The 55918-nt window shown below is 60.4% G+C and carries 60 protein-coding genes and 1 riboswitch (1 of these 61 cut by a window edge); of the genes, 19 read left to right on the top strand and 41 right to left on the bottom strand.

Going from position 1 to position 55918, the window contains the following annotated elements:
• A protein-coding gene (nadA, locus tag ACC569_RS01655; protein ID WP_372521752.1) for a quinolinate synthase NadA crosses the window boundary here: on the bottom strand, positions 1-461 show its beginning. Its footprint begins 601 nt before the window's first position; 461 of the gene's 1062 nt are visible here — the first part of the coding sequence; its start codon is at positions 459-461; its stop codon lies off the left edge, out of view.
• 176 nt (positions 462-637) lie between these two features.
• Between nadA and ACC569_RS01650 the strand changes: the two genes are divergently transcribed.
• Together ACC569_RS01650 and ACC569_RS01645 are read left to right on the top strand one after the other, a co-directional pair.
• Complete coding sequence (locus tag ACC569_RS01650; RefSeq protein WP_372521750.1) at positions 638-1021, top strand: DUF6394 family protein; 384 nt, start codon at positions 638-640, stop codon at positions 1019-1021.
• Between the two features lie 10 nt (positions 1022-1031).
• The gene (locus ACC569_RS01645; protein WP_372521749.1) at positions 1032-2744 is read left to right on the top strand and encodes a TrkA family potassium uptake protein; all 1713 of its coding nucleotides are present in this window, start codon (positions 1032-1034) and stop codon (positions 2742-2744) included.
• Between the two features lie 117 nt (positions 2745-2861).
• Here ACC569_RS01645 and ACC569_RS01640 read toward each other — a convergent pair whose 3' ends face one another.
• The 4 genes from ACC569_RS01640 to ACC569_RS01625 all read right to left on the bottom strand — a co-directional run bounded on the left by ACC569_RS01640 (position 2862) and on the right by ACC569_RS01625 (position 5474).
• Positions 2862-3872 carry an NAD(P)-dependent alcohol dehydrogenase gene (locus tag ACC569_RS01640; protein ID WP_372521748.1) on the bottom strand — a complete coding sequence of 337 codons (1011 nt, stop codon included), beginning with the start codon at positions 3870-3872 and terminating at the stop codon, positions 2862-2864.
• A 194-nt stretch (positions 3873-4066) separates the two neighbouring features.
• Entirely contained in the window at positions 4067-4300 is a 234-nt protein-coding gene (locus tag ACC569_RS01635) for a hypothetical protein (protein WP_372521747.1), read from the bottom strand.
• A gap of 134 nt (positions 4301-4434) precedes the next feature.
• The gene (locus tag ACC569_RS01630) at positions 4435-4599 is read right to left on the bottom strand and encodes a hypothetical protein (RefSeq protein ID WP_372521746.1); all 165 of its coding nucleotides are present in this window, start codon (positions 4597-4599) and stop codon (positions 4435-4437) included.
• Between the two features lie 107 nt (positions 4600-4706).
• Entirely contained in the window at positions 4707-5474 is a 768-nt protein-coding gene (locus ACC569_RS01625) for an OmpA family protein (RefSeq protein WP_372521745.1), read from the bottom strand.
• Between the two features lie 300 nt (positions 5475-5774).
• Here ACC569_RS01625 and ACC569_RS01620 point away from each other — a divergent pair, with 300 nt between their 5' ends.
• A complete protein-coding gene (locus ACC569_RS01620; protein WP_372521744.1) occupies positions 5775-6044 on the top strand; it encodes a MoaD/ThiS family protein in 270 nt (89 codons plus the stop codon).
• 137 nt (positions 6045-6181) lie between these two features.
• The gene (locus ACC569_RS01615; RefSeq protein WP_372521743.1) at positions 6182-7270 is read left to right on the top strand and encodes a WD40/YVTN/BNR-like repeat-containing protein; all 1089 of its coding nucleotides are present in this window, start codon (positions 6182-6184) and stop codon (positions 7268-7270) included.
• Position 7271: 1 nt separating this feature from the next.
• Here ACC569_RS01615 and ACC569_RS01610 read toward each other — a convergent pair whose 3' ends face one another.
• On the bottom strand, positions 7272-7421 hold the full coding sequence (locus ACC569_RS01610; RefSeq protein WP_372521742.1) for a hypothetical protein: 150 nt from the start codon (positions 7419-7421) through the stop codon (positions 7272-7274).
• Between the two features lie 251 nt (positions 7422-7672).
• Between ACC569_RS01610 and ACC569_RS01605 the strand changes: the two genes are divergently transcribed.
• The 6 genes from ACC569_RS01605 (at position 7673) to ACC569_RS01580 (ending at position 13323) form a co-directional block, all read left to right on the top strand.
• Positions 7673-9409 carry a DUF1800 family protein gene (locus tag ACC569_RS01605; RefSeq protein WP_372521741.1) on the top strand — a complete coding sequence of 579 codons (1737 nt, stop codon included), beginning with the start codon at positions 7673-7675 and terminating at the stop codon, positions 9407-9409.
• A gap of 1 nt (position 9410) precedes the next feature.
• A complete protein-coding gene (locus ACC569_RS01600; RefSeq protein ID WP_372521740.1) occupies positions 9411-10757 on the top strand; it encodes a DUF1501 domain-containing protein in 1347 nt (448 codons plus the stop codon).
• 79 nt (positions 10758-10836) lie between these two features.
• Positions 10837-11352 carry an MOSC domain-containing protein gene (locus tag ACC569_RS01595; protein ID WP_372521739.1) on the top strand — a complete coding sequence of 172 codons (516 nt, stop codon included), beginning with the start codon at positions 10837-10839 and terminating at the stop codon, positions 11350-11352.
• 189 nt (positions 11353-11541) lie between these two features.
• The gene (locus ACC569_RS01590) at positions 11542-12096 is read left to right on the top strand and encodes a hypothetical protein (RefSeq protein ID WP_372521738.1); all 555 of its coding nucleotides are present in this window, start codon (positions 11542-11544) and stop codon (positions 12094-12096) included.
• Entirely contained in the window at positions 12093-12698 is a 606-nt protein-coding gene (locus ACC569_RS01585) for a hypothetical protein (RefSeq protein ID WP_372521737.1), read from the top strand. Before ACC569_RS01590 ends, ACC569_RS01585 begins: the two co-directional genes overlap by 4 nt.
• 157 nt (positions 12699-12855) lie before the next feature.
• On the top strand, positions 12856-13323 hold the full coding sequence (locus ACC569_RS01580; protein WP_372521736.1) for a hypothetical protein: 468 nt from the start codon (positions 12856-12858) through the stop codon (positions 13321-13323).
• Positions 13324-13417: 94 nt separating this feature from the next.
• Here ACC569_RS01580 and ACC569_RS01575 read toward each other — a convergent pair whose 3' ends face one another.
• From ACC569_RS01575 to ACC569_RS01530, 10 genes are all read right to left on the bottom strand, one after another.
• Complete coding sequence (locus ACC569_RS01575; protein WP_372521735.1) at positions 13418-14362, bottom strand: NAD(P)-dependent oxidoreductase; 945 nt, start codon at positions 14360-14362, stop codon at positions 13418-13420.
• Complete coding sequence (locus ACC569_RS01570) at positions 14305-14730, bottom strand: GFA family protein (protein WP_372521734.1); 426 nt, start codon at positions 14728-14730, stop codon at positions 14305-14307. The genes ACC569_RS01575 and ACC569_RS01570 overlap by 58 nt, the downstream gene beginning before the upstream one ends.
• Positions 14731-14852: 122 nt before the next feature.
• Entirely contained in the window at positions 14853-15422 is a 570-nt protein-coding gene (locus ACC569_RS01565) for a YceI family protein (RefSeq protein WP_372521733.1), read from the bottom strand.
• Positions 15423-15452: 30 nt separating this feature from the next.
• On the bottom strand, positions 15453-16016 hold the full coding sequence (locus tag ACC569_RS01560) for a YceI family protein (RefSeq protein WP_372521732.1): 564 nt from the start codon (positions 16014-16016) through the stop codon (positions 15453-15455).
• A 16-nt stretch (positions 16017-16032) separates the two neighbouring features.
• Entirely contained in the window at positions 16033-16557 is a 525-nt protein-coding gene (locus ACC569_RS01555) for a cytochrome b (protein ID WP_372521758.1), read from the bottom strand.
• 41 nt (positions 16558-16598) lie between these two features.
• Positions 16599-17126 carry an SRPBCC domain-containing protein gene (locus ACC569_RS01550; protein WP_372521731.1) on the bottom strand — a complete coding sequence of 176 codons (528 nt, stop codon included), beginning with the start codon at positions 17124-17126 and terminating at the stop codon, positions 16599-16601.
• 57 nt (positions 17127-17183) lie between these two features.
• Positions 17184-17606 (bottom strand): VOC family protein, encoded by a 423-nt coding sequence (locus ACC569_RS01545; protein WP_372521730.1) that lies wholly within the window; start codon positions 17604-17606, stop codon positions 17184-17186.
• A 20-nt stretch (positions 17607-17626) separates the two neighbouring features.
• Positions 17627-18115 carry an SRPBCC family protein gene (locus tag ACC569_RS01540; protein ID WP_372521729.1) on the bottom strand — a complete coding sequence of 163 codons (489 nt, stop codon included), beginning with the start codon at positions 18113-18115 and terminating at the stop codon, positions 17627-17629.
• Complete coding sequence (locus ACC569_RS01535; protein ID WP_372521728.1) at positions 18096-18449, bottom strand: ArsR/SmtB family transcription factor; 354 nt, start codon at positions 18447-18449, stop codon at positions 18096-18098. The genes ACC569_RS01540 and ACC569_RS01535 overlap by 20 nt, the downstream gene beginning before the upstream one ends.
• A gap of 222 nt (positions 18450-18671) precedes the next feature.
• Positions 18672-19706, bottom strand: coding sequence for a hypothetical protein (locus tag ACC569_RS01530; protein ID WP_372521727.1), 1035 nt, complete (start codon positions 19704-19706; stop codon positions 18672-18674).
• Between the two features lie 156 nt (positions 19707-19862).
• On the opposite strand from ACC569_RS01530, the gene ACC569_RS01525 reads away from it, so the two are divergent.
• Positions 19863-20795, top strand: coding sequence for a prenyltransferase (locus ACC569_RS01525; RefSeq protein WP_372521726.1), 933 nt, complete (start codon positions 19863-19865; stop codon positions 20793-20795).
• A 210-nt stretch (positions 20796-21005) separates the two neighbouring features.
• Here the strand turns inward: ACC569_RS01525 and ACC569_RS01520 are convergent, their stop codons facing one another.
• Positions 21006-21869, bottom strand: coding sequence for a LysR family transcriptional regulator (locus tag ACC569_RS01520; RefSeq protein WP_372521725.1), 864 nt, complete (start codon positions 21867-21869; stop codon positions 21006-21008).
• Between the two features lie 120 nt (positions 21870-21989).
• Between ACC569_RS01520 and ACC569_RS01515 the strand changes: the two genes are divergently transcribed.
• Positions 21990-22343, top strand: a complete 354-nt coding sequence (locus tag ACC569_RS01515) for a TusE/DsrC/DsvC family sulfur relay protein (RefSeq protein WP_372521724.1) — start codon at positions 21990-21992, stop codon at positions 22341-22343.
• Positions 22344-22455: 112 nt separating this feature from the next.
• Here ACC569_RS01515 and ACC569_RS01510 read toward each other — a convergent pair whose 3' ends face one another.
• Both ACC569_RS01510 and ACC569_RS01505 read right to left on the bottom strand, forming a co-directional pair.
• A complete protein-coding gene (locus tag ACC569_RS01510) occupies positions 22456-23319 on the bottom strand; it encodes a class I SAM-dependent methyltransferase (protein WP_372521723.1) in 864 nt (287 codons plus the stop codon).
• Positions 23320-23458: 139 nt separating this feature from the next.
• Positions 23459-23893: a GFA family protein gene (locus ACC569_RS01505; protein ID WP_372521722.1), complete on the bottom strand. Its 435-nt coding sequence runs from the start codon at positions 23891-23893 to the stop codon at positions 23459-23461.
• Between the two features lie 200 nt (positions 23894-24093).
• On the opposite strand from ACC569_RS01505, the gene ACC569_RS01500 reads away from it, so the two are divergent.
• A complete protein-coding gene (locus ACC569_RS01500; protein ID WP_372521721.1) occupies positions 24094-24807 on the top strand; it encodes a winged helix-turn-helix transcriptional regulator in 714 nt (237 codons plus the stop codon).
• Between the two features lie 118 nt (positions 24808-24925).
• On the opposite strand, the gene ACC569_RS01495 is transcribed toward ACC569_RS01500, so the two are convergent.
• The 11 genes from ACC569_RS01495 to ACC569_RS01445 all read right to left on the bottom strand — a co-directional run bounded on the left by ACC569_RS01495 (position 24926) and on the right by ACC569_RS01445 (position 35356).
• The gene (locus tag ACC569_RS01495; RefSeq protein WP_372521720.1) at positions 24926-26908 is read right to left on the bottom strand and encodes an IPT/TIG domain-containing protein; all 1983 of its coding nucleotides are present in this window, start codon (positions 26906-26908) and stop codon (positions 24926-24928) included.
• Positions 26909-27030: 122 nt separating this feature from the next.
• A complete protein-coding gene (locus ACC569_RS01490; RefSeq protein ID WP_372521719.1) occupies positions 27031-27231 on the bottom strand; it encodes a hypothetical protein in 201 nt (66 codons plus the stop codon).
• Between the two features lie 44 nt (positions 27232-27275).
• Positions 27276-28295 (bottom strand): DUF1566 domain-containing protein, encoded by a 1020-nt coding sequence (locus ACC569_RS01485; protein ID WP_372521718.1) that lies wholly within the window; start codon positions 28293-28295, stop codon positions 27276-27278.
• A 315-nt stretch (positions 28296-28610) separates the two neighbouring features.
• Entirely contained in the window at positions 28611-30938 is a 2328-nt protein-coding gene (locus ACC569_RS01480) for a putative bifunctional diguanylate cyclase/phosphodiesterase (protein ID WP_372521717.1), read from the bottom strand.
• Between the two features lie 2 nt (positions 30939-30940).
• Positions 30941-31573 (bottom strand): methylamine utilization protein, encoded by a 633-nt coding sequence (locus tag ACC569_RS01475; protein WP_372521716.1) that lies wholly within the window; start codon positions 31571-31573, stop codon positions 30941-30943.
• A complete protein-coding gene (locus ACC569_RS01470) occupies positions 31573-32046 on the bottom strand; it encodes a nuclear transport factor 2 family protein (RefSeq protein WP_372521714.1) in 474 nt (157 codons plus the stop codon). Before ACC569_RS01470 ends, ACC569_RS01475 begins: the two co-directional genes overlap by 1 nt.
• Positions 32047-32238: 192 nt before the next feature.
• Positions 32239-32367 (bottom strand): hypothetical protein, encoded by a 129-nt coding sequence (locus tag ACC569_RS01465; RefSeq protein WP_372521759.1) that lies wholly within the window; start codon positions 32365-32367, stop codon positions 32239-32241.
• 196 nt (positions 32368-32563) lie between these two features.
• On the bottom strand, positions 32564-32803 hold the full coding sequence (locus tag ACC569_RS01460) for a hypothetical protein (RefSeq protein ID WP_372521713.1): 240 nt from the start codon (positions 32801-32803) through the stop codon (positions 32564-32566).
• 33 nt (positions 32804-32836) lie between these two features.
• Complete coding sequence (locus ACC569_RS01455; RefSeq protein ID WP_372521712.1) at positions 32837-33118, bottom strand: hypothetical protein; 282 nt, start codon at positions 33116-33118, stop codon at positions 32837-32839.
• 209 nt (positions 33119-33327) lie between these two features.
• Entirely contained in the window at positions 33328-34155 is an 828-nt protein-coding gene (locus ACC569_RS01450; protein WP_372521711.1) for an alpha/beta fold hydrolase, read from the bottom strand.
• Positions 34156-34492: 337 nt separating this feature from the next.
• Positions 34493-35356 (bottom strand): class I SAM-dependent methyltransferase, encoded by an 864-nt coding sequence (locus ACC569_RS01445; protein WP_372521710.1) that lies wholly within the window; start codon positions 35354-35356, stop codon positions 34493-34495.
• A gap of 536 nt (positions 35357-35892) precedes the next feature.
• On the opposite strand from ACC569_RS01445, the gene ACC569_RS01440 reads away from it, so the two are divergent.
• Complete coding sequence (locus ACC569_RS01440) at positions 35893-36594, top strand: rhomboid family intramembrane serine protease (RefSeq protein ID WP_372521709.1); 702 nt, start codon at positions 35893-35895, stop codon at positions 36592-36594.
• 147 nt (positions 36595-36741) lie between these two features.
• Here the strand turns inward: ACC569_RS01440 and ACC569_RS01435 are convergent, their stop codons facing one another.
• Positions 36742-39246: an SIR2 family protein gene (locus tag ACC569_RS01435; RefSeq protein WP_372521708.1), complete on the bottom strand. Its 2505-nt coding sequence runs from the start codon at positions 39244-39246 to the stop codon at positions 36742-36744.
• 133 nt (positions 39247-39379) lie between these two features.
• Complete coding sequence (thiC, locus tag ACC569_RS01430; protein WP_372521707.1) at positions 39380-41269, bottom strand: phosphomethylpyrimidine synthase ThiC; 1890 nt, start codon at positions 41267-41269, stop codon at positions 39380-39382.
• A gap of 51 nt (positions 41270-41320) precedes the next feature.
• Positions 41321-41416: riboswitch (TPP riboswitch) on the bottom strand.
• Positions 41417-41852: 436 nt separating this feature from the next.
• Between thiC and ACC569_RS01425 the strand changes: the two genes are divergently transcribed.
• From ACC569_RS01425 to ACC569_RS01410, 4 genes are all read left to right on the top strand, one after another.
• On the top strand, positions 41853-42515 hold the full coding sequence (locus tag ACC569_RS01425; protein WP_372521706.1) for a protein-L-isoaspartate O-methyltransferase: 663 nt from the start codon (positions 41853-41855) through the stop codon (positions 42513-42515).
• 248 nt (positions 42516-42763) lie between these two features.
• On the top strand, positions 42764-43084 hold the full coding sequence (locus ACC569_RS01420) for a rhodanese-like domain-containing protein (RefSeq protein WP_372521757.1): 321 nt from the start codon (positions 42764-42766) through the stop codon (positions 43082-43084).
• A 15-nt stretch (positions 43085-43099) separates the two neighbouring features.
• On the top strand, positions 43100-43249 hold the full coding sequence (locus ACC569_RS01415; protein WP_372521705.1) for a hypothetical protein: 150 nt from the start codon (positions 43100-43102) through the stop codon (positions 43247-43249).
• Entirely contained in the window at positions 43237-43662 is a 426-nt protein-coding gene (locus tag ACC569_RS01410) for a nuclear transport factor 2 family protein (protein WP_372521704.1), read from the top strand. Before ACC569_RS01415 ends, ACC569_RS01410 begins: the two co-directional genes overlap by 13 nt.
• 727 nt (positions 43663-44389) lie before the next feature.
• Here the strand turns inward: ACC569_RS01410 and waaA are convergent.
• Entirely contained in the window at positions 44390-45664 is a 1275-nt protein-coding gene (gene waaA, locus ACC569_RS01405; RefSeq protein ID WP_372521703.1) for a lipid IV(A) 3-deoxy-D-manno-octulosonic acid transferase, read from the bottom strand.
• 84 nt (positions 45665-45748) lie between these two features.
• Between waaA and ACC569_RS01400 the strand changes: the two genes are divergently transcribed.
• Positions 45749-46510 (top strand): glycosyltransferase family 2 protein, encoded by a 762-nt coding sequence (locus tag ACC569_RS01400; RefSeq protein WP_372521702.1) that lies wholly within the window; start codon positions 45749-45751, stop codon positions 46508-46510.
• A 212-nt stretch (positions 46511-46722) separates the two neighbouring features.
• Here ACC569_RS01400 and ACC569_RS01395 read toward each other — a convergent pair whose 3' ends face one another.
• The 8 genes from ACC569_RS01395 to ACC569_RS01360 form a co-directional block, all read right to left on the bottom strand.
• The gene (locus ACC569_RS01395; RefSeq protein ID WP_372521701.1) at positions 46723-48606 is read right to left on the bottom strand and encodes an LTA synthase family protein; all 1884 of its coding nucleotides are present in this window, start codon (positions 48604-48606) and stop codon (positions 46723-46725) included.
• Between the two features lie 58 nt (positions 48607-48664).
• A complete protein-coding gene (locus ACC569_RS01390) occupies positions 48665-49732 on the bottom strand; it encodes a glycosyltransferase family 9 protein (protein ID WP_372521700.1) in 1068 nt (355 codons plus the stop codon).
• The gene (locus ACC569_RS01385; protein ID WP_372521699.1) at positions 49732-50820 is read right to left on the bottom strand and encodes a glycosyltransferase family 9 protein; all 1089 of its coding nucleotides are present in this window, start codon (positions 50818-50820) and stop codon (positions 49732-49734) included. Before ACC569_RS01385 ends, ACC569_RS01390 begins: the two co-directional genes overlap by 1 nt.
• On the bottom strand, positions 50817-52094 hold the full coding sequence (locus ACC569_RS01380) for an O-antigen ligase family protein (RefSeq protein WP_372521698.1): 1278 nt from the start codon (positions 52092-52094) through the stop codon (positions 50817-50819). The genes ACC569_RS01385 and ACC569_RS01380 overlap by 4 nt, the downstream gene beginning before the upstream one ends.
• Before the next feature lie 163 nt (positions 52095-52257).
• Entirely contained in the window at positions 52258-53232 is a 975-nt protein-coding gene (gene galE, locus ACC569_RS01375; RefSeq protein ID WP_372521697.1) for a UDP-glucose 4-epimerase GalE, read from the bottom strand.
• A 30-nt stretch (positions 53233-53262) separates the two neighbouring features.
• Complete coding sequence (locus ACC569_RS01370) at positions 53263-54414, bottom strand: glycosyltransferase family 4 protein (protein ID WP_372521696.1); 1152 nt, start codon at positions 54412-54414, stop codon at positions 53263-53265.
• Between the two features lie 117 nt (positions 54415-54531).
• Positions 54532-55671 carry a glycosyltransferase family 4 protein gene (locus tag ACC569_RS01365; protein WP_372521695.1) on the bottom strand — a complete coding sequence of 380 codons (1140 nt, stop codon included), beginning with the start codon at positions 55669-55671 and terminating at the stop codon, positions 54532-54534.
• A 10-nt stretch (positions 55672-55681) separates the two neighbouring features.
• Positions 55682-55918 (bottom strand): glycosyltransferase family 9 protein (locus ACC569_RS01360; RefSeq protein ID WP_372521694.1); only part of this gene is annotated, 237 nt, incomplete at its 5' end.

Here is a 55918-nt window from a genome sequence, read left to right as displayed (position 1 = left end):
TCGGCGCGGGCTTTCACCTCGGCGCTGGTGTTGGAGTACACCACGACCTGGCGATCGGAATGGGCATCGCAAAAGGGAATGAACCGATCCGCCGGACAGCCGAGATCGAGCGAGCACTCGGCTTCCAGCGTCGGCATGAGCACGCGTTTTTCGGGGTTGAGGATTTTGGCGGTCTCGCCCATGAAACGCACGCCGGCCACGACCAGCGTGCGCGCCGGGTGCGCGTTGCCAAAGCGCGCCATCTCGAGCGAATCCGCCACGCATCCGCCGGTTTCCTCGGCCAGGCGCTGCAGATCCTCGTCCACGTAGTAGTGCGCCACGAGCACCGCGTCCCGCTCCTTGAGCAGGCGCTTGATGCGTTCACCGAGGCGCGCGCGTTCGGCGTCCGGCAGCGGTAAGGGCGCCATCGTCGCCGGCAGCTTGATGATCACCGGGGCGGGCATGTCGAGTCGCTGGGTCATGTGCTGCTTCCTGCATCCTGCTTGGACGGAAGTATGCCTTAAAATAGGCGTTCGGTGGCGTACGTTTTTGACAGCCACCATGGTGCCTGCCGCGGTGACCCACTACAATTTGTAGTGTCATCGGGACTTGTACCGGCCGGCGGTCGCGCCGGACAGGGCCCGCAACGGGAGCAATCATGAATACCGAGAAAGTCGTTTTCAGCTTCTTCATCGTCCTCGCCCTGACCCTCAACTTCGGCTTCTTCATCGGCGGCATCGACAACCCGGCACACCACAACGTGTACGAGCTGTTCGCCGCGATTGTCGTAAACCTGATCGCCACGGTGCTCAAGTTCGGCGACCGCACCCAGACCGGCGCGGTGCTGCTGGCCACGAGCCTCGTGGCCAATCTGCACCTGCTCGCCGCGGCACTCTTGTGGTCGGTGGCGGCATACGGCGCAGGCATCGGGGAGACTCCGGCGGTGATGGCGGCGATCGTTTCGCTCGCCGGTGGCGCGCTGCTCGCCAACATCGTGTCGGTCGTGCTGCTGATCGTCGAGATCGCCGTGCTGCGCCGCTGACGACACCGCCATGGCCACCGCGGCGCGTTCCCGCGCCATTTCCCTGGTGTTGCGGCGCATGCGCGCGCCGCTGCTGGTGCTGGTCGGTGCTTACGCGATCTCGGTTCTCGGGCTGGTGCTGATCCCGGGCAGCGATACCGCCGGCCAGCCGCAGCACATGGATTTCTTCCATGCCTTCTACGTCGTGACCTACACGGTGACGACCATCGGCTTCGGCGAGCTCCCCCACGCCTTCACGGATGCCCAGCGCCTGTGGATGACCGCGATCATCTACCTCGGCGTCATCGCCTGGGCCTACGCGATCGGTACGATCATCACCCTGGTGCAGGAACCGGCCCTGCGCCAGGCGGTGCGCGAGGGTCGCTTTGCGCGCGGTGTCACAAGCCTTACCTCACGGTTCTACGTCGTCTGCGGCTATGGCGATACCGGCAGCCTCGTGGTGCGCGACATGTCCGACCACGGGCTGAGCGCGGTGGTGCTCGAATCGCACCAGGACCGCATCAACGAGTTGTTGCTCGAGGAGCTGGACAGATACGTGCCGGGGCTGTGCACCGACGCCGGCCACGCCGCCAACCTCGAACTTGCCGGCCTCAACCACCGGCGCTGTGCCGGTGTCGTGGCGATCACCAATAACGACCGCGTGAACCTGCGCATCGGCATCGCCGCCAAGTTGCTCAACCCGCAGCTTCAGGTTATCTGCCGCGCCGAACTGCCCGAGACGCGCGAGAGCCTGGAGGCGTGCAACATCGATGCGATCATCGATCCGTTCGATGCCTTCGCCGGCCGGCTGGCGCTGGGACTGCACGCCCCCGACATGCGGCTGGTGCAGGAATGGCTCACGCAGCCGCCGGGCCGTATCTTGCCACGTTGCACCCATCCGCCGCGTGGCACTTGGGTGCTGGTTGGCTACGGACGCTTCGGCAAGGCGGTGCACCGCTACTTCGACGAGCTCGGCCTGCGCACGGTGATTATCGAGAAGGACCCGGTGAAGGCCGGCGCGCCCACGGGCACGGTCGCCGGCCGCGGCATCGGCTCGGCGGCGCTCGAGGCGGCGCACATCGAACAGGCATCGGGGATCGTCGCCGGTACCGACAAGGACGCCGACAATCTTTCCATCACCATCACCGCGCGCGAGCTCAACCCAAACCTGTTCCTGGTGGCGCGCCAGAACGCGCGCGAGAACGAGGCGCTGTTCCGCGCGGCGAAGCTCGACATGGTGGTCGACAGCGCAGCCATCATGGCCAACGGCATCCTGGCGCTCATCAGCACGCCGCTGCTCAAGGACTTCCTGCGGCTGGCGCGCGAACACAGCAATGACTGGGCGACCCGGCTGCTGGAACGGCTGTCACCGCTGCTCAACGGCGAGACGCCGCAGCTGTGGACGGCGCGGCTCACGCCCCAGGAGGCACCGGCGGTGGGCGAGGCCCTGAGCCGCGGCGAGCTGAAGATCGGACATCTGTTCGCCGACCCGGGCGAGCGCGAACGGAGGTTGCCGTGGCTGCCGCTCCTTCTCGTGCGCGGCGATGCCGAACAGTTATTGCCGCCGGACGACACCGTGCTCGCACCCGGCGATGCCATCCTGTGTTGCGGGCGGTGGGATACTTTCAATCGCATGGGCTGGTTGCTCACCGATCCGAACGTGCTGCACTACGTGCTCACCGGCAACACGCGCCCGCAAGGCAGCGTGTGGCGCTGGCTGGCAGCACACCGCGCAAGCGTCTGATACCGTCCCCGCCGCAGCTCACGTAACCCGCGCAAGCGAGGTCGAAGGACCCTCCACGAACGGCATTTGGTCAGAGCTTCTCTTTCCTATAAATCTCCGATCCTTGCTTGCGATTCCTCAGCTCAGATCGTTCTCAAGCACAATGCGGTAGCGCGCCTTGCCGGCTTCCAGGTGGGCGATGGCTTCGTTGACGCGGCTCATCGGGAAGGTTTCAACCACGGGTTCGATGCGGTGGCGGGCGCAGAAGTCGAGCATCGTGCGCAGCGTGGCGGGCGCGCCCGTCGGCGAGCCGGAAAGGCTGTGCTGCCCGCCGATCAGCGCAAACGCGGGCACGGACAGGGGCGCGAGAACGGCGCCCACGATGTGCAGGCGGCCCTTGGGCGCGAGCGCGGCGAGGTAGGCGTCCCAATCCAGCGCCACGGCGACGGTGGAGATAATGAAATCGAGCGAGCCGGCGATCTTTTTCAGTTGCGACGGATCGCGCGAGTTGACGACATGGTGCGCGCCCATTTGCTTGGCCTCGTCGCGCTTGGCGTCGGTGGACGTGAACGCGGTAACCTCGCACCCCCACTTGTTGAGGAACTGCAATGCCAGATGACCGAGGCCACCGATGCCGATCACGCCGACGCGCTGCGTGGGTCGAATGTCGAACTGCACGAGGGGATTGAACACCGTAACGCCGCCGCAGAACAGCGGCCCCGCCTTCTTCATGTCGAGCCCCGCGGGCAGGGGCGTGGCCCACTCGGCCTGACAGCGCACCTTGTCGGCGAATCCGCCGTGACGGCCGACGATGGTCTGCTCGCCGTCCGCGCACAGGTTGTGGTTCCCGCTCAGGCACTGGTCACAGGTCATGCAGCTGCCGCTGAACCAGCCGAGCCCGACCGCGTCGCCAACCTTGAGATGTGTGACGTTCGCGCCGAGCTTCGCGATCGTGCCAACGACCTCATGGCCGGGGACCAGCGGGTACTCGCTGTCGCCCCATTCGTTGTTGATCATGGACAGGTCGGAGTGGCACAGGCCGCAGGCGATGACGGCGATCTCGACCTGATCGGCGGCGAGCGCGCCGGGATCGAACTCGATGCGCTTGAGGCGGCCTTTGGGCTTGTGGACGGCGTAGGCCTGGATCATGGGCCCTCTCCCTTTCCCTTGGCTCGTTCATCAGGGTAGCGCGAAATGCCGGGTACGGCGTGGAGCACCCGAATCATCGCGCGCTGCGCGCCGGGGTGCAACTGAGGATTGGCGGCATGCTTCGCCGGGTGCCGCGACAGATAGGCGGAACGGCTTTACGTCAGGCGGCGAACAAACATGCCGTGCGCCGGGGACTACTTGGGGTTTTCCTTGTTCTTATCCGGTTCATCCTCCGAACTTTTCTTTTCTTTCTTGTCGTCTTTTTTTTCCGACTTGCTGAGCGATCCACCGACCTTTTTCACTTCTTGGCCCATGCCCTTGAGCAACTCGCCGAAATTATTTCCGACCTTTTTGGCATTGTCATCAAGGCTGGTATCGTCAGCCAAGGCAGGGCCGAAGCTGCACGCGCCGACGAGGAAACTTGCCATCCACAGCGTCCGAAGTCCACTAAAGCATTTCAAATTTGTCATAAGTTTTGCAGACCTCTCAGTTAATCGAGTATTGCATTAGAACATTCGACTGTGCGCGCGGCTGACGCCGCGATGGCGTCGTATCGCCCGGGCTACTCGTCCTTCGCGACGGTCTCGCTCTGCTCCGGGGACTGCTCGGGATTTTCACCGGGCTGATCAGCGCCTTTCGCCAGCTTGCGCTGGCGCTTCTCTTCCATCTTTTTCTTCTTTTGCAGCTCTTTCTGGCGCTTCTGAAACTGATAGTTCGGTTTGGCCAAGGTGGCGCCCTCTTGAAGGTTAATCCGGTTTACGCGGTTATTTTACGCCTTGCCAGGAATCTTTGCGCCCTGAAAAAAGGCCTGCCGCCTGAGGCGGCAGGCAAAGCTTACGGTTTCGTCGCAGGCGCGGCGGGCGTCGTCGGGGCAGGTGCCGCGGCGGCGGGCTCCTTCGCGGGTTCCAGCTCGGCCACCGGCTTCAGCACGATCTCGACCCGGCGGTTGCGCTGCTTGTTCTCATCCGAGTCGTTGGGTGCCACCGGGTGGTACATCGAAAAACCCAGGGACTCGAGCCGTTTCGGATTGATGAAGTGCTTGGTTTCGAAGTAACGCGCGACGGCGGACGCGCGCGCGGCCGACAGTTCCCAGTTCGAGGGATATTTCACCTTGAGCTTGTCGCTGATCGGCGTGTCGTCGGTGTGGCCCTCGACGCGGATGGTGTCGGTGCTGTCCTTGATGGCGTCCGCCAGTTTGTCGAGCACTTCCGCGCCCTGGGGAAGAATATCGGCGCTGCCGGACTTAAATACGATCTTGTCGAGCATGCGCACCGACAGCTGCCCGCGGAGCTGTTCGATCTCGACGTTCTTGTCCGTCAACTCCTTGCTGAGCCGCTCGCGCAACTGCTTCTCCTGATTCTGCAACGCGTCGAGTTTGCTCTGCCTGGCCTCCGCCGCCTGGCGGAACACGCCGAGCTCCTGGTTAGCCGCCGCGAGCTTAGTATCGAGTTCGCTGCGCGCGCTGTTGCAGGCGTCGAGATCGCTCTTCGCCTGCTTTTGGCAGGCCGCGAGTTCGGCCTGTTTCCCGTCGAAGGTCGAGGTCGACACACAGCCGGTCAGGAACACGCCGGTCACCAGAACAACACGTAATATTTGTTTCATCAGCAACTCCTCTTCAAGAATCGGAACGATAACATATGGGTTTCGGCATTTCCGCGCCCCGGCTGAATCCGGGCCGGTCAGGGGGGAGAATACTAATGCCTGTCCGCAGGATATTACAAATAACAAAAGGATGGGCGGGATATTTCGAGTGCGCCAGCGGCGCTCCGGTTAATAATTCTTGCCGCGTGAATGGCAACAGGACCTGATTTTATTAAGCATCACCGCCGCTGATGCCGAGAGCTTGATTTCCGGACGCTGCAGAGAATACGCTGACGCTCTCGGACTCACCAAGGTAGGGATATGCCCCAGGTCGTGTTCACACCCAATCTCCAGCGTCATCTCGCCTGCCCGCCGCGCGCGGTGGCCGGACGCACCGTCGCGGCGGCGCTGCAGGAAGTGTTCGCCGACAATCCGGTCCTGCGCGGCTACGTGCTCGACGACCAGGGACAACTGCGCCAGCACGTGGCGATCTTCGTGGACGGCCGTCAGATAAACGATCGCGCGCGTCTGACCGATCCGGTACGCGAAGCGAGCGAGGTCTTTGTCGTGCAGGCGCTGTCCGGAGGCTGAAGAAGCTCTGATTAAATCTTCCGTTCGCCCTGAGCCTGTCGAAGGGTGAACGGAGGATCGCTGGTAATTCATCCATTCATGGTTCGACAGGCTCACCACGAACTGACTTAATTTGGAGATTTCCCAAGGAGGAAATTATGGCCGACCGAATCTACGTCGCTACCCGCAAAGGACTGATCACGTACGCGCGCGGCAAGGATAAACATTTCCGTATCGCACAGACCGACTTCCTCGGCGACCCGGTAACGATGGTGCTGCCGGACACGCGCGACGGCAGCGTGTATGCCGCGCTCAATCTCGGCCACTTCGGCGCGAAGCTGCACCGCACGCGCGACGGCAAGACCTGGGAGGAATGCGCTCCGCCTGCCTACCCGGCCGCCGCGGAACAAGAGGATAAAAAATCGGATTCGGTGAAACAGATCTGGGCGCTCGAATCCGGCGGGCGTAACGAAGCGGGCACGCTATGGGCCGGCACCATTCCCGGCGGGCTGTTTCATACGCGCGACGGCGGCGATTCCTGGTCGCTGGTCGAATCGCTGTGGAATCACCCGAAACGCAAGGAATGGGGCGGCGGCGGTTACGATCAGCCGGGCATCCATTCGATCTGCGTCGACCCGCGCGACCCGCGGCGAGTGGCGGTCGCCGTGTCCACCGGCGGAGTGTGGGTCACGACGGACGCGGGCGTGAGCTGGAACTGCCGTGCACAGGGCATGCGCGCCGCTTACATGCCGCCGGAGCTGGCCTACGAGCCTAACGCCCAAGACGCGCACCGGATGGTGCAGTGCCCATCCCACCCGGATGTGTACTGGGTGCAGCATCACAACGGCATCTTCCGATCGACCGACGGCGCCACGAGCTGGCACGAGATCACGGATGTGAAACCATCCGTCTTCGGTTTTGCCGTGGCCGTGCATCCGCGCGATCCCGACACCGCGTGGTTCGTCCCGGCGGTCAAGGACGAATGCCGCGTGCCGGTGGACGGCAAGCTGGTGGTGACGCGCACGCGCGACGGCGGCAAACACTTCGAGGTGTTGCGCAACGGCCTGCCGCAGGAGCACGCCTACGACCTCGTTTACCGGCACGGATTGGATATCGACTCGACAGGCGAACAACTGGTGTTCGGCTCGACCACGGGCGGTTTGTGGTTCTCGGAAGACTCGGGCGATTCCTGGCAGAACCTTTCCACGCATCTCCCGCCGATTTATGGAGTGCGGTTCGGGACATGAATTAAATCTTAAAGTTGCCCCGGTTCGGTGCCAGCGCACTGATCTGATCCAGCGCGGCGGCGAAACACCGCCACCCCATCGGGCGGTATTCCGCATGTTGCCGGATTTCCGCGCAGGCCTGTTTACCGCCGATGTCATAACGCATGCTCAATCGGCGTTTGTCCGCAGGATTCGTCCGATCGTCGGATGTGCGTTATTCTGCCGATTCGTCCATAGGCGGCCAACTCCGGTACCGGTAGGATGCCTTGCGGATGCAACGCCTTCGCAGCGTGACTGAATTGGAGCCAGGGTCAACATCTTCCAGGTCGCGGCGTTAATGGCGGATCGGAGTTCAGGATTCTGTCGCGGCCGGGAAACCCCGGGGATGCCGCACACAGCGGACACCGTTGGAGGAAAAAAATCGTGGCGGTAAAAATAAAAATACATCGCGGGACCGCCGGAAACCGGGCACGGAATGTCTGGCAGGGCGCGTCGATCGCGATCGCGGCACTAGCGCTGGTGGCGTGCAGTGGCGGCAGCGACTCCAGTTCCTCGAACGGTTCCGGCACTGCCTCCACTCAAATCGTCGTCTCCCAGGCGGACGCCGCCCGGATGCTGGACCAATCCAGCTTCGGCTCCACGGCGCAGGACATCGCACATCTGCAAAACGTCGGGTTCGACGCATACCTTAACGAGCAGTTTGCCGCCTCGCCGGCCGGTTATTCCGGCTTCGCCTACGTCACGCACTCGGCGCCCACCAGCTGCCAGAACGACGGCACGGCAACCAGCCCGGCGAGCCTGTGCGCGCGCGACAACTACAGCCTGTTCCAGGTGCAACGACGCTTTTTTCAAAACGCCCTGAGCGGCTCCGACCAACTGCGCCAGCGCGTCGCGTTCGCGTTATCGCAGATTGTCGTGGTCTCCGGCACCGAGATCTACGAGGCCTACGGCATGGCCGCCTACCAGAACATGCTGCTGCGGGACGCGTTCGGTAATTTTCGCGACCTGCTGAACGACGTGACTCTGAGTCCGGTCATGGGTAATTTCCTGGACATGGTCAACAACGACAAGGCCAATCCGGCCCGCGGCACGACTCCGAACGAAAACTACGCGCGCGAGCTGCTGCAGCTGTTCTCGATCGGCGTCAACATGCTCAATATCGACGGTTCGGTGCAGACCGATGCGCAAGGCCGTCCGATCCCGGCCTATAACGAGGACGTGATCGAAGGCTATGCCTACCTGTTCACCGGCTGGACCTACCCGCCGCGACCCGGCGCCGCGTCGCAGTGGACCAACCCGATCAATTACGAGGGCACGATGGCGTCGTTCGCGAGCCATCACGATACCGGATCGAAGCTCATTCTCCAGGGTCGTGCGCTGCCCGGCGGCCAGACGCCGGAACAGGATCTCGCCGATGGCCTCGATGCGGTCTTCAATCACCCCAACGTCGGTCCGTTCATCGGCAAACAGCTCATACAGCATCTCGTCACCAGTAACCCCTCGCCGCAGTACATTACCCGCGTGGCCGCGGTGTTCAACGACAACGGCCAGGGCGTGCGCGGCGACATGCGCGCGGTGATCCGCGCCATCCTGCTCGACCCCGAGGCACGTGGCGACGCCAAAACCGATCCGAACTACGGCCACCTGCATGAACCCGCGCTGTTCATGACCTCGATCCTGCGCAATCTCGGCGGGCAGTCGGACGGTGTCTATTTGCGCGCGCAGGCGAACGGCATGCAACAGAATATTTTCACGCCACCCTCGGTGTTCAATTATTTCCCCCCGAGCTACGCGATTCCGGGCACAACGTCGCTGGGACCGGAGTTTGGCATTCAGGACACGACAAGCGCGCTGAATCGCGCCAACTTCGTCTATCAGCTGGTCTACGGTAACGGTGGTAATGGTGTGTTGCCGGACGGCAACGTCGCCGGAAGCACCGGAACCAGCCTCGACCTGTCTTCATATCAGTCCAGCGCCGCGAATGCGGATACGCTGGTCCAGCAACTGAACCAACGGATGATGCACGGCACGCTGTCGCCGGTCGCCGGCGCGACGATCGCGCAGGCGGTCAATGCCGTGGCGGCAACCGATGCACCCAACCGCGTGCGCATGGCGGTTTACCTGCTGGCAAGCTCGCAACAATACCAGGTGGAGCGCTGACATGAATCGACGCGACTTTCTTCGCCACATGGGCGGCATCGGGGCCGGTGCCGCGCTGGCGCAGCTCGGGCTGCTGGGCGGCCGCGCCCTGGCCGCACCCGGGGATTACAAGGCGCTGGTGTGCATTTTTCTCACCGGGGGCAACGACGGCAACAACACGATCGTCCCCATCGACACCACGGGTTATGCCAACTACTCCGCTATCCGGGGTCCGCTCGCGCTGCCGCAGGCAAATCTGGTGCCGCTGCCGGAAGTAGGCGGCGCGCTGCGTTTCGGGCTGCACCCGGGACTGACCGACTGGCAGGCGATCTGGAACGCCGGACAGATGGCGGTGCTGCTCAACGCGGGCACGCTGCTACAGCCGCTGACGCTGGCCCAGTATCAGGCTTCGACCAGCATCAGGCCGCTCAATCTTTTTTCGCATATCGACCAGCAACATCAGTGGCAGGCCGCGATATCGGACGCCGCGAGCAGCACCGGCTGGGGCGGTCGGATCGCCGACCAGCTCGCCGCCGCGAATGCCGCTTCCAGCGTGCCGACGATGATCACGGCCACGGGCAACAATCTTTTCGTCACCGGACAGGCCTCGCGCGCACTCGCCGTTCCGGTCTCCGGCTCGTTCGGGCTGAGCGGCACCGGTACCAGCGGCGCGAACCTGGCGCGCACCAATGCGTTTACGCAGCTACTCGGTGTCGACAAAGACGCGCAACTCGTCGACGCGGCGCAGGACATCGTCACCAACGCCTTGAACTATTCCGCGACGCTCGGCCCCCTTCTCGCCAGCAACACGACCCCGGCGGCAGCGCCGTTCGCGACATTGACCTCCGGCATCTCGAAGCAGTTGCTCGCTATCGCCAAGATCATCGAGGCGCGCACCACGCTCAACGCGACACGCCAGATATTTCTCGCCTCGCTGGGCAGCTTCGATACCCACACCAACGAGCTCAATACCCAGGCGAACCTCTTCGGTCAGCTCGGTCCTGCGGTCAAGGCGTTTTACGACGCGATGGTGGCGATCGGCGAGAACGCCAACGTGACCACGTTCACGCTCTCCGATTTTTCGCGCACGTTCAAGCCGAACACCGGCGGCGGCAGCGATCATGCCTGGGGCAACAACCATTTCATCATCGGCGGCGCGGTGCACGGGCAACGCTTTTATGGCACGCCACCGGCCCTGGCCCTGGGCGGGCCGGACGACACCAGCAACGAAGGCCGCTGGATTCCGACCACGGCGGTGGATCAATACGCGGCGACGCTTGCGACCTGGTTCGGGGTGTCGCCGGCCGGCCTTGCCAGCGTTCTTCCCAACCTGTCGCGGTTCCCGACCGTCAATCTCGGCTTCGTCTAGTTCCGCTGCCAGCTTCACCTCCGCTATTTGCCAAGAAGGTGCTTCAGTCCGTGCGGAAGCTGTAGTATTACTTCTCCCCATGCTTTTTAACTGGCTCGGTTTCAAGCGACACAAGCGTCAAGCGCCCACGCTCAAGGCCATCTTTGTCGCCACCTCGGCGGGGGAACCCATGCGGTCGGTGAATGCGACCGAGACCATCAGCAATCGAGGCCTGCAAGGCGATCGCTACAGCGAAGACAGAGGCCACTGGAAATCGATTGACGGTTGCCAGGTCACGCTCATCACCGAACATGATCTGACACAGGCGAAAAAAGGAACCGAGGCCAAGTTCCAGCAAGCCCTCGATAACGGTAGCCATCGGCGCAACCTGGTCATCGCGGGGATAAAAACGAAAAATCTGGAAGGACGAAAGTTTCGCATCGGCACTGCCATCTTCCGTTACGACAAACCTCGCCCGCCTTGCGCTTACCTGGACAAGATTACCGGCAAGGGCATGTGCCGTGCCTTGAGCCACAATAGCGGTGTGTGTCTCCGCGTCGTCGGCGGCGGCAAACTTGCTGTGGGTGATACGATTGAAATAATCGATCAGACGTAAACGTAAATCGCTTCGACCTATTTAACTCCACACCCCTGTTATAAAAAGTAAATCCGCTACTGGTCTTAATGCGCAGGCTGTCTCTCCCTGACGACCGCCGCGAGTCCTTGCAAGGCCCGGCCCCGCGTCTCGACATTTCGGTTGTCTATACTCCTATTTATCAGCAACACATCTGCACAGGGAGGCAACATGAAATACCGGATATCGCTCGTCCTCGGGCTGATCGCGCTGGGGCTATTGACCGGCTGTGCCAGCAGCGGACCACAGCGCGACATCAACGACCCGACCAATTCACTGGTCTTCGGTTACGTCGACATGGCCGATGCGCCGACGGGCGTCAGTTCCGCCTGGATTACGCAGGTTGCCCCGCCGTCCGACACGCCGTACTGGGGTCTCGGTATCTCAAAAGGCCTGTTCTACAACTCCTATCTGCCTCCCGGCTCGTATCAGCTGTCCAAGCTGGGCGGTTCGGGCTTCTTCGCCGGCCAGCACGAGTACAGCTTCCCCCGGCAGGGCAACCAGACCGCGCTGCGCATCGCCAAACCCGGAATCTATTTCCTCGGCTCCTATAAATACAAAAAGGCGAAGAGCGGCATGTTCGAGCCGGGCAAATTCTCGATCGAGAAAATGAGCAAGCCGACGGAAGCCGAACTGCTGAAGCGCATCCTCGACGAGGACAGCGAAATCAAGGGCTCCGCCTGGGGTAACAAGATTCGCGCGCGTCTGACGCAGCTTAAGTCATGATGCCCCGCCGCCTGACACTCGCCCGCGCCCATCTCGCGGTGGCGAATCTGTTACTGCTCGGCGCCTGCGTCGGCGCGGCGCGCGAACCGGTGGACAGTCTCTCCGGCCTCGGCGGCGACGAGACGGTCGTCGTCGGGCGCATCGAGCTCGTCCCGCCGCTGCGCAAGGAAGAGCAGAAACTCAAGGGGCTCAACTCCGGCAGCTTCGAGAACAAAGTCTTTCTGTTCGCGGATGAGCATTATCGGGTGTTGACGGAGGAACCGGGGATGGCCGACTACGCCGGGCGCATCGAGGCGATACTCGGGAAGAACTTCTGCGTACGCAGCCACACCAAGCCGTTTTTCATCCTCGGCGGCATGCTGTATCTGGACCTCGGCGGCCGGGAGATGAACCGAGCGTATTTTCCCGGCGGGTTGAAGGTTTCCATCAAACCGGGGGACAAGGCGGTCTATGTCGGTACGGTTCAATACCACCGCAACGAGTTTTTCGAAGTCACGAAAGTCACGATCGTCGACGACTACGATCACGCCAACGCCGAGTTCAAAAAGAAATTCGGGGCGAGGTATCCCCTGCACAAGGCGCTGCTGACGTCGGCCAAGTAACGTCAGCTGTTTCGGCGCTTCCGGCCCTGTCCCGGCAATCGCGCCTGCTCTTGAGGCGATGCCGTACTGGCGCTGACCGATAGTCCTGGCAGGCGCCCGGACGCCACCTTAGACTTGGCTACACTCTAAGGCAGCCCCTCGAACAATCAGGTGATACATGAACACAAACTGGATCTGGATAGGAAAATTTCTCATCGTCATCGCCGCCGCGCTGGTACTCGGCGAAGTTCTTGGCAGCCTTGAGCTGTTCAAAAGCACCACGCTTGGCACTCCGAAAGTCACCGCAGGTTCGCTGGTGCGGTTCTTCGCCCACACCGGTGCACTGGTCCTGCTGTTGATGCTCGGCCAGCGGCTCGCGCAGCAACTCCGGGCCACGGGCGGCGGCACGGCCCGGCTCGCCGATCCGGTGCTGGCGCTCATTACGTTAATCGTCACGGCCAGCGCCTACGTGGTGCTCATCAATTTCAGCACGCCGTTTCTCGGCCATGGCGTCAAAACCATGCTCGACTGGACGTTCATCCTCGGCATCCTGGCCGCCGCGGTGTGGTTGGTGTGGGCGCTGTTCCAAAATTTCGAAGCGGTAGTGGAAGCCATCGGCAAGTCCACGCGAGCCAAGACGGAGTAATCCAGGTTCAACGCAAACTAACTAAAAACGGCCCCGCAAGGGGCCGTTTTTATTTCGGAGTCCATGTGAGAATCAGTTCTGATCCATTTAACTGCTAACTGTCTCTTCGCCCCATCATCTGCTCCAACACGAGCAACAGCGAGCTCGTATCCTGCTCGCCGAGGCCGCTGCCCATGAGCGCGTTGAGCTGCTGCATCACCTGCGCGGTAACCGGAAGCGGCAACCCGGCATCGTGCGCGAGATCGAGCGCCACACCGATGTCCTTGTGGTGCAACGCGGCCACAATGCCGGCCGCGAAATCGCGCTCGACCATCTTCTTGCCCAGTACGTCGAGCATGCGGCTCGCGCCCAGCCCGGTCATGACCGCCTCGCGCACCTTGGCCGCTTCCGCGCCCTGCTCGCGCGCAAACAGCAGTGCCTCGGCGGCGCCTTGCAAACAGGCGAGCTGGCAGATCTGATTGGCCAGCTTGGTCACCTGTCCCGTTCCCGGCGAACCCATGTAAAAAATCGTCTTGCCCATGCATTCCAACAGCGGCCGCGTGCGCTCGAAAATGGTCTTTTCTCCGCCGACAAAGAACGTGAGCGAGGCCGTCTTGGCTCCCGCCACGCCGCCCGAAACCGGCGCATCCAGCATCGCGATGCCGCGTTCACTTAAGCGCCTGGCAACGTCCCGCGCGATCGCAGGCGAGATCGTGCTCATGTCCACGTGGATCAAGCCGGACGACGCGCCATGAACAATCCCGTCCGGCCCGAGCGCGACCGACTCGACATCGCTCCCGGCGGTGACCATGGTGAACACCACCTCGCTCGCTTGCGCGACCGCGGCGGGCGAGGCCGCCAAATTTAATCCCAAGCGGCTGGCGTGGGCGCGCGAGCGCTCGCCGCGCGCATAAGTGGTAAGTGTGTGCCCGGCGGCGAGCAGATGCCGTGCCAGCTCGCTGCCCATGTTTCCAAGGCCTATAAAACCGAGTCGCATGGGTTTCACCTGCTGTTGTCGGTTAGGTATTCCGAATGAACCGGAAGATCGTCGCCGCTGCATGACCAGCTCGCGCGCGAGTCCCAGAAGATGCGCGCCTGCGGTTGGATCGTAGGATCGCTATCGAGCGAGCCGGCCGGGATGACGATCATGTCCGTCTCCTTCACATAGCGCGGCACCTGGCTGCCGCACACCGTGCAGAACCGGCTGGTAAAACGTTTCGCCTCTGGGATTTTGTAGGCACGGATCAGGTCTTCGCCTTTGATCCATTTGATCGTGCCGGGCTTAATGAGCAGGTTCGATGCATGCCCCGTGCCCGAGGCCTTGCGACAGCGCCTGCAGTGGCAATGGTAAAACTTCTTCGGCTCGCCGCTGATTTCGTACTGCACGGAACCGCAGAGACAGCTTCCGCGAAAGATCGGTTGTGTCATGGCATGTCCGCTGAGAGCTTGACGGTGCGAATAGGTTATCTCAAGCAGACTGCCTTTGAAACAATCTCTCCGTCCCTATCACTTCTGATTCGATGCTCCAGTTCCTGAAGTTCGCGCAGAGGTCAGTCCTTGAGCGCTTCGACCTGGATTCGCAGGTGGATCTTCCCGGCCTCACCTTCGCTGTACAGCGTCATGCCGAAGTCGGCGCGGTTCAAATCGCCTTCCGCGTCGGCGCCGCAAACTAATTTCTTGAATAAGGGATGCGGCATGCACATGAAGCTGTTGATGGTGAGTTTCACCGGCTTGGTGATGCCGCGCAGCGTCAGCTGTCCGTCGACCGACGCCGGCACGTCGCCTTTGAACTTGATGTCGCCCTTGTACGTCATCGTCGGAAACTTCCCGACGTTGAGCCAATCCGCGGTGAGCGCGTGTGCGTTCATCTTGTCGTGGCCGAAGTCGATGCTGGCGGCGTCGACCTGGATTTCGGCGCTGCCGGTTTTGGCGGCGCGGTCGAGCGTGATTTTTCCGGTGGTTTTGTTGAATTTCCCGCGCCAGACGGAGAGTCCCATGTGGGAGAACTCCAGGCTCGGGTAGGTGTGTTCGGGATCAACGGTGAAATTGTCGGCGACGGCCAGGGCCGGAACCGTGATAGCGGCGATGAGTGCAGTGAGCATCCATTTCTTGCTAGACATGAGGCTTCTCCTGAAGTGATGAGTTGACGATTACTTGGCGGCGGTTATTCGAAATTTGACAATGACTTTATCTTCAAGCGTGTCGTCCCATTCGGCGCTGCCGATCGCGTACGCCTTGCGGGAAATGGGCAACTCGCCTTCGTAGACCTGCACGCCACCGTCGGACCGCCGCGTAAAAGGAACCTTGATCTCCTGAGTTTTGCCTTTGAGCGTGAACTTGCCCTTGGCCTCGAACCGGTTTGGCCCCACGGCGACCACGCCGGATGAAATGAAGCTGGCCTTCGGGTAAGCCGACGTATCAAACCACTCCTTCCCGCGGAGTTCTTCTTCGTATTCCGGCGCCCCCAGGTCAAAACTGGCCGTGTCTATTTCAATTCGTGCACGAGCCGCCGTGAGGTTCACGGGATCGAAGTTGACGACGCCGTGGAAAATCTTGAAGCGGCCTTCGACGGGCACGTTCATCTGGCGAAAGGTCGCCGCTATCTCGCTCTTGGTCGCATCGATACCGCTCGCCACCGCGACCGCCGTCAGCGTCGCGGCGGCGAGAAGCGTGGCGAACCAACGGGACAATGATCCGGCGACACGAGCGTTCATGTTTCGACCTTACATATTACAGTCGTGGCGATTTGAGAAAAGGGACCATGCGCCCCATCAGGCCGTCGCGATCCATGAAGTGATGCTTCATCGCCGCGGCGATGTGCAGGCCTACCAGCGCGGCGAGACCAAAGGCCAGCCATTTGTGCACCTGAACCAGGAAATCGCCGAGGGCTTTGTCTTTTCCGATGAGGTCCGGTAGCGGCAAGACGCCGAAGTAGACCGTCGGGACGCCCTTGGCCGAACTCATCAACCACCCGCTCAGAGGAATTAGAAACATAAGCAGGTACAGCACAAAATGGGTGATCCGCGCGGTCCGCGTCTGCCAGGGCGGGATAACGCGCGGCAGACGCGGCGCGGGATGCGTAGCCAGCCACCCCGCCCGGAGGAAGGCCAGAATGAAAGTCGTCACTCCCATCCACTTGTGCCAACTGTAGTACCGCAGTTTTGCCGGAGACAGAGGCAGATCATGCATATAGAAGCCCAAGCCCCAACCGGCGAAGATCAGCAAGGCGATGAGCCAATGCAGCGAGATAGCCATCCCGGTATAGCGCGCTCCACCGTTCACAAAGCGTACCTAAGCTAACCGGCCTTCGCCAGATATTCAGCGAGCTGCTCAAAGGTTCCGCCCCAGCCCTGCTGCATCGAGTCGAACCCGTCCTCGAAGGTCTTGCACTCTTCCGCCGTCGCGTTCAGGGGGAGCCAGCGCACGGTGACGGTCGTCCGACCGGCCTGTTCGGTGAAGGTAATCGTACTCAGCATTTCCAGCGGCCAGGCGAGATGCATCGGGTGCCGGGTGACATTGCCTTTTTCATCGGAAAAGGAATTGACGAAGACGAGCCGTTCGGGTTTCACAATTTCGCGAAAAACAAACTTGCCCCACATATCGTGGCCGTCGGGGGATCGCATGCCGTAGTGATAGCTGCCGCCCGGGCGCAGGTCCATCTTGCTGTGAACCACCTTGAAACCTTTCGGTCCCCACCAGCGCTGCATGTGCTCCGGGTCGGTCCACAGCTTGAACATGAACTCGCGCGGCACATCGAAGGTGCGCGAGATGACGAACTCCTTCGTCTGGGGTTCCGTGACAGAACTGTTTCTCTTTGCGTCCATGTTTCTCCTCCTTTCGTTGGGCCCGTCAGGGCCGTCCGCGGCAGCGACTTGTATGCCTCAATCCTGAGGTACAAGCTGCGGGTTCCATACGACCTCCCACAGATGCCGATCAGGATCTTGAAAGTAGCCCGCGTAACCGCCCCAGAAGGTTTCCTGAGCCGGCTTTACGATTACGGCGCCAGCGTTCTTCGCTTGCTTCATAACCGCATCGACTTCAGCCTTGGACGAGACGTTATGCCCGAGCGTGAACTCCGTGGGACTAGGGCTGCTTAGAGTAAGACCTGAATCACGGGAAATACTCTTGCGCGGCCAGATTGCCAGCTTCAGTCCAGCCTGCAAGTCAAAAAAGGCTACCGCCCCATATTCGAACTCCTTGCCGATAATGCCTTCCGTCTTCAAGCCAAGACCATCGCGATAGAACTGAAGTGCCCGTTCCAAGTCATCAACGCCGATGGTAATCATAGTAATTCGAGATTTCATGCACGATCTCCCATTGGGGTTTAACGAATTTTCGGCAGATACTCCCCGAGGCGTTCAAGAGTCTGCTTGCCGCCTTCGATGGCGCCGTATTCCTTGACCACAAAGTCGCGGTCCGCCGCCGAGGGGAAGATCGCGTGCATGGTCACCTTGGTCTTGTCGCCCAGCGCCTCGAAGGTCCATGTCGCCACGAAATGCACGCCGCGACCGCCCTTCTTGCCACCGCCATGGGAATAAACGATGCGCTCGGGCTTCACGACCTCTTTGAAAACGCTGCTGTTGGGATAGTCGGTGCCGTCGGGCCCGTGCATGACATGCTTCCACACGCCGCCCGGCCGCACGTCCATCTTTTCAATGGTGGTCGTGAAACCTCTCGGCCCCCACCAGTTCACCACGTGCTTGGGATCGGTCCATGCTTCCCACACCAGCTCGCGCGGCGCATCGAAGACGCGCGTGATGACGATTTCGCGATCCGCTGTTTCCTCGATAGAACTATTTCTTTTTGCGTCCATGTTTCTTCTCCTTGCTTTGCAGTTTTTTCAGGTAGTCGTCCAGGCGATCGAGGCTCTGCTCCCAGAAGCGCCGGTAGTGCTCCACCCAGTCGGACACTTCCCGCAGCGGCGTCGCTTCGAGCCGGCAGGGTCGCCACTGCGCGTCGCGGCCGCGCCGGATCAGGCCGGCGCGCTCCAGCACATTGAGGTGTTTGGTCACGGCGGGAAGACTCATCTCGAACGGCTCGGCGAGTTCCGTGACCGATACCTCGCCCGAGGCCAGGCGTGCCAGGATTGCGCGGCGTGTCGGATCGGCGAGGGCGGCGAAGGTGGCATTTAAGCGATCGGATGACATTGGGTAACTTGTTTCCGTATTTAACTTAATGGTTAAATACACCTCGGCGGAAACTTTGTCAAGAAGCCAAACGAAGTCTCTGTCGTCACATTGAAATTCCGTTAGGGACGAAATTTGTGTGGGATTGTGTGAGGCGGCGCGGGGCGTGAGGCCAAATAAAAAGCCCGGCTTGGCCGGGCCTTGGGTGTTTAGCAGCTCGATGAGATGCGTGGGTGCTGAAAATCAAATCACGCCGGCTCCTTTAACCAGCAGGTCGCTGCGCGGGAATCGTGTCAGGACCACCACCCGCGGCGGCCGGCCGCCGATCGTGACCTCCGAGAACGCCAGCTCGTCGGCCGGTTGGTCGGGCGATTCGACCTTGATGTTCATGCGATTGATGCGCAGCCGGACGGTCGCGCGCTTCACGTAGCGTTCGGGGTCGGCGAGCACCGCGCTGATGCCGGCGATATAGTCGTCGAGCACCGTGGTCTCGCCGTGACTCAGGGCGAGCGCCTCCTGCTCGTGCATGAGACGGGTGCGAAGCGCGGCGATCTCGTCGTCAAGCCCCGCGTTCGATTCGTAATACAGCGAGTCCATCGCAAGCCGCTTCTGCATCAGGCCGCGCAGTCGCAGCTCCAGAAATTGCTTCTCGTGCTCGCGGCCGTGCGCGCTGCCCTGGTGCTCGACGATCCGCTCGAGTGCCTCGCCGATCAGGAACCCGAAGCCGCGCTGCTCGATGTTCTGGCGCAGCTGCTGCTCGTTGTCGCAGGCGCCGAACAGCCGGTAGTCGGAGAAGCTGATCACGATCTGCGACACCTCGCGCTGCATTACCTCGCCGCTCATCGCCACGCCGAAGGCGCGCCGCTCGTGGCGAGTCACGCCCAGCCCGATGTAGGCCTCATCCGCCAGCGGATGGTCGTGGAAGTACGCGCGCACTCCGGGGTCGTCGCTGAAGAACCGCTGCAGATCCGCGGCGGTCGCAAACAGGGTGCGCACCAGCGAGTCGACGGCCCAGCGGCGGGCGCTGAAATCGACCGGCGCCGCCAGCCATTGGCCGCAGTCGATGAAGTAGGCGATGGTCCGCTCGACCGCCGGCGTCAGTTTGCGGACGTAGTCGAGGACCGCATGCAAGCGCGGATCGACGCCGTCGACCACCTGCTCGATCGCCCGACGCAGCAGCGCCGGATCGCAACGTGGCGCGGTGGCGGATTGACCGCTACCGGCCAGCCGCGCCAGCCAGGCGCGCGCCTTGGCGGCGAATGTCGGATGCGGGTTCATGCTGGAGCCGCTCCCGGCTTTCCCATTCGATACCTCCTTCAGGCATTATGTGCCTATCTGGGTATGCGTAAAATCAGGCACACCTCACTCTGAACCCGTTATTGTGCCTGAGAAGCGCGTAATTTCCGGATAGGCACGAAAACAGAGACCTGAACGATGCAACCAGCCGAACCCACTTTAGCGGCCCTGCCCAATCCGGTGCAACGCTACTTCCTGGCAACCCGTCCGGCGTTTCTGAGTGTCACATTGTTCGGCTCACTGATCGGCCTTGGAACCGCACAGGCCAGCGGCGTTCAGATTGCCTGGCCGACGGCGTTCGTGACCATGGTCTTCGCCCTGCTGGCACACGCGGGGGTGAACGTCCTGAATGACTATTACGACGCTTTGAATGGCACGGATGAAATTAATACCGAACGTGTGTTTCCATACACCGGCGGCAGCCGTTTCATCCAGAACGGCGTACTCACGCTGGAGCAGACCGCGCGCTTCGGGGTGACATTGTTCGCGGCAGTCATGATCGCCGGAGCTTGGCTGACGGCGGCTTCTGGAAGCGGACTGCTTGTCATCGGCGTGGCGGGGCTCGTGATCGGCTGGGGCTACTCGGCCTCGCCGCTCAAGCTCAACAGCCGCGGAGCAGGGGAGCTTTGTGTCATGGTCGGGTTCGCCCTGATCGTGATGGGCACCGATTATGTGCAGCGACATGCGTTCGCACTGGCGCCGGTATTCGCTTCCGTATCGTACGCGTTGCTCGTTACCAACATTCTCTATATCAATCAGTTTCCCGACCGCAAGGCCGATGCCGCCGCCGACAAACGCCATTGGGTGGTGCGCCTTGCGCCGGAACAGGCGCGTTGGGGCTACGTCATGCTCGCGGTGGTCGCCAACGCCTGGTTGATCGGCGCGGTGTTCACCGGCGCGCTACCAAAGCTGGCACTGATTGCACTCGTCGCCGCGATACCCAGTGCTCAAGCCGCGGTAGATTTGTTCCGCTACGCGGCCCAGCCGCGCGCGCTCACGGCGGCGATTCGCTGTACCATCGCGGCGGCATTGCTGCACAGCCTGTTGCTTTCGGTCGCGTTGTTTTTTTAGAGGAGTTCGGGGTCGGAGTGAGCTAACCCGCGGGTTGATAGCGGGTGCCTGGCGCGACACCGCTGTGGCAACCGTATTAGTGATATCGGCAGGATAGTAAATTCAACGCCCCTTCCTGCTTCTATCCGACCATCAACCGGTTGCGGGTCAACGCGACGGAGGAACGGCCGGGGTCATGCGTGATCTGGCCTCGATTTTCCTGACTATCAATCACCCGCTCGCGGCGCGCTCGCGTTCCTGTCCCGCCAATTCGCGCAGCCCTTGCAGCGCTTGTTCCAGCACTGGGCTGTCGGTGGTTCGCGGGAAAACCACGTAAGCGGGAAGAACGTACTCAGGCGAGCCCGCGACACGAAACAAACGGCCAGCGGCGATAAAGGACGCGGCCATGCGCGCGGGCAGAAAACAACTCCCGCCGTTGGTGAGCACGAGCTGAATGCCGAGCCAGCCGATGTCGACGAGCTGCGCCGGCCCTTCGATATCGGGATAGCTCTGCGCATGCTGCGCATAAAAGCCCGGCCCCCATTCGACATAGATGTAGTCCTCGCCCGGGCCTTTGTCGTCCGGGCGCGAGCTGACCAGCACCAGGGTTTCGTCGAACAGATGTTCGACGATCAGCCCGGGGCTGTGGCTCGGCGTGTACATCAGGCCGATGTCGAGCGAGCCTTCGATCAGCCGGCGCATGAGGTCTTCCTCGAAACCGATCTCGCTGCGGATCACGACATCGTTCGCGCGGCGTCGCATCCATCCGACCCACTGCGGCAGAAATCCCTCCCACAAGGCGATGCGTCCGCCGATGCGGAGGCTGGCGCGGTAGCGTTCCGGCAAGCCGGCGTCGTCGCGCGCCTGGTCGGCGGTCAGCACCAGCCGCTTGGCGTATTCGAAAAAGCGCCGGCCTGCGGGCGTCAGACTGGTACCGGCGCGGTTGCGGACGAACAGCCGGGTGCCGAGTTCGTCTTCCAGCCGCTGGATCCGCGCACTGACGGTTGATTGGGTCAGGTGCAGCTGCTTGGCCGCTTCGAGAAAACTCCCGTTCGCGGTGATGGCGAGAAAGGTCCGGGCCTGGTCTATGTCCATCGGGGAAAGCCTATATATCGAAGATATCGATATTATATAGAAAATAATATCGTTTGATCGTTACATAAACGAAACCTAATATTGAAACAGTTATAAGGCATTCCGGAGAGGAGACGCACCATGAACAACGCCCTGCACAAGCTTAGCCCCGAGTTTCAGATCGCACGCGACCCCGAGGGCTATCTGATCGACCCGGTGGATTGGGACGAATCCATCGCCTGCCAGCTGGCCACGGAAGAAGGCATCGAACTGGGCGAGGCCCACTGGCCGGTGCTGCGCTTCATGCGCGAGCGCTGGAACACCAACCGCATCGCGCCGGACGTGCGCCACGTGATGGAGTTCCTGGTGAGCCAGCATGGTTTCGACAAGAAGGGCGCGAAGACTTACCTCTACAAGCTGTTTCCCTACGGCTACGTGAAACAGGCCTGCAAGATCGCCGGCATGCAGCGCCCGCGCGTCTGGAGCACCGGCTGAGTGGATCAATTGGTCAGTGTGTGAATTCGAAAGCTAGCTTTGCTTTTACTCTGAACCCTTGATCCAGCGGGTGCGTTAGCGAGAACCGTGATCTGACTCCCGTTTTCTTTCGCTAGGGGTTCCGCGCCCGGATCGTCCACGAACTCGAATCCATGATGATCTCTCCGTTCTTCTCGAAGCGCGCGAGTTCCCGGCGCAGCGCCTCTTCGATCTCGCCGCGTTTGCGCTCGGCGAGTTCGCCGGCCTCGCGAAAGATCTCGCCGGCGGGCCCGAGAGCGAGCTGGAACTGCATCGCCTCCTCGGCGTTCTTGCCCACCATTACCGGCCCGTCCACGCGATCGAACCTGATATCCGTGTACCCCGCGACCTTGAGCTGGGCGGTGACGACGTCCTGGCTGGCCATGGAGAACGGGCCGGGCCCGCAGGTCTTGGCGTCTTCGCCCGGCGGCGGGAGAAAATTGAGCGCGATCTGCTTGGGGACGCCGAGCCAGGGATTGTCCTCGATGCGGCGCCATACGATGAACATCAGTTCGGCGCCGGGTTTCAACGCCTTGCGGACATTGCGCATGGCGACGACGGGACTCGCGAAGAACATCATGCCGAAGCGCGAAAAACACAGATCGTATTCCGGTTTAAAGGGATAGGTCTGGACATCGGCACACAGGAACTCAAGGTGTTTCAGGCCCGCGGCTTTCGCGTCCTCGCGGCCCTTTTGCAAAAAACTGTCGCAACAGTCCAGTCCCATGACGCTGCCGCGCGGTCCCACCTTGCGCGCCAACTGCAGCGCGGTATCGCCCCAGCCGCAACCGACGTCGAGCACGCGGGCGCCTGCGGGCAGTGCGATCTGCTTCAGCGCGACCTGGCTGTGAAAGCTCAGGCCTTCCATCAGGATTCTGCAAAAGCGGTTGAACTTCGGCGCGAGAATGTCGTTCCAGACAGAGATGTAATCGGTATTCGATTCGACGGTATCGAGCATGGTGTCTCCTTACTCTTGTTGACCGGGTAGAGCGTTGGGTGCGGCGCCGGGTAATCATTAAATCGCCGTCCCGGTCTCGACGGCGTGACGCTCCATCACCGGGCGCTTGCTGGGTATGAAGCTTGAAGAGCTGACAGTGTTACTCCGCGACGCTAACGCCCGAGCCACCCATTTCCTTCGGGAAGTCTTTCATCTTCGGCAGCCCGTCCTTGATACGCAGCTTCGTTTCCTGATAGTTGACATGGACGCCGGCATGGTACGGGAAATCCGGAATGACCGCGGCATACACGTCGGTGAGTCCCATGCCGGGATGCTCCGTGAAGAGGTGGCCGCCACATATCTTGCACCATTTGCGAAAACTGTGCGGCGTCTTGTTGTAGGTGCCGATCTTGTCGGCTCCGCGCGTAATCTTTACCGCGTCGGGTTTCCATAAAGTGAAGGCGTTAACGGGCCCTGCCGACCAGCTTCGGCACGAGTCGCAATGGCAATAGCCCATTCCGGCTGGCTCGCCGCTGACCGTGAACTGAACCGCGCCGCAAAAACAACTGCCTTTGTAGGCTTTCCCGCTATTCATAACGTACCTCCATCAATATCAGATACCGCTAATGTTCCATGCCTGCCGTCGCGTTGCGTAATGACCGGTGAATTCATGTTTATCTCCCAATGACTGTACGGGTATAAGTTTTCAATGCCCGTACAGGATGGTACGGTGGAGTGGTTTAAACAAGTACAACATCTGTACCGGGTCGCGAGACGAACAGGAAACTCATTTTCATGAAAGGTTACGGACAATTCTGCCCGGTGGCCAAGGCCGTCGAAGTCCTGGGTGAACGCTGGACGCTGCTGGTGGTGCGTGAACTGCTGTGCGGCAGCCGGCACTTCAACGACCTGCGGCGCGGCGTGCCGCTGATGTCGCCGACGCTCCTGTCGCTGCGCCTCAAGCAGCTCGAGCGCGCCGGCATCGTCGAGCATGAACCTGACCGGCGCAACAAACAGGGCGTGGCCTACCATCTCACCGCCGCCGGCCACGAACTGATGCCGGTGGTGATGATGCTCGGCAACTGGGGGCAGCGCTGGGCGCGCAGCGAACTCAAGCGCGAAGACCTCGATCCGGCTCTGCTGATGTGGGACATGCATCGGCGGCTCAACACCGAGAATCTGCCGGCGCAGCGCACGGTGTTGCAGTTTGAATTTCGTGACGTGCACACCGTGAAGCGCTTCTGGTGGCTGGTCATCCAGCGCGACGAGGTGGACGTGTGCCTGAAACGTCCGGGCTACGACGTGGACGTAACCATTACCACGCGGCTGAAGACATTAGCCGCCGTCTGGATCGGCGATATCAGCCTGCGCGATGCCGTCAAGCAAGAACTGATCGATGTGCAAGGACCGAGTCAACTCACGCGCCAGCTAGACTCGTGGCTGGCGCTGAGTCCCTTCGCCAAAATCCAACCGGCCGCCGCGCCACCCCAGGTCCGAGCCACGGGATAAGTGCAAGAAACCGTGGTCTGTCCCCTGTTGTTGTTACAGAAATCGCACTGCAAAAAATATAGTGCCTGGCCCCTTTAATTCACTTCGTTCATTTAATTCAGACAATAAATATAATGATTTAAGGTACCGGATATACTACGACTTCGTTTTTACCTGCAAGAAACAATGTTTTACCGTCTGGACTGATGATCATCTTCACATCTGTGCCCACATCAGACGAAAACGTGATTACAGCAATCTGCGGGAAATACCCGCCGACCAAGGGAGCGCTCAGATCGTAGGTACGCAAGGTGCTGCCCTCGGCTACATAAGCACGCGTTCCATTCGGTGACAGCACCACGGGCGGGTAGTAAGGAACCATATTGTTTGGCAGCGCACCGAGATAGGAATAGCTGCCGTCGTATACCAGTGTCCCGTTAAACACGATACGCGACCCGGTGCGATTCAGCACCGGCGTAGACAAAACTGGAAGCGACAGGCCGGTGAAGGTCGTCGTGCCCGACGACGCATTGTACTGATAGACCATCTGCCCCGCGTCGCTGCCGATTACCACGCGTGAACCGTCTCCGCTGACGGCTGAATCTCCGTGATACGTCGCGATTCCCAAATCGCTGAACGCAGGATTGCGCACGTTATAGCGGTACGCTTCAAGGCCAAAGTTGGCACTGACATCGAATACGACTGGAACATTGCCATCGTTTGCCGGCGACAGATTCTTTACATAGGCTCCAAGGCTGGGGTTAATGTTGTGGTTGGTCGTAATGCCAGAGCTAAAATTCGCTGCATCAATTTGTGTTATTCCGGTATCGGTCCCGGCAAGCCATTGCTTGCCGTCAATTGATAGCGTAATCGAAGTAAGATTCGGGATACTCTGGGCCGTGCCGACGCTCCATTGCGTCGTATACACGAAGTACATTATTTGATTGGACCACACCCCTGACGGAGAGTACGAAAACCCTACAACGACCGTCTTTCGTTCGGCATCATAACCCAAGCCAATGACTCGCCGCGTGATGGGTACCCCACCCGGCGGAATCGGTGGTAGGGGACCATAAGACAGGTTTCCCGATAAGCCCTGTGCATCCACCACCACCAAATCTGCACGAGACCGATTAATTCCCAGATTGTTCTGCAGTTGAACCGGATAGCTGCCAGCTGATAGCGCTAGGTGTGTCGCTCGAATTTCGGTATCGCTTATGACATTAAACGTCGTGGCGTTGGTTCCGCCAAACTTTACGTTCTGAACCGCAACTTGATTGAAGTTTTCACCGCGGATGATCACCTCTTCCGCGACACCGGAAGTAGCAATATAGGGCGCGACGTAATTGACCTGAGTCCGTGAAATCGTCAGGGTGACCGGTATTGAAACCGTCGAACCGGACGATGAGGTTATCGTGATCGAACCGGCATACGTTCCGTTAAACATCCCATCGAGTTGTGCCTGCACCAGCGATGCTGTTACTTGTATTGCGTTACCCGTATTGCCGCTCGCAGGCAAAACTGACAGCCAGGGGACATTGCTACCGGCATTCCAGTTGTTCTGATTCGGGTAACCGGTAACGGTGAACTGACGGCTTAAGTCGCCGGTGACCGGTGAGTTAACGATTGTGTAGTTCAGCGATGAGGGCGAGGCGGCAACGCCGGTGACTGTGTAGGTCACGCTGACGGTCTGTGGGCTACCCGCGAGTTGCCCGGAAGAACAATTGGGATCCGTCGTGCAGGCGTAAACAGTTACGGTACTTGTATGTACACCTGCGCCCAGGATATTGGCTGGTGCGGGATTGATAGTTCCCTGACCGGTTGTCGAGCTTGTGACCGTTATATTCGTTATTGAAGCAACGGCCGGACCGGTAGAAACGATCTTGATATAAAGCGTCCCGCTGGTAACTCCGGTGACAGTCGCGGTAATTATTTGCGACGCAGGAGTCGAACTCGTATTCGGAGCATTAAACGAAATGGCATTCGTGGATAAACTGAGACCATTAGTACTGCCGCCACTGCCGCCTCCCCCGCCGCCGCCTCCGCCGCCATTGCAGGCAGCGAGAATCAAACACGACGCAACGGATGCAAACCGGAGTAGTTGCAGGCTGAGAACGCGCATCGCCACCCCTCCTCGTTATTATTGAACGCGACGATTTCGCGCTATTGTCACTTACGGAATCGAGTTAAGTCACGCTCTCCCCGGGATATTGATATTTCTCAACACCTTAGCGAGGCGGTCCGCTAGACCCGCACCAGCTTCGTCCAGCCAAAACCGCGACGGTAGTCGAGCATCGAGACGACCTTCGGTTGCACGCGCACGAACGCCGTCTCCGCCAGGTCCTCCGCGCTGAGGCCCTTCATGTCCTTGAACTTGCGCGACAGCAGCGCGAGTGCGCGCTTGGTGTCGGCCGGGCGCTCGAGGACCTTCGCGGTGGCGCCCATGGAGAGCCCCGTGATCTTCTTCCAGTCGGCCGTATCCTTAACGTTTACCCTGGCGCCTCCTCGCACACGGCCCAGACGTGAAAGCGCGCCTGCTGCTTCTGCCCCACACCGACCGCGCCCTTGTCGAGATACAGCGCCCAGGCCCAGTCGGGTTCATAGAGACTGGTGGTCGAAGACCAATAGACGTCGCGCAGGTTTTTGAAAGTATGCGGTCGCGGCAGCGCCGGGCTGTGCATCGAGCAGTCGGTCAGCGATTCGAGCTCGGTGATGGTGGGCAATCTCCATGGCGCGGCCGGGGATTGCAGATTGAGCGCCCGCACCCGGTCCAGGGCTTCCTGCCAGGTAACCGCGCCGCCGAGTTCCGCGTCGGTGCGCCAATACAGTCCCGTGAGACGATCGTAAGTCGCCACGCCGCCCGGCTCGAAACGCGGCTCGGGCCACGCGACACCGAAACGGAATTCCCCGTCCTGGCCGGAGCCCGAACATTCCACCTCTCGCCCCAGTCCGTCGAAACATTGTCGCTGGCCGGTGACGGCCAACATCGTGGATGTTCCGCGCACCGGCCACAGCATGAACGACTGGTCCTTGCCGCCGTAGAACATGCGCCCGCCATCGATGTCCACGTACCAGGCATGGCCGGGACTGATGGCGGCCGTGGTCGAGCTCCAGTACCAGCCGGCAAAGACGTTGACGAAGGGATGGCCGGCGGGCAGCGCCGGGCGACGGGTCTGATGCGAGATCAGGCTGCGAAGCTCGCGCCGGTTGGGCAGGCGCCAGTCGGAAAAGCCGAACGACGTGCGCCGGTTGAACTCGGCAACGAAGTCCAAGGCCTCCTGCCAGCTTAAGGGAAACTCGGCCGGATTGGCGTCACGGGTCCACATCAATTCCGTCAACAGATCCTGCACCGTATCGCCGCTGGCTTCGAAGCGCGGCGCCGGCCAGCCGCGACCACGCCGGCCTTCGGCATCCTGGCCGCTGCCGGCGCAATCCATAACGCGGCCTTGCGCGTCATGGCAGGTTTCCTGTCCAGTCCACAGCGCCGGACAGAACACTTTGCGGCTCATGCACAGCCTCCTCGCGACGGCGGAAAACCGCGGTCAGGCAGATTAAGGCATCAGTGTAATTGAAATGGAGTGGTAACTTTACTTATCAACTCCTCTGACCACTTGATTCTCCGACGCCGACGGTCCTGCGCAAAACGAAGTGTGCGTTTCGAAGACCGGGTTGCTGATCCGAAACTGGCCCCGTGATTGAAGTGAAGTGAAAACTGAACAGGTGAATCAGCGGAAAACGTGGTCTGTCCCCTATTATTATTCCTGCTTCACGAACTCCACCGCTTTGGCTTCCATACCATTCTCAAGTGACAGTCGTGAGTGGCGTTACGCCTGCTTCCAGCGGCGAACGCTGAAACCCGTCAACCACGCTGGCAGTTCCTCCGCGGGCATGGGCTTGGCAATGCCGTAGCCCTGGGCGACGTCACATTCATTCGCGCGGAGCCAGGCCAGGTCGTCAGCCGTTTCCGCCCCCTCGCCGACGACGTGCAGGCCGAGCGCGTGACACAGCATGATCGTTGATTTGACGATGGCGGCGTTCTTGGGCGTTTCGGCCACGGCGCGGATGAAGCTGCCGTCGATCTTGAGTTCGTGCACCGGCAGCGTCTGGAGGTAGGCGAGCGAGGCGCGGCCGACGCCGTAATCGTCGATCGCGAGCTTCAGCCCCAGCTTCGCCAGTTCGTTGAGATGGGTCAGCGCCAGCTCCGGGTCTTCCATCAGTGCGCTCTCGGTGATCTCGACGCACAAGGCCTTGGCGGCGAGGCCGTGCTGCTCGACCAGTCGCCGCAGGTGGTCGATCAGTTTGGGATTCAGGATATCGAGCGCGGAAAGATTGACCGCGGGCACGAGGTGGATTCCGATCCGGCGCCAATGCGCGACCTGCGCGACCGCCGCTTCGAGCACCCAGGGCGTCAGCTCGCGGATGAATCCGGTTTGCTCCGCGAACGGAATGAAGTGATCCGGCAACACCAGGCCGCGCTGCGGGTGCTGCCAGCGCAGTAGCGCTTCGACCTCCGTGACATGCCCGCCGGCGAGGTCGAGCTTCGGCTGGTAGTAGAGCAGGAATTCCCCGCGCGCCATGGCCTCACGCATTTCCCAGATCAGCGACAGTTGTTCCGGCAAGGGTTCATCGCCCGCCTCGGCCGCGAAAGCGACGCCGCTGCGCTGGCGCTTGGCGGTATACATGGCGAGCTCGGCACGTCGGTGCAGCGTGACGGCGTCACGGCCGTCGTCGGGAAACAACGCAACCCCGAGACTGGCGTCGACGTCGAGCCGATGACCGTCTAGCGTGAACGGATGGCGCAAGTCCGCGATCAGCGATTCGGCAAAACCGCCGGCGGCCTCGCGGTCCGCCGCGCGCAACAGAAACACGAATTCATCGCCCCAGAAGCGGCTGACCAGGATAGCGGCGGACTGGAACAAACTCAGGCGCCGGCCGATCTCGCTCAGCAGTCGGTCGCCGACGGGATGCCCCAGGGCGCTGTTGATCGGCGCGAAGCGGTCGAGGTTCATGACTACCACCGCGCCGCGGCTCTCCGGCGGCAGGCTGTTGAACTCCTCGATGAAGCGCGTGCGGTTGGGCAGGCCGGTGAGGTTGTCTTCGTACGCGAGCTTCAGGATTTTCTGTTCGCGGTTGGCCACGCGTTCGCGCATGTGATCGAAGCTCGCCGCCAACTGGCCGATTTCATCGGACATCAGCCGCGGCACCGGCTCGGCATAGTCGCCGGCTTCGATGCGGCGCGCCGCGCCGGCGAGCACGTTCACCGGCCGCACAATGCGCCGCGCGAGCATGACGCTGCCGAAGGAGAAGACGATCACTCCGGCGAGCACGATGGTCCACAGGACGGTCTGCAGCGCCTGAAATGGCGCCTTGGCCTGCTCGACCGAGCGCTGCAGCGCCACGCTGGTATCTTTGCCCAGCGGCACGTACACGGTCCGGTAGTGCTCAGCGCCGATAGGCAACTCCCCGGGCATGCCGCCCACGACACCGGCCACGGCGGCCGGCAACACGGCGCGCTTCGACTGCTCCAGCGAAGAAGCGAGCACCGTCACGCCGGTTTGGTCGCGGCGTATCACGCTGACGGCCAGGCCGGTGATGCCGGAGAGATCTTGCGCCCAGCGGTCGTCGACCAGAAAACCCATCGCCACCCAGGCGATCCGCTGCGGCGCGAGGATCGGAACCATCACGACCTGATACATCCGTCCGTCCTGCATCTGGCGGTAGCCGTAACTCCTGCCCGCGGACTCGGCGTCGGACAATAGGTCCGGAAACGGAACGGCACGGTTCGCCGGGGCGATGTTCTGGGTGTCAGCGATCAAGTGTCCGTCCGGATGGATGACCATCATCACTTGCGCGCCGATGCGCAAACCGTGATTGCGGATGACGGACTGAATCGTGGGCCGGTCCTGGGTGGCGATGGCCTCGCGGAACGCGAAGTCCGCGGCCAGCACCGTGGCAGCAGTCTCCAGCTGGCGCCGGTTCTGTTCCATCAGCAGCGAGAACACCTGCGCGCCCGCCGCCAGCTCGCGCTCGATCTCGGCGCCGACGATGCGCGAATTGCTGTGGGTTACGAGCGCCAGCACCAGCGCCATCACCAGCAACAGCAGGCCGACGAAGACGATGACGATGCGGTGCTGGAGCGAACGGAAAATCATCGTTAATACGAATCTTTGTCGAGCGGCGGTTTCGGCTTGATGATGCGCGGGGGCACATCCAGCGCCTGCGTCAGCCGCGTCGGCGCAGCGCCGATCTTGATGGCGCGCGCCGGCAGCTCGCGTTTCTGGCGCGGATGCCACCAGCGCAGCCGGTACGACCCCGGCGGGACATGGGCAATGCGCGCCCGCCCGTGGGCGTCGGTCTTGGCGAAGTACGGCGTAGCGACGACCAGAACATAGGCTTCCATCCAGTCGTGGATGTTGCACCCGAGGGCGACCTCGCCGGGCTTGTCGAACACGATGGGCTTTTCCGGCTTGCCGGCGTAGAGCTTGATCTCGAAGTTCTTGGGCGGCGAAAAAGAATACAGATGATGCTTGAAGGGGTCCTGGTTGGGAAACTCGATCGCCGTGCCAACCTGCACGACCGTCATGTAGGGAATCAGTTCGCGGTCACGCTGCGCGATGGTGACTGTCGGCATCGGCCCGCGTGGGTAGCCCGCCACCGGTTCGAGAACCACGGCCACGTCGGCCAGCGGTTGGCCCGCCACCGTGGTGGCCGTCGCCTCGATGTCGCCGGCATGCGTGCTCGCGCCGGCCAGCAGGAGCGCCGTGATGCAGACTGCGCGTGAGAACATTAAGGGGCAAGTTGAATCGCGGGAGCAATCTGCCAGATCTCGGTCATCAGTTGGCCGTCGCGATAGATCAGCGCGTGCCAGACCTTGACCGGTTTCTCACCTCCGTATTCTGCCGAAACCGCGAAGGAGGTCCCCTTCGGATTGCTGTAGGACTCCATTTTGCCCAACTTGGCCGGGCGCGGCTTGCCGCCGTTGTTGGCGATAAACTTTTTCCACACTTCGCCGATCGCTTCCTTGCCGCGGTAGCGGCCATCGAGCGGGCCGCCTACCCAATCCATATAGGTATCAGCTGTGTAATCGCGCATCAACGCATCCATATCGCCAGAGGCCACCGCTTGCAGGTGCGCCTTGGCCTTGGCTTCGTCCAGCGGACCGGCCTGCGCAACCTGGAGCAAACCGAACAGCAGGGAACAGGCGATGACCGACATAAAACGAATCACGTGTTTCTTGCGGGAATATGGCTGGAAATTCATGTCTAACCCCCTCAATGTAAACCGGCAACGGCGTCATTTGAGTATAGATAGGCTACGGGGTGCCGTCATTTATGGGGTACTGGCCTGAAACCCTGCAAGAGCTAAGGTTTCCCGTATAAAACCTGCGCTGGCCGCCGTTTCATCCGCTTACCAGGAACATAGGCCAGCAAAGTCCATAGCACACGGGCCTTGTTATTTATCTCCACCCCCTCCTGCTTCGACGAACTCCACCACCTTGGCTTCCATGCCTTTCTTAAGAGCCTCCGCTTCCGACAGTTTCTGGCTGGCGGCGTAGTCGCGGACTTCCTGGGTAATCTTCATCGAGGTCGCTCCGGGCTTCCTGCCCTCTCGCGACATTCGCACTTTGTCGCTCGCTGTCCTGCTTCGCGACAAAGCCCAGAGCGGACATCCTGTCCGCCCGTTCGCCGCTTTGCGGCTCACCCCTGTGCAGCACAGAAATGGGCGAGTTTGGCGCCTTCCTGCGGCAGGGTTTCGTCGTGGAATTCTGCGCCTTCTCCTAAAACTCCGCGCCGGTCATCTCGGCCATCCACTGGTCGGCAATGAGGAGAGCGACTTGCTCGCCCTCGCCCTTCAGGCGCTCGAGAACGTCAAGTGCGGCGCGCGGACTCGAGTGCGCGACGATCCGGTAGTCCTCGCCATACCGGCGGGTGAGGGCGTTGGACATCGCAGCGAGCGGCACCGGCTCATCATCCGCGATCAGAATGACGGGCTTGTTCAGCGCGGCGGGTTCGTCCATAAACTATCGGAGAATTGGGCTGACGAACCGAATCTACTTCACTTTGTGATAACGCTTGATTTCGTCGATTTCGTCCATGGACCATTTGTTCAGTTGCACGATTCTGGCCTGCGAGCGGTATGTGGGGGGGACGATGGATCGGGCCTGATCTTTGTTGTCCACATCCGCAATGAACCATGCCTTGTGATCCCCGTCCTTGCATCCCCAGTCCGCATTCGCGAGGAAATGGGAGCCGGTCTTGAGGAAGATCTCAACGACGTGAGCACACGCTATCACATCTGGCTCGTGCGGAACTTCAATAAGAAATCTTGCCATGGCTGGGTCCTCCTTATTGGCTTGTATTTAAATCGGTGTACGTGATTTTTTCAAATCGAGAATATCAAAGCGCCGCTGGTCAGACGCCATGCCCCTCACGGGAGAAGGTTAACGCATGCAAACTGCCTAGGAAACTATCCCTTCGATCCCTTTCACTCATGCCCCTGCGGGTAGTGCGCCGGATCGGCGTGGGCGGGACCTTCGCCGCCCTAGGACGCGATAAACGCCGCCACGCGCGCGATCACGTCCGGGTCGCGCAAGATGCGGCGATGGCCGAGGCCGATGGTGCGGACGAATTGTGCGCCGGGCCAGGCCCGCGCCACCGCGACACCTTCCTCGATGGGAACATCACGGTCGTTCTGATCGTGGATCACCAGGCCCGGCACGTCGAGCTGGCGTGCCAGAACTTCGGTGGAAAAGCGCTGCCAAAGATCGGCGCCGTAGTGCGTCTCGATTGTCCGGTTGAATACTTCCTGCACCGGAGGCGCGACATCCAGCGCGGTGAAAAATTTCCGCGTGAGACCGCGCAAGCTGTCCGGCGGGCTGATGGCAACGATGCGGTTCACCTTGAGCCCGTGCTGCACGGCGTAGATCGCGCAGGCGACTCCGAAGGAATGCCCGATAACCGCGTGCACCGGCCCGCAGGCCCGGGCCACGGCGTGGATGGCCTCGCTGATTTCCGGCAGGTTGGTGGCGCGCCCCGGCGAGCGGCCGTGTGCCGGCGTATCGAACGTCACCACCCGGAAGCCGGCGCGGACCAGCATTGGTGCGAACGCGCCGAGTTGCGCGCCGCGACCGTTCCAGCCGTGCACCATCAGCACCACTGGCCCCGTGCCCCAAGAATCGACCGCCAGTGCCTGGCCGCGATGGACCACGGCCAGCGGCTGGGCCGTGCGGCGCCATTCCTGCTCCTGCGGCGGTTCAGGATAACGCAGCGGTTGAAACCACAGGCGATACACCCAGCGCCCGGCCAGTGCCGGCGAGACCAAGCCCAGCAGGCGAATTGCCAGGCGCAGCAGCCAGAAGGCTACCGGCACGGGTAGGGAACAATATGTAGTTTGATGCGCATGATCGAGCCCTGCGGTCGAGAGGTCAGAAACCTTCCGCTTCAGAACTACCGCTGGCATTTACTCACACGCCCGGCTTTTCAACAACCCCTGCAGAGGCCGCTGCTCGATGCCGAATACGGCTAGGCCACCTTCCACCGCCGCCGACGGTCCTGCACAATAATGAAGTACGCGTCTCGACGACCGGGTTGCTGATCTGGAAACGGGGCCGTGGTGGAACTGAAATGAAAGCTGAACAGGTGTCAGCGGGAACTGTGGCCTGACCGAGTTATAAAGATTGCCGAATAATTAATTTCTCCGTCCCTTGTTATGCCTGGTTACGCGGTTTGGTGCCGACGACGACGTGGGTAATGCCGTGGAGATAAACGCGCCCGGGCTTTGAGCTGCGGGCCTCGGCCTCGCGCGCAATCTCTTGCTTCACGATCGCCTGCGTATCCGCCGGCAGCTGGGTAAACAGGCTCGCCACGGGTCCCGCGAGCTCGCGAATGAACACGTCATACTCGGCGCCGGTGGAAAAATCGGCCATCGGGATCGATACCTGTTCAATCGTCACGTCGCTGAAACCCGCTTCGGCAAAGACGGCACGCAGCCGGTCGGGGTCGGCGAGCGCGAAGATGCCGGGCGCGCCCGTGGGCGGGGTGGGAACATCCATATGCCGCTTGAGCACGCCGAGCGGCACCGTGACGAAGGGGTTATTCGCCGCCTCGGTCCAGACGCTGATCACCGCTTTTCCGCCCGGCTTGAGCGCGGAGTTTGCGCAATGCATGCACTTGACCGGATCGGGCATGAACATGAGGCCCCAGCGCATGGTCACGGCATCGAATGAGCCTTTCATCGCGTCGATGACTTCGCCGTCGACACAACGGAACTCAACATTTGAGAGAGAACGCGCCTGTGCTTTTGAGCGCGCGTAGCCGATCATCTCCTCGACGAAGTCGGTGGCGAGCACCGAGCCTTCAGGTCCGATCCGTTCGGCGATGGTCAGCGCCGGTTCGCCCGCGCCGCAGGCGATGTCGAGCACGCGCGACCCCTCGCGAATGGCCGCCAGCGCGATCATGCGCTCGGTCACCGGCGCCGCCCAGGTGCGCATCAGCGGATCGTACTTGCCCCAACCCGGGGCGACCATGGTCCAGCTCTTGTGCTGGCTCTGCTTCGCTTCTACATGATTCATTTTCTCCTCCGTTATGGTTTGTGTTGTCCGTCTTCGCGGACGCCACGCGCATTTTCTGCCTAAGCCTCGGCGACTGCAGATGTGGCAGCGAGATCGCCGGCGGTCACCGGGAATACGCGCACGTGACTGATATATCCATGGATCTTGCCTTTTGCCATCACGTCCGGTCCATCGTCAATACTGAATTTAAACTCACGGTTCACATCGTCATGGATAAAACGAATTTAATAAGATTTAACGAGACGGATCAAACAAGATCTCAAGGCCTTTCCCCTTCATAAATTATGGTATTTCACCCAACGCCACTGACATACCTGCAAAATGTGAAGTGCGCGACTCGACGAGCGGGTGGCTGATCCGGAAACGGGCCGTGATAGAAGTGAAGAGAAAACACAAAGCTATATTAGGCAAAATCTTTGATCTGACCCCATTTATTTGCTCGGTTTTCGTGGTTAATCCTGTCCATTTCATTTTGTCACGGGTGACACGTATTCTGATACCCCACAGCGGCAATGGACAGGCAGGCAACCGTTCGCATGACGGATTCCGGGACAACCTCAGAGAATGACGCGCGGCGGCTTCGCAGATGCTTTTTCATCGCGGCATCCTTTGCGACAGTCCTGTGGCTGATCAAGCTCGTCGAAATCACATTTGATCTAAATCTCACTCCGTACGGTGTCAATCCGCTGAGGGCCAGCGGGCTTTGGGGCATTCTTTGGGCGCCGCTGATTCATGGTTCGCTGTCCCACGTATTTGCCAACACCTTGCCGATTATCATTCTTGGCACAGCGTTGCTGTACGGTTATCCGCGATCGGCAAAAATCGTCATCCCCGTCATCTATTTAGGTACGGGCGTTGGCGTCTGGCTATTCGCCCGCAGTTCCTATCATATCGGCGCCAGTGGCCTGACCCTGGGCATGATGCTCTTTGTATTCACTATCGGTGTACTGCGTTGGGATAAACGCGCCATCGCGCTCGCGCTCATCGTGTCTTTCCTTTATGGCGGCACGATCTGGGGAATCTTTCCCGGCGACCCTCAGATTTCCTATGAATCACATTTATTTGGTGCGGTTATCGGCGTCGTCTTGGCAATCATGTTCAAAAACTACGACCCCGCCCCGCCGGAAAAGAAATTCTCCTGGGAAGACGAAGAGGACAATGTGGAAGACGATGGTGAGCAGACTGAAGGCGACGGGACGGCAAGTAAACAATCAGAAAATGAACTCCCGCTTCATTAGCGGAGTGGCCGACCTCGCGTCGCAATGACCGGGTTGCTTATCTGGAAACGGGGGCCGTGATTGAAGTGAAGTGAAAGCTGAACAGGTGTATTAGCGGGAACTGTGATCTGACCCCGATTTTCGAATTATATTTATCGGAGCTTCTTTCTAAGTGGCGCTATATGGTCTAGAAAAATAGCGCTTAACCATTCTTTGAAATCCCGAGTTCATTCTGTGTACTCTCATTCCTTGGTTCACAATGTTCTTTAAACTAGTCAACTTATCTGGATCAACTCGACGATCAAGGATGTTCATATAGCAATGACCAAGTGTGGTGTATGGATATGGATCAGATATTCCACGCTCTTCGATTAAGCCAAATAGTAAGCTTGATCCTTCATTGTATATCTCAATATTATGTAGGTTACTCGCTACATATTGGTCCATTAGCACATGTCCTAACGCATGTCTTAAATGGAACGAATCGTACAACGGTAATCCTTTTCGGAAACAGTGTTCTGCATCATCCAATCGATCTTGGTCATGAAGAAATTTTCCGTACTGGAGCCAAAAAATCCCATCTTTAGCAAAAAATGTTTGGCAAGCTGAATAAACGTTGTCGATTCTCTCTGGTTTACCCGGAAATGCCTGTTCCATCAGAAAGTGATGCGAGAGGATAGACTTATAAATTCTATAAGCTAATGGATGTTCTCTAATATCTGAGATCTCGAACTTCTTTGACACAGTACGCATAAGTTCGCGGATCAGGGTTTCTTTTTCGTCATCAAGGAAAAAGTGCTCTAAATGATAAGCGGCAATAATTGGATGGCGCGCAGAAACATTTTGGGCATCTTTATAAAAATAAATCTTACCCGCTAATTTCTCGTTAAGAATCTTAATAATTCCGCTAACATTTTTATTTAGAACCTCAGCTAGGTATGTCAATGGTATTACCATCCTAGCTGCAGTTACGATCGAGACCAGCTGAAAAATATTTTTAGCTTCCACATCTTGAATTTCTGCGTATTCGTCAGTTAGCTGTTCTCTAAACGAATGGGCTGATGAAATATCACACATAGTTGCAAGTAAATCACCATTATATCCTCGCTCTCGGTCGATAATATGATTCGCTGCTTTATCTCTCGAAAGTTTCCTTAACTCACCAGAAAGCATTCCAAACTTTTCAAGTTTGTTAGCAAGCAAAAGAGCATTTTCGCTGGATAGCTGTGGAACGATAAAACTATTTATTAAACCCTCAGTGAATGTCGCCAAGTGGTGTTGGTTTTTATTAAATGCGTTTTCACGTTCTTCAATAATAAATACTGTCCTCAAATTTGGGAGGCGGTCAACTATCCGTTTTGCAATTTCACTTATTGCGTAAAAATTTTCAGATGAACGATCAAAAAACAAAATCAAAGATCCTTTAAGGTCTCTGATCGCTACCCAGAACTGCTCAATATCTATTCCACCTGTAGAGGTATAAATGTAAACACTCTCATAGAATCGAGATAATTCTTTTAGAAGAATCATGCATCCGGTAGTTTTTCCTACACCAATTGAACCAGTGACAGCAATTAATCGAATATTTGGTAATTTGGTTGTAGTTAAAAACTGATTAATATCAACTATCAAATCATCAATATAATTGAACTGAGCTGGTACATCATTCGATATATAGAACCAATCGGGAATATCTCCTAAGAAAAAACGTGACAAAAGTCCTTTCTGGGTTTTGGTGCGTACAAGTTCAGTTGCAACATGGCCAAACGAATAGCCAAACCAGCCAAGCGATTTGCTGTTAACTATTTCTTGCTTAAGATGCGGGAAAATTCGTTTAATGAACTTGGCTGGAGTTAAAATTGAAAGGTTCGCGTTTAAGTAGGTAATAAAATCCTCTGCAGTAGCTTCGATCGGAACAATACCTCGCTTCTCATATGTCTTGCGCTCAATCGATTTAAATGATTTCAAAACAATCCAGTTTGGATTTGAAAATTGTTCGGTTTTATCCCACAGCAAGCGTTCGCGAAGCGCGACCTCAAGATCACTTTCTTTAAAACGAGATCCAATTAAAACGCAATTTCCATGGCTAATCTGTAACGCAGCATCATAAAGCCAATCACCCCCGCGTACTGCATAATCTGCATAGCTAGTATTATCAAAGACAAAACCTGCCTCTAAATTCTCGATTGAGCCATGTAAATGAACTACGGGTGTTTCCAAGGGGTTAATCTTTGTCGGTTGTCGATCACGGTAATTGTAAAATCTATAATCTGGAAACTTACCTCGCTGTTTGTGAAGCACCTTAACAGCTGTTTGAATTACATTATCAATGTTTGTTGTGTATATACGGCGCCACCAGTGTTGTAATAGGTCAACTTGCCAACTCAAGACCTCACGACAACTAAAGGTGTCAACCAGAAATTGCGAAAAATTTTCAATTTCATCCTGACCAATCGAAAAGGCTGTTGCTAAATCTGCGTCTTTCGCATCTTCTGTTCTATAGCCAGCTGCAATGAGAATGCGTTCAATAAGCATGTTGGTCGAGGGGATTACTTGACCATTTTTTGCAGGCGTTTGATAGCTGAATCCGGCACCAAGAAACAAACCAAGTTGACCAGATTGAACCAACGGTGCAATTTTATTTTTTATCGTTTCTTTAGCTTCGTTATCCATAAAATTTGTGAAAAAAAAACTAAGAGCCAATTCTTCTTTTTACATTTGAGTTAAAGCAAATATTACCCCCACCTAAACAAAAAAGCCCGAACACTTCCATGCCCGGGCCTTTATTGGTGAAAGCTGACATACCTCAGGCCTTCTTATAAATCTCCGCCCCCTGCTTCACAAACTCCACCGCCTTGGCTTCCATGCCTTTCTTCAGCGCCTCCGCTTCCGACAGCTTCTGGCTGGCGGCGTAATCCCGAACCTCCTGCGTGATCTTCATCGAACAGAAGTGTGGGCCGCACATGGAGCAGAAGTGCGCGAGCTTGGCGCCTTCCTGCGGCAGCGTTTCGTCGTGGAATTCCTGCGCCTTCTCGGGATCGAGGCCGAGGTTGAACTGATCGGCCCAGCGGAACTCGAAGCGCGCCTTGCTTAGCGCGTTGTCGCGCAACTGCGCGCCGGGGTGACCCTTGGCGAGGTCGGCGGCGTGCGCCGCGATCTTGTAGGCGATGATGCCATCGCGCACGTCCTGCTTGTCGGGCAGTCCCAAGTGTTCCTTCGGCGTGACGTAACACAGCATCGCGGTGCCGTACCAGCCGATCTGGGCCGCGCCGATGGCGGACGTAATATGGTCGTAGCCGGGCGCGATGTCGGTGGTCAGCGGGCCGAGCGTGTAGAACGGCGCCTCGAAGCAGTCTTCGAGTTCCTTGTCCATGTTTTCTTTAATGAGCTGCATCGGGATGTGGCCCGGGCCTTCGATCATCACCTGCACGTCGTGCTGCCACGCGATCTTGGTGAGTTCGCCCAGCGTCTCCAGCTCGGCGAACTGGGCACGGTCGTTGGCGTCGGCGATGCAGCCGGGGCGCAGGCCGTCGCCGAGCGAGAACGCGACGTCGTAGGCCTTCATGATCTCGCAGATGTCCTCGAAGTGGGTGTAGAGGAAACTTTCCTGGTGATGCGCGAGGCACCACTTGGCCATGATCGAGCCGCCGCGCGAGACGATGCCGGTGACGCGCTCGGCGGTGAGCGGGATCCACGGCAGGCGCACGCCGGCATGGACCGTAAAGTAATCCACGCCCTGCTCGGCCTGCTCGATGAGCGTGTCCTTGAACATTTCCCAGGTGAGTTCCTCGGCCTTGCCGTCCACCTTTTCCAGCGCCTGGTAGATCGGCACCGTGCCGACCGGCACCGGGCAGTTGCGGATGATCCACTCGCGCGTCTCGTGGATGTTCTTGCCGGTGGACAGGTCCATGAGCGTGTCGCCGCCCCAGCGCACCGACCACACCATTTTCTCGACTTCTTCCTCGATGCTCGAGGTCACGGCCGAGTTGCCGATATTGGTGTTGATCTTCACCAGGAAATTGCGGCCGATGATCATCGGCTCGGATTCCGGGTGGTTGATGTTGTTGGGGATGATGGCGCGCCCGCGCGCGACTTCCGCGCGCACGAACTCGGGGGTGATCTCGTCCGGCATGGCGGCGCCGAAGCTTTGGCCTTTGTGTTGCCTCAGGAGCATGGCGTAGCGCGGGTCCTGGCGCAGCTCATTGAGCCGCAGGGTCTCGCGGATGGCGATGTATTCCATCTCGTGCGTGATGATGCCCTTGCGCGCATAGTGCATCTGCGAGACGTTCGCGCCGGCTTTGGCGCGGCGCGGCGTGCGGATGTGCTCGAAGCGCAGGCTGGCAAGCTTCGGGTCGCGCGCCCGCGACCGGCCGTATTCGGAGCTGGGGCCGTCGAGCTGCACGGTGTCGTTACGCTCCAGAATCCACTTCTCGCGTAGCGGCGAGAGGCCGGCACGCAGGTCGATGTGCGCGGTCGGGTCGGTGTACGGCCCGGAGGTGTCATACACCGTGACCGGCGGATTCTCCTCGGCGCCGTGGCTCGAGGGCGTGGGCGTCTGCGTGACCTCGCGCATGCCGACGCGGATGTCCGGGCGCACGCCGGTCACGAAAATCTTGCGCGAGGCCGGGAACGGGCGGATGGCCTCGGCCGAAAGCGTCGAGGTCGGTTGCAGAAAATCTTTGGGGTGGGCGCTCATGGGACTACCTCGTTAAAACCAATCGGGGTATGAGCGGCGGGGTGAAACTGAAGAAGCTTCAGATAGCTTTCCTACGCCGGGACTAACCGGTTCAGGTTCGAAGGGTGTATCTCAGCCGGCCACCGGCCGGCACCCCTAGCTCACACAGTATGGTTTCAAGCTAAAGGATTCCCCGGGGGATTGCAACCTTACGAGTCCAGTAGGTTTTTTATGCTGTCATTCCCGCGAAGGCGGGAATCCAGTGCCGTTTATGTAATCGCGCGCGAAGCGCGCGATACCATGCAAATCCTGGATCCCCGCCTTCGCGGGGATGACAGGAAACATAGAGACTCTCTTAGATTTAGTCCGTTCGTGCTGAGCTTGTCGAAGTACGAACGTGCTCAGGACAGGCCTGTCAAACCATGAACGGAAGAATCGCCTCCTATTTGCGGGATTTCCCGTTCACCCTTCGACAAGCTCAGGGCGAACGGGAGACTTAAATCAGAGCTTCCCTAAATACCCTCATAAAGGCTATCGACTTGCGCGCCCCGGCCAAACTGCTTACCCTTGTCGGCCGTTTACCCCTATACCGTGTGCGTAAAATATGATTTCGCTGAATTTTGACGTCGCGCGTCAAACCATGATCCAGAGCCAGATACGTACCTGGTACGTTCACAACGAGCGCGTGATCGACCTCATCGCGCGCATGCCGCGCCAGGACTACGTGCCCGCGGCCAGCCGCAACCTCGCCTACGTGGACATGAACATCGCGCTCGGGCACGGCGAAGTGATGATGACGCCGAAGAGCGAGGCACGCTTGGTCCAGGAACTGGAAATCGACCCCAAGGACAAGATTCTCGAGATCGGCACCGGCAGCGGCTACATGACCGCGCTGCTCGCCGCCCTCGGCCGGCACGTAGTGAGCGTCGAGATCCGCCCGGAATTCACGGCGGAGGCGGCGATCAAACTCGCGCATCACGGCGTGCGCAACATCACGCTCGAAGTGGGCGACGGCGCGCGCGGCTGGGACCGCCAGCAGCCGTACGACGTCATCTTCATCACCGGTTCGCTGCCGATCCTGCCCGAGGCGTTCCGCGACAGCCTCGCGCCCGGCGGGCGGATGATCGCCATCGTGGGCCAAGCGCCGGCGATGGAAGTCAAACGCATCCGGCGTCTCGATGCCCAAGTCTTCAACGAAGACTCGCTGTTCGAAACCGACCTGCCACCGCTGCGCAACGCCATCGAGCCTGCCCGGTTCGTTTTTTGAGGGTACGGGAAGATGAAGCTTATTCGGCGCGCTTCGCTGGCGCTCAGCTTGCAGCCCGGGGTGCAACAAAACACGTTGCACCCGTTCAGCGGCGCCAATGTCCACTGGACATTGGCGACAATTTCGCCGGGAGCGAAATTGGACGCGCTTCAGCGCGCCCCGCAGGGGTGCGCGCCAGGGATGGCGCGCATCAAAACTCCGCCTCACCCTACGATTCTGTTTTCGCGGCCTAAAAATTCTCATACATGATCCGGCAACTCACCGTGCTTGAACTGAAAGCGCGACTCGACCAGGGAAACAAGGATTTCACGCTGCTCGACGTGCGCGAGCCGTGGGAACTGAATATCTGTTCCATGCCGGGCGCCATCTCCGTCCCCATGCGTGCGGTCCCGGCGCGTTACCTGGAACTGCCCAAAGACAAGGAGATTGTTGTGGTCTGCCATCACGGTGTGCGCAGCCAGCAGGTGGCGAATTACCTCGAGCACATGGGCTTCGACAAGCTCAACAATCTGGTTGGCGGCATCAACGCCTGGGCGCGCGAGATCGACCCGAAAATGCCGACCTACTGAAACACCCCGACGCCCTTGTCGCTGGACCTGCACGAGGGGCATTCTCCCGCGCACGATCCGGCCTCGGCGCGGTATGATTACCCGTCGAACCCGCTGCGCCTGAAACAGGCAGCCGGCACCCTGAGCGAAAACGACCTGGCCCGGATCAACGCATGGCTACCATAACCGAAAAACGCTTCCACACGCCGCGCGAGGCCGAGACCGCGTTCTACGCCGCGTTCATCAAGCGCGACATCGACGCGATGATGGAGGTATGGGCGGAAAGCGACAGTATCAGCTGCGTGCATCCGCTCGGTCAGATCGTGACGGGGCGCGTGGCGGTGCGCGAATCATGGGAATCGATCTTCCGCAATTCGCCGGACATGCAGTTCATGATCACCGAGCGCTCGCGCACCCAGAACGGCGAGATCGCGGTGCACATCGTGGAGGAACACATCCGCACCAAGGGCGAACCGCCGTCCGCGCCGATGCAGGTCACCAACATCTATCGCCTGACCGAGGCCGGTTGGCGCATGATCATGCACCACGCATCGCCCGCCTCACCGCCCCCCAAGGCCGAGTCCAAGACGCTGCACTGATTCTGAGCGTAGGGTGTGCTGAGCGTCGGCGAAGCGCACCAAACAAATTACCAGGGGAACCTCTGATTAAAGTCCCCCTCCCCCTTGAAGGGGGAGGGCTGGGGTGGGGGTGCAAAGGCGTAATCTCTTGATGCTGTTCACCCCCATCCTGTCGTTTCTGCCCAGGGTGCGTGAAAGACGCGCGCACCCGCTCGGCGGGCAAAAGGTCCACCGGACCTTTTGCCTTTTCCGCCTCACCCCCCCTTCGAGGGGGAAGGGAAGTTCTTTTTTGGCACTTGCTCAGAGATTTCCGGTGCGCAACGCTTCGCTTTTGCACACCCTACAACGAAGAGCGCTCGTGCATTCAGCGGGGATGGGTAGGGTGTGCTGAGCGTCAGCGAAGCGCACCGATCGACAAAATGGCGCGTGGTACGCGCCCTACATCTTTCATGTAGGGCGAGGCGGAGTTTTGATGCGCGCCATCCCTGGCGCGCACCCCTGCGGGGCGCGCTAAAGCGCGTCCAATTTCGCTCCTGGCGAAATTGTCGTGAACACACTTAACGTGTGTTCACGCCGCCGAGCGGGTGCAACGGGTTTTGTTGCACCCCGGGCCGGAATGTTAGGCGCGCAGCGCCGTAACCCGCCGGATGATACTTGAGGCACACGGTTCTCATCCGGCGCAATACGCTGCGCTATTGCGCCCTACGCGTTGAGCACCAGCGAAGCACACCGAAAAAAATACCGGGATTCAGTTTCCGAGCAGTTGCTCGAGAATGCGCATGTTGGCCGCGAGCGCGCCGCGGTTCTCCTCGACCATCTTGCGCCCGGCCTCGCCGGCGCTGTCACGGCGGTTGGCGTTGCCGAGAAAATCCGACACCGCGGCCGCGAGCTCCGACGGCGCCTGGATCTGCACGCCGGCGCCGCGCTCGAGCGTCATCTGGCTGATCTCCTGGAAGTTGAACATGTGCGGGCCGAACACCACCGGCTTGCCCACCGCCGACGCCTCGAGCAGGTTGTGCCCGCCGGTCGGCACCAGGCTGCCGCCGATGAAGGCGACGTCGGCCGCGCCATAGAACAGTTGCAGCTCGCCCATGGTATCGCCCACCAGGATCTCCACCGCGGCATCGAGCGCGCCGCGGTTTTCGCTGCGCTGCGCGACGTGAAACCCCTGCTTGCGGCACAAGCGCGCCACCGCGGCAAACCGCTCGGGATGACGCGGCACCAGCACCAGCAGCATGTTGGCGAAACGCTTATGCTGTTTGAGCCGCGCCAGCGCCGTGAGTACCGTCTCCTCCTCGCCCTCGTGGGTGCTGGCCGCGAGCCACACCGGCCGGTCCTGGCCCCAGGCGATGCGCAGCACCTCGGCGGACTCGCGCAGGCTGGCGCCGGCGTTGAGTTCGAACTTGATGCTGCCCGTGACCGTGACTGATTCCGGACCGGCGCCGAGCGTGAGCAGCCGGTTCGCGTCCGCCGGTGACTGCGCCGCGAAGCGGTTCACTTGTCGCAGGGTGGCACGCGCCAGCGACGCAAAGCGCTGGTACTTGCGCATCGAGGATTCCGACATGCGCACGTTGGTGACGAACACCGGAATCGAACGCGCGCGGCACTGGTGAAAAATGTTCGGCCACAGCTCGGTCTCCATGACGATCGCCATCACGGGCCGCGTGCGGTCGAGAAAACGCCGGACCGCGGACGGGTAATCGTAGGGCGCGTAGCAGTGCGCCACCCTGCCGTTGAAAAGCTCGCGCACCTGCACCGAGCCGGTCGGCGTCATGGTGGTGATGAGCAACGGGTATTCGGGATAGCGCACGGTGAGCTCGTGTACCAGCGGCAAGGCGGCGCGCACCTCGCCGACCGACACCGCGTGGATCCAGATCACGCGCGGCGGCGGAAGCGGGTCGATGAAGCCGAAACGTTCGGGGATGCGGCGCCAGTAATCCGGGTTGCGCAGCCCGCGCCACAGCAGGCGCAGCAGCACGTAGGGGAACAGCAGTCGCAGGAACCAGTTATAGGCGGCGTGCATGTGACAGGCCCGGTGGCGGATGTTGGAAATTATCGCATGCGCGGTGCGCGTGCATCCCGGCGATTTTTCAGCATAGAATAGCCCATGCCCGAGCGCCTGTCCGCCGTGATCATCACCCGCGACGCGGCCGATCTGCTTCCCGAATGTCTCGAAAGCGTTCGTTTCGCGGATGAAATCCTGATCGTGGACTCCGGCAGCCAGGACGCCACGCGCGAGATCGCCAAGCGCCACGGCGCGCGCTTCCTGCACCAGGACTGGCTCGGCTACGGCAAACAGAAGCAGTTCGCCATGGAACGCGCCGTCAACGACTGGGTGCTGTGTCTCGACGCCGATGAGCGCGTGAGCCCGGAACTGGCGCATCGCATTCAGGAAGCCCTGCGCGCCCCGGCCTTCTTCGCCTACGACATGCCGCGCTGCAACCGCTTCATGGGCCGCTGGCTGCGCCACGGCGAGGGCTATCCCGACCCGAACCTGCGGCTGTTTCACCGCGGCCATGCGCACTGGAGCGACGACCCGATCCACGAACACGTCGTCACCACCGAACCGGTCGGCCGGCTCGACGGCGACCTGCTGCACGACAGTGCCGTCAGCCTCGCCGATTATCTCGATAAGCAGAACCGCTACACCACGCTGCAGGCGGAACGGATGCACACGCAGGGCAAGCGCGTCACCGCCGCACGGCTGGTGCTGTCGCCGCTCGGGCGGTTCATCAAGTTCTATTTTCTGCGGCGGGGGTTTCTCGACGGCGTGCCGGGGCTGGTGCACATCGCCATCGGCTGCTTCAACAGCTTCACGAAGTACGCCAAGCTGATGCAGCTTGCGCGCGCCGGAAACAGGAAGAGTTAAGGAACCTCTGATTAATTCCCGTTCGTGGTGAGCTTGTCGAACCACGAACGGATAGGTTCCTCATACTTTCAGATATTTGCCATTCACCCTTCGACAGGCCTGTCCTGAGCGAGTCGTTCGGTCTTCGACAAGCTCAGACCGAACGGCGAGTCGAAGGGCTCAGGGCGAACGGCACAATTGATCAGAGCTTCCTTAATTTTATTTCTTGAATCTCACGGCGGCGCCCAGCGGTTGCTCTGTAACAACTCGTACACCACCTGATCGGTCGCCAGCAGTTTCTTCTCCAGCGCGTCGAGATACGCCGGCGGCGCGCCGGCGGTGACGCCGCTGTCGAGGCGGTTCTTCAGGCTGTGGGTGAGGAATCCCTCCTTGCCGATCATGCCGACGACGTTGCCGGCGCTCACGAAGGCGTAGCCGTCGCGCTTGCGCAGCAGCGAGTCGCCGAGCGCGCTGACCGGGTCGTCGAAGCCGAGCAAGTCGATCACGGTGGGAAACAGATCGAGCTGCGACGCCACCACGTCGTTGGTCCCCGGCTTGACCCGGCCGGGGGCGTAAATGAGTATCGGGATGTGAAAGCGGTCGAGGACCTTGCTCACCCCGAACTTGCCGATCGGGTGGTCTGCGACGAAAACGAAAACGGTGTCCTTGAACCAGTCGGCCTGCGCCGCCTTTTTCATGAACTCGCCCAGGCTCCAGTCGGCGTAGTAAAGCGTGTTGAGAAAGCCGTCCTCGGTCAGTTCCCCGTGCGGACGCTTCTCGAAGCGCGCCGGCAGGCGCGTGAACGGCTCGTGGGTGGTGCCGGTGTAGACGTAGGCGAGGAACGGCCCCTGGGTTTGCGCGAGCTTGCCGGACAGAAACATGAACGTGTCGTAATCCCAGCCGAAGGGCGAAGCGTTGGCATCGGGATAATCGAGCACGACCGGGATATCCTCCATGCCGTAGTACTCCTCGAAACCCGCGGCGCGCGCGATGGCGTCCATGCGGAACGAGCCGCGGTGCGAGCTCTGCACGAAGATCGTGCGATAACCGTGGCGCTGGGCGATCGCGCCGAGGCGCGACACGTTGGTCACCTCCAGCCCCTTGCCGAGATACGGCATGCCGATGAGCAGCGGGATGCCGGTGAGAGTCGCCTGCACGCCCTCGATGGAGCGCTGCCCCTCGGAGTAGGCGCGCGTGAAACACAGGCTCTGCAGCACCAGGGCGTCGAAATTCGGCGTCGCGCCGAAATGGCCCCCGGCGAGCGCGTCCACGTAATGAAAGCTCCAGCTCTCCAGCAGCACGATCACCAGGTTGGAATGTTTCGGCTGCGGTGCGTAGCGGCGCTGCATTGGGTACTCGCCGTCCGCCAGCGGATAGGCCTCGGCCGTCAGCCGCCGCGCCTCGGCCGCGTCGAAAAACCGGTGGTTGACGACGCGCGAGGAATAACTGGTCTGCGCCGCGCTGTACACGCCGTTCAGCGTGAGGTTACCGGCCGCCGTGCTGCCGCTCGTGAAAGCGTGGACCACGTTGATCGGCTTGCCGTAGAACGTCCAGCCGCGTCCGGCGAGGATCAGGACGATGAACAGCACGGCAAATCGCATGACGCTCTGGTGGGAGGCGACCGTCTCACGCGCGGCGATGCGCCACCACAGCAGTGCGAGCCCGGCGCACAGCGCGAGATAAGCCAGAACCGCGCCTAGGTAGCCGGTGAACGCGATGTGCAGCATCGGACCCATGTCGTTGCCGACCGCGATCAGCTCGGTGGCGATGTGGCGGTTGACGAAGCCGAAATACACCAGGTCGGCGGCCAACACCACGCCCATCACCACCGTCATCGCCCACAGAATCCAGGCGAGCGGCTGGTGCCACCAGCGGCTGACGGCGAATTTCAGCGGCAGGTTCATCAACAGCAACGGTATGAAGAAAAACACCGCCAGGGTGGCGGCGTCGAAGCGCACGCCGTGCACGAACGCCCACAGCGTCTCGCCCGCGGACAATTGGCCGAAATAATCGCGGTACACGACGAACAGCGCGACCCGGAACAGCGAGAACAGCGCCAGCGCCAGACCGAAGTACAGCAGGCTCTTGCGCAGCAGTGTAAGAGGCGTGTCTTTCATGTGTGCTATCCCCGTGGAGCGCGCTGCAGCGCGTCCAATTTTTCTCCCGGCAAAATTGTCATGAGCGAGCCTTGTGATCCATTTTTTCAAAAACCTGCGCGAGTTTGGGGAGCACGTCGGCGACTTCGATCAGCCGCATCGGTTCACCGCGATGCACGCGCGTGGTCCAGTTCACCGTCTGCGGGTCCTGCCCGAGGATCGTGCGCACCGCCTCCGGATAACGGTTCACCACCAGCTCGGGATAAAGATACGGGCCCGAGAGCTGCGGCGGCGCGACCGCGTACAAGCCCACGACCGGCGTGCCGACCGCGCCGGCGAGATGCACCGGCCCGGTGTCGGGCGCGAGCAGGCAGTCCGTGCGCGCCAGCACCGCCGCCAGCTGCCGGGGCGATGTCGCACCGATGAGATTGGTGATGCCGGTGGACACCGCGGCCATGATTGTTGCGCCGGCCGACTGCTCGTGCGCGCTTGGGCCACCCGTCAATATTACGTGCGCGCCCCAGCGGCTCTGTGCCGCGCGGATTACCTCGATCAGGCGTTCGACCGGCCATTCGCGCTCGGCCTTGCTCGCGCCGGGATTGACCGCCAACAGCGGTGCGCGCTCGCGCGGCACGCGCGCCGCGGCCCAGGCGCGTTCGTCCCCGGTGATCGGCAGATTCCATTTCATCACCCGTTCACGGATACCGAGGGCCTCGAGGAAGGCGAAGAAGCTGTCGAGCAGGTGCTGGCGCGCAAACGGAATGCGTCGATTCGTGAACAGCCACTGACCGTCGCGGGCGCGCACGCGGTCGAATCCGATTCTGACAGGGGCAGAAATCAACGGATAAATGAAGTTCGCGCGCCAGCTTGCCTGCATCGCGAGCAGTGTGTCGAAACGCCGGCCTTGGAGTTGCCGGCGCAGATCGAGATACGCGCGCAATCCCCGGCGCTTGTCGAAGACGATGAATTCCACGCCCGGATAACCCTCGAGCAGCTGGTAGGCAAGTGATCCCGTGATCCAGGTGATCCGCGCCTGCGGCGCCGCCCGCTTCAGGGTCTCGATCACGGGCAGCAGCAGCGTGACGTCGCCCAGCGCCGAGAGCCGGACGATGGCGATGTCGCGCAACGAGGCGGCGGTCGTGTCCACTATTCCTGATTCACCCCGGCGTCGGCGTTTCGCCGCGTGGGCCGGGCGAGCAATTGACCGAAGGCGCGGACCGCCTCGTCTACGCCGATGTCGGCCACGTTCAGGCTCGGCGGCTGCAGCAGCACATGCGGCGCCTTCCACGGGTACCAGCGGGTCTTGTCGGACTTGCCGAAGAAACACAGGATCGGTTTGCCGAGCGCCGCGGCGATGTGCATCGCGCCGCCGTCGCTGCACACCACCGCGCGGCACAGCGCCAGCCCGGCGATCAGCTGATCCAGCCGGTCGGTGGGATAGGCCAGGATGGGAACGTCTTTCAGGTCGTCCATGATCTGCTGCGCTTTCTCGTCATCGCCGGGGTGGCGCGGATTGGAGGCCGAACCCGGCGACCAGAACAACATGAAGCCGGCGCCGTGCGCCTGGCGCAGGCGGCGGATGAGGTCGGCAAAATTTTCCGCCGGCCAGCGGTTGAGGGGTTTGCGCGCGCTGATGTGCACGCCGATGACGTTATCCGCGGCCAGCCGTTTCTCGCGCAATGCCTGTTGCGCCTGTGCCGACACCGCCGTTGACGGAAACACGCGCATCGCCGGCGGCTCGTCGTGGATGCCGAGCGGCGCCAGCAGGCGGAAGATATCCTGTGCCTCGTGCAGCGGCCGCGGCAGCGTGTACGGCACGCCGGTGTCGATGTACTCGACTCCGCTCTTGCCCGGCTCGGTGAAACCGATGATATGCCTGGGCTTGATCGCGCGCGCGAGACGCAGGGCGCGTGGAAGAAAATGCGCCCCGGCGATGATGGCGTAGTCGAATCGCTGGCGACGCAACTCGCGCATGAGAAGCAACCGTTTCCAGAGCACGCCGAGCACGCCTTGGCCCGCTTCGCGGTGCTTGGTCTTCATGTAGGCGTACACCGTGTCGATGTCGGGATTGTTCTCCACCACCGGGCGGTTGTAGCTGTTGACCAGCACGCTGACGCGCGCCTTCGGAAAATGTTCGCGCAACGCGTGGATCAGCGGCGTGGTGCACACCAGATCGCCGATGTTGTCGCGGCGGATGACGAGAAAGCTCGGCGCGGAAGCGGTCGTTTGCTTCATGCGGACGATCGCTCCTTTTCCTGGGTCCCGCGCGTCATTATGACCGAGGCAAAGCCCACGAGCAGCATGAATTGCTGCAGCATGTGGTCGCGAATAACGCTGTCTAAAAACATGCGCGCGCCGAAATCGAGCAATAGTAAAAGCAGCAGCGCGGCGACGGCGTCATGCGCCGCGCGGTAGCGCCGGTAGGCCGGCACCGCAAGACTCGCCAAGAACGCCAACCATAGCAGCGTTCCCGGCACGCCGGTGCCGATGGTGAAATCGAGCATGCCGCTGTGGCTGTGACCGCCGCCTTCGCCGTACTTGGCCTTCAGGCCGTGCCCGAAAGCGTTGCGGCCGAAACCGACGCCGAGCGGGTGCTCGGCGACAAGCAACAGTCCTTGCTTGAACCAGGCGACGCGCTGGTAAAGCGACGGGTCCACCGTCTCTCCGCTCGGCAGCGTCGGCAGGCCGTACTTTTTCTCGTCCTGCCATGCCTTGTGGTTCTCCGTGTCCCAAGCAATGGCGGTGGTGTCGAGCAGGTTCCTCACGCTGATGGTGTTTTGCGTCGGCTTGATGAAAACGGCGAGCGCGAAACCACCGAGCGCGATAACGAGCATGGCGGCGGCGCTCATCATCGACGCCGTCTTGCTTATCCGGCTTTTCCGGCCGAGCAGGTAAAACAACGCCGTCGCCACGAGCAACAGCACGAACACCGTCACGCCGTTGCGCATGCGCTCGGCGAACATGGAAAACAGCGTCAGGACAAGCGCCGCCCACAATACTCCGTTGCCGACGGGCATAAGATTCTTTCCGCGCAGGCGCCGAATAAGCAGATCGGCGAACACAAAACAGAACAGCGTGTTCGTCACGTAGTTGCTTTTATCGGACCCGCCGGCGAAACCGGTGATGCGGGTGAAGTCTCCACCCTGCCTCCAGTCTTGCGGCCACTGGTACAGCGCCATCGCATCGACGTACACCACGTGCACGAGCAGGGCGATGAACACCGCCAGCAACACCTGCCGTCCGAGATCGGCGCGCGGTTTCGCTGCCGCGGCAATCAGTATCCCGGCCGCCAACGACGCCAGTCCGCGCAGCCATTGGCTTTGGATTTCATCGAGCGCCCAGGAAGTTTCGGGAGATATGAAAAACGCGACAACATACATCCATATCGTCAGCGCCATGAGAATACCGATGGGCGGAGCGATGTCGCGAATCGCCCGACCCACCTCGCCCCGGCGCCAAGCGAGATAACCGAAGACACACAGGGTGAAGACCAGCAACAGGTCGCGCAAGGATATCGTGCGGGGAATGGGCCATATGAAGAAAAGCAGGACCAAAATGACCAGGCCCGTTTTCTCCAGCCATCGGAAATTATTTTCCATAGGGCGCGGCTGTGGCGGTTACCCGGTGCCGGTGAACGGCTGGCGCAAGGATGCTGGAAATATCAGTCATGGGTCAGTGGTGTTGATGGTGCCAGCGCCACGCGGTTTCAATTATCCGGTCGAGACTCGTGTAGCCGGGTTTCCAGCGAAGTATCCGGTTCGCCTTCTCCGCCGACGCCACGAGAATCGCGGGGTCTCCCGGGCGGCGTGCCGCCACGGAATAGGTCACCTCGTGGCCGGTCACCTGGCGCACGGATTGAATCACCTCAAGAATGGAATGACCCCGGCCGTTCCCCAGATTGAACACGTCGGTCTTGTTCCCGTCGACGAGATAACGCAGCGCCTTGAGATGCGCGTCGCACAAATCCACCACGTGAATGTAATCTCTCACGCAGGTTCCATCGGGAGTGTCGTAGTCATTGCCATAAACATTCAAGGGATGACTCGCGCCCTTCAGCACCGAGCGCAATACGTTCGGAATCAAATGCGTTTCCGGTTCATGATCCTCGCCCAGCTCGCCCTCCGGGTCCGCGCCGGCGGCGTTGAAATACCGCAGCGATACGCTGCGTATCCCATAAGCCGAATCAAAATACGGAAACATTTCCTCGGCCATCCGTTTAGTGCTGCCATAAGGATTCACGGGGTTCTTGGGGTGAAGCTCATCGATAGGCGTGTATTGCGCCATGCCATAGACGGAGCAAGAGGAGGAAAACACCAGGTTCGTCACCTTGTGCCTGGCCATCGCTTCGAGCAGATTAAGCGTGCCCACCACGTTATTGCGGAAGTAAAGATCGGGATGTCTCACCGACTCCTCGACCAGGCAATTGGCCGCAAAATGCATGACGGCGGTGTATGGGCCATTCCTGAATGCGGCATCCAGGTCGGCGCGTTCCAAAAGATCGCCCTTGACCAGCCTGCCCCAGCGTACGGCTTCCTCGTGGCCGGTCGATAAGTTATCGAACACCGTGACCTCATGGCCGGCCGCCTTTAACATCTTGCACATATGGGCACCGATATAACCGGCGCCACCGCATACGAGAATTTTCATGTCAATGATGGTTATTCCCAAATCAACGATTTAACTTTCTGCGGCCAGCTCGAAATACAGAGTTTCCAGTCTTTGCGACAACTTCTTCCAGTCAAAAGTCTCGATGGCGTGACGCCTGGCCGCCTCGCGAACGGGTTGCAGCTTGCCACGGCTCTCGATGACCTCCGACGTTTTCGCCGCCACCGCCTCCACGTTACCCGGCTCGTGTAAAAAGAACCCCGTGGCTCCGTCCTCGATGGACTCCTTGATTCCCGCCAGACTCGTCGCGAGGATAAGACAGCCCGACGACTGCGCCTCGATGACCACCGCGGGATGCTGCTCCCCCGCGTGCTGCGTGGGTAGCAACACGATATCGCTGATTTTATAGATCGCCGGCAACCGGGCATGAGATATCGGCGGAAGGTCCAGCAAAACGCCGCGGCGTTTGAGTTCTTCCAGCAGCTTCGCGATGGCTTCGCGGTCGTTATCCCGATGATACAAGGCCGATCCCACCGCTACCGCAAAAATGTCACGGTGCTCTTGGCTGAGTTTCCACACGACCTGAAGGAAGGTATGAAATCCCTTGGTTTCCTGCTTTCGGCCGACATAGGTCAGCACCACGGCATCGGAAGGAATGCCCAAAATGGCTCTCAGGCTGGTTTTCTCATCCGCGGAGGCCGGGGAAAAATGTTCCGTATCGACGCCGTTATAGATGACCTCGATGCGCTCCTGCGGATAGCCGGCCTCGATCATCTTGGTTTTGGTATAGTGGCTGGCGGAAATATATTTGGTCGCCAGGCCCATTTCAGGGCGGAACTGGCGGATGGCGTTGACATGAATCAGAACGGGCATCGGCTTCTTCAATGCCCGAAGAAAATCCTCCACCGGAAATTCAATTTGATGGGCATGAAATACATCCGCTGAGATCCGGTTGACAATTCTGGCTGCCCGCCGGTGCAACGGATAAGGATCGAGTCGCGTAATCTTGCGAAACAATCTCCGGTAAATCCGGCCCTCGTGGAGCCGGAAGATATCACCGATGCGGCCGTCGTAATCGACGCGCTGCCGGTAGTGTTCAAGATTGCAGATGGTATAGGTCGTGGTGAACCTCATGTGCTTCGTGAGGTTGTAGGCGATCAGCGCCGGTGCAAAGCCCCGGATATCCGGGATCGACCCATGCGGAACGTAGGATACCACCTTCATCTTTGCCGTCTTTTCACGATCATTATTTAACTGTCCGGGGAGCTTGTTCCGTCTTGGCCGGGGATTGGTGCACGCAAGAATAACCTACGCCCGGCGGCGGGTCTAAAAAAACACGCGCTAGCTCAAACCAGCACGCATGATCGCGACGAGCTGCCTGGCCCGCGCTTCCCAGGTGTAGCGCTTAGCCCGTTCGCGCAGGCCTTCGCCCAGTCGCCGCGCCTGTTCGGGATTATCCACCAGCCGGCGGATACCGGCCGCGAGCGCCTCCGGATCGCCTGGCGGCGCCCACACGGCCTCGTCTTCGGCCAGCACTTCACGCACGGATGGCAGATCGGCGGCCACCACGGCGCAGCCCGCGGCCATGTATTCAAAAAGTTTGAGCGGAGAACTCCACAGGCTGTTGGGCTCGGCGCGGTTCGGCAGCACAGCGATGCAGGCCTCGCTCAATGCCTTGAGCGTTTCGGTGTGGCGAAGGTGGCCGGAAAACACCACCTCGGCGCCATGGGCCGGAACCTGCCTCTGATATTCGCGAATGCGTTCCGGCGAACCGCCGATGAGTTCGATCCGGCAGCCGGGCAACCACTCCGCCGCCGCCACCAGATCCTGCGCGCCCTTCCACGGAAAGAAGCTGCCGGCGTAAACGATGTGTCGGCCGGCATCGCGCCAGGGCTTTTCCGGTATGTGCGCCGGCCAGGACACCGCATCCGGCAACACATGAATATCCCTATCGAGGCGATAACGTTTTTTCAAATCATCGGCCACGCCATGGGTGACGGCGACCAGCGCGGCGGCGCGGCGCAGCACGGACTCTTCAATCCGGGCGAGGCGCTCGCGCTTATCCGGCGGAGCAACCTCGGCGAAAACTTCATGCGCCTCGTACAACAGTGGAATATCGGGGAATGCATCGAGCAAGGCGTGCGCGATCTTGAGATGCCGCGCCATAATCAGCGCCGGCCGACGGTGGTGTCCCGATTCGTTCTCGATCCAGCCGCGCAAGCGCCGGAAGAACAGCCGGTTCGAACGCAGCGGCAGCCAGGAAAGCGGCGCGGACAGGCCGCGCGAAAGCGGAACCAGCGCCACCGCGTCCGGCCGTTCCACGCCATACGCCGACAAAGGATCGGCGTTGTCAGCGGCGGGTACGTAAGCCAGATGCACGCTGATATCGGCGCGCGCGAGCGCGGCCACCGTGTGCGCCACCTGGATCCCGCGGGCGCGCGGCAATGGCAATGGTTCTGGAAAAACGTACAACAGGCGCATGGCGCTTACTTCATGCCTCGGCAACCGGTTCCGCGCGCTCCAGCAACTCGCGCACAGCAGACCAGACCTGGGTGACGCCGATTTCGGCCATGGGCACCGTCTCATCGCAGCGGTTATCGGGGCGCGGATGTTCCACGACGCGAAGCTTCGGATGCCTGACGGGCGCAAAGCGCCGGCTGCGATGACGGCAATGGTACAGAGCGACCATGGGGACGCCAAGCGCGCCGGCAAGATGCGTCGGCCCGGT

The sequence above is a fragment of the Sulfuricaulis sp. genome (genome assembly GCF_041499725.1).
GTDB lineage: Bacteria > Pseudomonadota > Gammaproteobacteria > Acidiferrobacterales > Sulfurifustaceae > Sulfuricaulis.
The sequence above is the reverse complement of the archived record's forward strand: the minus strand, read 5'-3'. Positions and strand labels throughout refer to the sequence as shown.

Bases quoted from the DNA above. Each gene is read 5' to 3' on its own strand.
- ACC569_RS01500 (WP_372521721.1), top strand. From the start codon at position 24,094: ATGAAAGGTTACGGACAATTCTGCCCGGTGGCCAAGGCCGTCGAAGTC.
- ACC569_RS01575 (WP_372521735.1), bottom strand. From the start codon at position 14,362: ATGCAGCGGCGACGATCTTCCGGTTCATTCGGAATACCTAACCGACAA.
- ACC569_RS01395 (WP_372521701.1), bottom strand. From the start codon at position 48,606: ATGAAAGACACGCCTCTTACACTGCTGCGCAAGAGCCTGCTGTACTTC.
- thiC (WP_372521707.1), bottom strand. From the start codon at position 41,269: ATGAGCGCCCACCCCAAAGATTTTCTGCAACCGACCTCGACGCTTTCG.
- ACC569_RS01495 (WP_372521720.1), bottom strand. From the start codon at position 26,908: ATGCGCGTTCTCAGCCTGCAACTACTCCGGTTTGCATCCGTTGCGTCG.
- ACC569_RS01645 (WP_372521749.1), top strand. From the start codon at position 1,032: ATGGCCACCGCGGCGCGTTCCCGCGCCATTTCCCTGGTGTTGCGGCGC.
- ACC569_RS01635 (WP_372521747.1), bottom strand. From the start codon at position 4,300: ATGGCAAGTTTCCTCGTCGGCGCGTGCAGCTTCGGCCCTGCCTTGGCT.
- ACC569_RS01595 (WP_372521739.1), top strand. From the start codon at position 10,837: ATGCTTTTTAACTGGCTCGGTTTCAAGCGACACAAGCGTCAAGCGCCC.
- waaA (WP_372521703.1), bottom strand. From the start codon at position 45,664: ATGCACGCCGCCTATAACTGGTTCCTGCGACTGCTGTTCCCCTACGTG.
- ACC569_RS01435 (WP_372521708.1), bottom strand. From the start codon at position 39,246: ATGGATAACGAAGCTAAAGAAACGATAAAAAATAAAATTGCACCGTTG.
- ACC569_RS01480 (WP_372521717.1), bottom strand. From the start codon at position 30,938: ATGATTTTCCGTTCGCTCCAGCACCGCATCGTCATCGTCTTCGTCGGC.
- ACC569_RS01460 (WP_372521713.1), bottom strand. From the start codon at position 32,803: ATGGACGAACCCGCCGCGCTGAACAAGCCCGTCATTCTGATCGCGGAT.
- ACC569_RS01545 (WP_372521730.1), bottom strand. From the start codon at position 17,606: ATGAAATCTCGAATTACTATGATTACCATCGGCGTTGATGACTTGGAA.
- ACC569_RS01535 (WP_372521728.1), bottom strand. From the start codon at position 18,449: ATGTCATCCGATCGCTTAAATGCCACCTTCGCCGCCCTCGCCGATCCG.
- ACC569_RS01625 (WP_372521745.1), bottom strand. From the start codon at position 5,474: ATGAAACAAATATTACGTGTTGTTCTGGTGACCGGCGTGTTCCTGACC.
- ACC569_RS01440 (WP_372521709.1), top strand. From the start codon at position 35,893: ATGACGGATTCCGGGACAACCTCAGAGAATGACGCGCGGCGGCTTCGC.
- ACC569_RS01470 (WP_372521714.1), bottom strand. From the start codon at position 32,046: ATGAATTTCCAGCCATATTCCCGCAAGAAACACGTGATTCGTTTTATG.
- ACC569_RS01425 (WP_372521706.1), top strand. From the start codon at position 41,853: ATGATTTCGCTGAATTTTGACGTCGCGCGTCAAACCATGATCCAGAGC.
- ACC569_RS01650 (WP_372521750.1), top strand. From the start codon at position 638: ATGAATACCGAGAAAGTCGTTTTCAGCTTCTTCATCGTCCTCGCCCTG.
- ACC569_RS01370 (WP_372521696.1), bottom strand. From the start codon at position 54,414: ATGAAGGTGGTATCCTACGTTCCGCATGGGTCGATCCCGGATATCCGG.
- ACC569_RS01490 (WP_372521719.1), bottom strand. From the start codon at position 27,231: ATGGGCGCCACCGCGAAGGTCCTCGAGCGCCCGGCCGACACCAAGCGC.
- ACC569_RS01365 (WP_372521695.1), bottom strand. From the start codon at position 55,671: ATGCGCCTGTTGTACGTTTTTCCAGAACCATTGCCATTGCCGCGCGCC.
- ACC569_RS01525 (WP_372521726.1), top strand. From the start codon at position 19,863: ATGCAACCAGCCGAACCCACTTTAGCGGCCCTGCCCAATCCGGTGCAA.
- ACC569_RS01485 (WP_372521718.1), bottom strand. From the start codon at position 28,295: ATGAGCCGCAAAGTGTTCTGTCCGGCGCTGTGGACTGGACAGGAAACC.
- ACC569_RS01410 (WP_372521704.1), top strand. From the start codon at position 43,237: ATGGCTACCATAACCGAAAAACGCTTCCACACGCCGCGCGAGGCCGAG.
- ACC569_RS01540 (WP_372521729.1), bottom strand. From the start codon at position 18,115: ATGGACGCAAAAAGAAATAGTTCTATCGAGGAAACAGCGGATCGCGAA.
- ACC569_RS01560 (WP_372521732.1), bottom strand. From the start codon at position 16,016: ATGAACGCTCGTGTCGCCGGATCATTGTCCCGTTGGTTCGCCACGCTT.
- ACC569_RS01465 (WP_372521759.1), bottom strand. From the start codon at position 32,367: ATGAAGATTACCCAGGAAGTCCGCGACTACGCCGCCAGCCAGAAACTG.
- ACC569_RS01580 (WP_372521736.1), top strand. From the start codon at position 12,856: ATGAACACAAACTGGATCTGGATAGGAAAATTTCTCATCGTCATCGCC.
- ACC569_RS01385 (WP_372521699.1), bottom strand. From the start codon at position 50,820: ATGAAGCAAACGACCGCTTCCGCGCCGAGCTTTCTCGTCATCCGCCGC.
- ACC569_RS01475 (WP_372521716.1), bottom strand. From the start codon at position 31,573: ATGTTCTCACGCGCAGTCTGCATCACGGCGCTCCTGCTGGCCGGCGCG.
- ACC569_RS01455 (WP_372521712.1), bottom strand. From the start codon at position 33,118: ATGGCAAGATTTCTTATTGAAGTTCCGCACGAGCCAGATGTGATAGCG.
- ACC569_RS01590 (WP_372521738.1), top strand. From the start codon at position 11,542: ATGAAATACCGGATATCGCTCGTCCTCGGGCTGATCGCGCTGGGGCTA.
- ACC569_RS01620 (WP_372521744.1), top strand. From the start codon at position 5,775: ATGCCCCAGGTCGTGTTCACACCCAATCTCCAGCGTCATCTCGCCTGC.
- ACC569_RS01530 (WP_372521727.1), bottom strand. From the start codon at position 19,706: ATGAACCCGCATCCGACATTCGCCGCCAAGGCGCGCGCCTGGCTGGCG.
- ACC569_RS01600 (WP_372521740.1), top strand. From the start codon at position 9,411: ATGAATCGACGCGACTTTCTTCGCCACATGGGCGGCATCGGGGCCGGT.
- ACC569_RS01400 (WP_372521702.1), top strand. From the start codon at position 45,749: ATGCCCGAGCGCCTGTCCGCCGTGATCATCACCCGCGACGCGGCCGAT.
- galE (WP_372521697.1), bottom strand. From the start codon at position 53,232: ATGAAAATTCTCGTATGCGGTGGCGCCGGTTATATCGGTGCCCATATG.
- ACC569_RS01565 (WP_372521733.1), bottom strand. From the start codon at position 15,422: ATGTCTAGCAAGAAATGGATGCTCACTGCACTCATCGCCGCTATCACG.
- ACC569_RS01515 (WP_372521724.1), top strand. From the start codon at position 21,990: ATGAACAACGCCCTGCACAAGCTTAGCCCCGAGTTTCAGATCGCACGC.
- ACC569_RS01615 (WP_372521743.1), top strand. From the start codon at position 6,182: ATGGCCGACCGAATCTACGTCGCTACCCGCAAAGGACTGATCACGTAC.
- ACC569_RS01510 (WP_372521723.1), bottom strand. From the start codon at position 23,319: ATGCTCGATACCGTCGAATCGAATACCGATTACATCTCTGTCTGGAAC.
- ACC569_RS01505 (WP_372521722.1), bottom strand. From the start codon at position 23,893: ATGAATAGCGGGAAAGCCTACAAAGGCAGTTGTTTTTGCGGCGCGGTT.
- ACC569_RS01445 (WP_372521710.1), bottom strand. From the start codon at position 35,356: ATGAATCATGTAGAAGCGAAGCAGAGCCAGCACAAGAGCTGGACCATG.
- ACC569_RS01585 (WP_372521737.1), top strand. From the start codon at position 12,093: ATGATGCCCCGCCGCCTGACACTCGCCCGCGCCCATCTCGCGGTGGCG.
- ACC569_RS01550 (WP_372521731.1), bottom strand. From the start codon at position 17,126: ATGGACGCAAAGAGAAACAGTTCTGTCACGGAACCCCAGACGAAGGAG.
- ACC569_RS01520 (WP_372521725.1), bottom strand. From the start codon at position 21,869: ATGGACATAGACCAGGCCCGGACCTTTCTCGCCATCACCGCGAACGGG.
- ACC569_RS01570 (WP_372521734.1), bottom strand. From the start codon at position 14,730: ATGACACAACCGATCTTTCGCGGAAGCTGTCTCTGCGGTTCCGTGCAG.
- ACC569_RS01640 (WP_372521748.1), bottom strand. From the start codon at position 3,872: ATGATCCAGGCCTACGCCGTCCACAAGCCCAAAGGCCGCCTCAAGCGC.
- ACC569_RS01555 (WP_372521758.1), bottom strand. From the start codon at position 16,557: ATGGCTATCTCGCTGCATTGGCTCATCGCCTTGCTGATCTTCGCCGGT.